The 56,628-nt window shown below is 55.5% G+C and carries 54 protein-coding genes and 1 pseudogene (2 of these 55 cut by a window edge); 16 read left to right on the forward strand and 39 right to left on the reverse strand.

Annotated elements, in window-relative coordinates:
• Both M2418_RS17385 and M2418_RS17390 read left to right on the forward strand, forming a co-directional pair.
• A protein-coding gene (locus tag M2418_RS17385) for an acetamidase/formamidase family protein (RefSeq protein WP_259148108.1) crosses the window boundary here: on the forward strand, window positions 1-218 show its 3' portion. Its footprint begins 733 nt before the window's first position; 218 of the gene's 951 nt are visible here — the last part of the coding sequence; its start codon lies off the left edge, out of view; it ends in the stop codon at window positions 216-218.
• A 281-nt stretch (window positions 219-499) separates the two neighbouring features.
• Window positions 500-756: pseudogene (locus M2418_RS17390) on the forward strand (LOG family protein).
• 93 nt (window positions 757-849) lie between these two features.
• Here the strand turns inward: M2418_RS17390 and M2418_RS17395 are convergent.
• From M2418_RS17395 to M2418_RS17415, 5 genes are read right to left on the reverse strand one after another with little or no spacing between them, the layout of a single operon-like run.
• Window positions 850-1,560, reverse strand: coding sequence for a fumarylacetoacetate hydrolase family protein (locus M2418_RS17395; protein WP_259148110.1), 711 nt, complete (start codon window positions 1,558-1,560; stop codon window positions 850-852).
• Window positions 1,560-2,312: an ABC transporter permease gene (locus tag M2418_RS17400; RefSeq protein WP_250983762.1), complete on the reverse strand. Its 753-nt coding sequence runs from the start codon at window positions 2,310-2,312 to the stop codon at window positions 1,560-1,562. The genes M2418_RS17395 and M2418_RS17400 overlap by 1 nt, the downstream gene beginning before the upstream one ends.
• Window positions 2,313-2,318: 6 nt before the next feature.
• Window positions 2,319-3,125 (reverse strand): ABC transporter ATP-binding protein, encoded by an 807-nt coding sequence (locus tag M2418_RS17405; RefSeq protein ID WP_246788056.1) that lies wholly within the window; start codon window positions 3,123-3,125, stop codon window positions 2,319-2,321.
• Between the two features lies 1 nt (window position 3,126).
• Entirely contained in the window at window positions 3,127-3,969 is an 843-nt protein-coding gene (locus tag M2418_RS17410) for an ABC transporter permease (RefSeq protein ID WP_250983763.1), read from the reverse strand.
• A complete protein-coding gene (locus M2418_RS17415; protein ID WP_250983764.1) occupies window positions 3,969-4,958 on the reverse strand; it encodes an ABC transporter substrate-binding protein in 990 nt (329 codons plus the stop codon). The genes M2418_RS17410 and M2418_RS17415 overlap by 1 nt, the downstream gene beginning before the upstream one ends.
• A 250-nt stretch (window positions 4,959-5,208) precedes the next feature.
• Between M2418_RS17415 and M2418_RS17420 the strand changes: the two genes are divergently transcribed.
• The 4 genes from M2418_RS17420 to M2418_RS17435 all read left to right on the forward strand — a co-directional run bounded on the left by M2418_RS17420 (window position 5,209) and on the right by M2418_RS17435 (window position 10,346).
• Complete coding sequence (locus tag M2418_RS17420; RefSeq protein ID WP_192489995.1) at window positions 5,209-5,883, forward strand: FadR/GntR family transcriptional regulator; 675 nt, start codon at window positions 5,209-5,211, stop codon at window positions 5,881-5,883.
• A gap of 52 nt (window positions 5,884-5,935) precedes the next feature.
• Entirely contained in the window at window positions 5,936-7,150 is a 1,215-nt protein-coding gene (locus M2418_RS17425; protein ID WP_259148112.1) for an NADP-dependent isocitrate dehydrogenase, read from the forward strand.
• Between the two features lie 583 nt (window positions 7,151-7,733).
• Window positions 7,734-8,021: a DUF2218 domain-containing protein gene (locus M2418_RS17430; protein WP_250983766.1), complete on the forward strand. Its 288-nt coding sequence runs from the start codon at window positions 7,734-7,736 to the stop codon at window positions 8,019-8,021.
• Window positions 8,022-8,081: 60 nt separating this feature from the next.
• Window positions 8,082-10,346: a TonB-dependent siderophore receptor gene (locus M2418_RS17435; protein WP_259148114.1), complete on the forward strand. Its 2,265-nt coding sequence runs from the start codon at window positions 8,082-8,084 to the stop codon at window positions 10,344-10,346.
• A 221-nt stretch (window positions 10,347-10,567) separates the two neighbouring features.
• Here M2418_RS17435 and M2418_RS17440 read toward each other — a convergent pair whose 3' ends face one another.
• The 6 genes from M2418_RS17440 to M2418_RS17465 form a co-directional block, all read right to left on the reverse strand.
• On the reverse strand, window positions 10,568-11,593 hold the full coding sequence (locus tag M2418_RS17440) for an ABC transporter ATP-binding protein (protein ID WP_259148116.1): 1,026 nt from the start codon (window positions 11,591-11,593) through the stop codon (window positions 10,568-10,570).
• A gap of 3 nt (window positions 11,594-11,596) precedes the next feature.
• Window positions 11,597-12,439: a carbohydrate ABC transporter permease gene (locus M2418_RS17445; RefSeq protein WP_259148118.1), complete on the reverse strand. Its 843-nt coding sequence runs from the start codon at window positions 12,437-12,439 to the stop codon at window positions 11,597-11,599.
• Window positions 12,436-13,290 carry a carbohydrate ABC transporter permease gene (locus M2418_RS17450; protein WP_259148120.1) on the reverse strand — a complete coding sequence of 285 codons (855 nt, stop codon included), beginning with the start codon at window positions 13,288-13,290 and terminating at the stop codon, window positions 12,436-12,438. Before M2418_RS17450 ends, M2418_RS17445 begins: the two co-directional genes overlap by 4 nt.
• 139 nt (window positions 13,291-13,429) lie before the next feature.
• Window positions 13,430-14,677 (reverse strand): sugar ABC transporter substrate-binding protein, encoded by a 1,248-nt coding sequence (locus tag M2418_RS17455; RefSeq protein ID WP_250983771.1) that lies wholly within the window; start codon window positions 14,675-14,677, stop codon window positions 13,430-13,432.
• An 84-nt stretch (window positions 14,678-14,761) separates the two neighbouring features.
• Window positions 14,762-15,553, reverse strand: a complete 792-nt coding sequence (locus M2418_RS17460; protein ID WP_259148121.1) for an SDR family NAD(P)-dependent oxidoreductase — start codon at window positions 15,551-15,553, stop codon at window positions 14,762-14,764.
• A complete protein-coding gene (locus tag M2418_RS17465; protein ID WP_246788051.1) occupies window positions 15,550-16,302 on the reverse strand; it encodes a FadR/GntR family transcriptional regulator in 753 nt (250 codons plus the stop codon). The genes M2418_RS17460 and M2418_RS17465 overlap by 4 nt, the downstream gene beginning before the upstream one ends.
• A 134-nt stretch (window positions 16,303-16,436) precedes the next feature.
• On the opposite strand from M2418_RS17465, the gene M2418_RS17470 reads away from it, so the two are divergent.
• Both M2418_RS17470 and M2418_RS17475 read left to right on the forward strand, forming a co-directional pair.
• Complete coding sequence (locus M2418_RS17470) at window positions 16,437-17,348, forward strand: DUF6772 family protein (RefSeq protein ID WP_259148127.1); 912 nt, start codon at window positions 16,437-16,439, stop codon at window positions 17,346-17,348.
• A complete protein-coding gene (locus tag M2418_RS17475; protein ID WP_259148129.1) occupies window positions 17,348-17,683 on the forward strand; it encodes a hypothetical protein in 336 nt (111 codons plus the stop codon). The genes M2418_RS17470 and M2418_RS17475 overlap by 1 nt, the downstream gene beginning before the upstream one ends.
• Window positions 17,684-17,719: 36 nt before the next feature.
• Here M2418_RS17475 and M2418_RS17480 read toward each other — a convergent pair whose 3' ends face one another.
• The 12 genes from M2418_RS17480 to M2418_RS17535 form a co-directional block, all read right to left on the reverse strand.
• A complete protein-coding gene (locus M2418_RS17480) occupies window positions 17,720-19,114 on the reverse strand; it encodes an FAD-dependent oxidoreductase (protein ID WP_250983776.1) in 1,395 nt (464 codons plus the stop codon).
• Between the two features lie 19 nt (window positions 19,115-19,133).
• On the reverse strand, window positions 19,134-19,919 hold the full coding sequence (locus M2418_RS17485; RefSeq protein ID WP_259148130.1) for an SDR family NAD(P)-dependent oxidoreductase: 786 nt from the start codon (window positions 19,917-19,919) through the stop codon (window positions 19,134-19,136).
• A 569-nt stretch (window positions 19,920-20,488) separates the two neighbouring features.
• The gene (locus tag M2418_RS17490; protein ID WP_259148132.1) at window positions 20,489-21,751 is read right to left on the reverse strand and encodes a D-tagatose-bisphosphate aldolase, class II, non-catalytic subunit; all 1,263 of its coding nucleotides are present in this window, start codon (window positions 21,749-21,751) and stop codon (window positions 20,489-20,491) included.
• A 64-nt stretch (window positions 21,752-21,815) separates the two neighbouring features.
• A complete protein-coding gene (locus M2418_RS17495) occupies window positions 21,816-22,628 on the reverse strand; it encodes an NUDIX hydrolase (protein ID WP_250983778.1) in 813 nt (270 codons plus the stop codon).
• Between the two features lie 86 nt (window positions 22,629-22,714).
• The gene (locus M2418_RS17500) at window positions 22,715-23,479 is read right to left on the reverse strand and encodes a glucosamine-6-phosphate deaminase (RefSeq protein ID WP_259148134.1); all 765 of its coding nucleotides are present in this window, start codon (window positions 23,477-23,479) and stop codon (window positions 22,715-22,717) included.
• Window positions 23,480-23,533: 54 nt separating this feature from the next.
• On the reverse strand, window positions 23,534-24,631 hold the full coding sequence (locus M2418_RS17505; protein WP_259148136.1) for an N-acetylglucosamine-6-phosphate deacetylase: 1,098 nt from the start codon (window positions 24,629-24,631) through the stop codon (window positions 23,534-23,536).
• On the reverse strand, window positions 24,628-25,569 hold the full coding sequence (locus M2418_RS17510; RefSeq protein WP_259148137.1) for an ROK family protein: 942 nt from the start codon (window positions 25,567-25,569) through the stop codon (window positions 24,628-24,630). Before M2418_RS17510 ends, M2418_RS17505 begins: the two co-directional genes overlap by 4 nt.
• Window positions 25,566-26,645 carry an SIS domain-containing protein gene (locus tag M2418_RS17515; RefSeq protein ID WP_259148138.1) on the reverse strand — a complete coding sequence of 360 codons (1,080 nt, stop codon included), beginning with the start codon at window positions 26,643-26,645 and terminating at the stop codon, window positions 25,566-25,568. The genes M2418_RS17510 and M2418_RS17515 overlap by 4 nt, the downstream gene beginning before the upstream one ends.
• Window positions 26,646-26,711: 66 nt before the next feature.
• Window positions 26,712-27,677, reverse strand: a complete 966-nt coding sequence (locus tag M2418_RS17520) for a protein phosphatase 2C domain-containing protein (RefSeq protein ID WP_259148139.1) — start codon at window positions 27,675-27,677, stop codon at window positions 26,712-26,714.
• 82 nt (window positions 27,678-27,759) lie between these two features.
• Complete coding sequence (locus M2418_RS17525) at window positions 27,760-29,442, reverse strand: iron ABC transporter permease (protein WP_259148140.1); 1,683 nt, start codon at window positions 29,440-29,442, stop codon at window positions 27,760-27,762.
• Window positions 29,442-30,521, reverse strand: a complete 1,080-nt coding sequence (locus M2418_RS17530; protein WP_259148141.1) for an ABC transporter ATP-binding protein — start codon at window positions 30,519-30,521, stop codon at window positions 29,442-29,444. Before M2418_RS17530 ends, M2418_RS17525 begins: the two co-directional genes overlap by 1 nt.
• A gap of 113 nt (window positions 30,522-30,634) precedes the next feature.
• Entirely contained in the window at window positions 30,635-31,579 is a 945-nt protein-coding gene (locus M2418_RS17535; RefSeq protein WP_259148142.1) for an ABC transporter substrate-binding protein, read from the reverse strand.
• Window positions 31,580-31,920: 341 nt separating this feature from the next.
• Between M2418_RS17535 and M2418_RS17540 the strand changes: the two genes are divergently transcribed.
• A complete protein-coding gene (locus tag M2418_RS17540) occupies window positions 31,921-33,054 on the forward strand; it encodes an ROK family transcriptional regulator (protein WP_259148143.1) in 1,134 nt (377 codons plus the stop codon).
• A 134-nt stretch (window positions 33,055-33,188) separates the two neighbouring features.
• Here the strand turns inward: M2418_RS17540 and M2418_RS17545 are convergent, their stop codons facing one another.
• The 8 genes from M2418_RS17545 to M2418_RS17580 are packed head-to-tail and all read right to left on the reverse strand — an operon-like array spanning window position 33,189 to window position 40,011.
• The gene (locus tag M2418_RS17545; protein ID WP_259148144.1) at window positions 33,189-33,947 is read right to left on the reverse strand and encodes an SDR family oxidoreductase; all 759 of its coding nucleotides are present in this window, start codon (window positions 33,945-33,947) and stop codon (window positions 33,189-33,191) included.
• 12 nt (window positions 33,948-33,959) lie between these two features.
• Window positions 33,960-34,886: a dihydrodipicolinate synthase family protein gene (locus tag M2418_RS17550; RefSeq protein ID WP_259148145.1), complete on the reverse strand. Its 927-nt coding sequence runs from the start codon at window positions 34,884-34,886 to the stop codon at window positions 33,960-33,962.
• Window positions 34,887-34,904: 18 nt separating this feature from the next.
• Window positions 34,905-36,266, reverse strand: a complete 1,362-nt coding sequence (locus M2418_RS17555; RefSeq protein WP_259148147.1) for a dihydroorotase family protein — start codon at window positions 36,264-36,266, stop codon at window positions 34,905-34,907.
• 46 nt (window positions 36,267-36,312) lie between these two features.
• Complete coding sequence (locus tag M2418_RS17560) at window positions 36,313-37,128, reverse strand: amino acid ABC transporter ATP-binding protein (protein WP_259148148.1); 816 nt, start codon at window positions 37,126-37,128, stop codon at window positions 36,313-36,315.
• On the reverse strand, window positions 37,125-37,778 hold the full coding sequence (locus M2418_RS17565) for an ABC transporter permease subunit (protein ID WP_259148150.1): 654 nt from the start codon (window positions 37,776-37,778) through the stop codon (window positions 37,125-37,127). Before M2418_RS17565 ends, M2418_RS17560 begins: the two co-directional genes overlap by 4 nt.
• Window positions 37,775-38,554, reverse strand: coding sequence for an AroM family protein (locus M2418_RS17570; RefSeq protein ID WP_259148152.1), 780 nt, complete (start codon window positions 38,552-38,554; stop codon window positions 37,775-37,777). The genes M2418_RS17565 and M2418_RS17570 overlap by 4 nt, the downstream gene beginning before the upstream one ends.
• Complete coding sequence (locus M2418_RS17575; protein WP_259148154.1) at window positions 38,551-39,198, reverse strand: amino acid ABC transporter permease; 648 nt, start codon at window positions 39,196-39,198, stop codon at window positions 38,551-38,553. Before M2418_RS17575 ends, M2418_RS17570 begins: the two co-directional genes overlap by 4 nt.
• Before the next feature lie 15 nt (window positions 39,199-39,213).
• Window positions 39,214-40,011, reverse strand: a complete 798-nt coding sequence (locus M2418_RS17580) for an ABC transporter substrate-binding protein (protein WP_259148156.1) — start codon at window positions 40,009-40,011, stop codon at window positions 39,214-39,216.
• 198 nt (window positions 40,012-40,209) lie between these two features.
• Between M2418_RS17580 and M2418_RS17585 the strand changes: the two genes are divergently transcribed.
• Both M2418_RS17585 and M2418_RS17590 read left to right on the forward strand, forming a co-directional pair.
• Window positions 40,210-41,139, forward strand: a complete 930-nt coding sequence (locus tag M2418_RS17585) for a LysR family transcriptional regulator (protein WP_192489965.1) — start codon at window positions 40,210-40,212, stop codon at window positions 41,137-41,139.
• Window positions 41,140-41,248: 109 nt separating this feature from the next.
• Window positions 41,249-42,619, forward strand: coding sequence for an amidase (locus M2418_RS17590; RefSeq protein ID WP_259148158.1), 1,371 nt, complete (start codon window positions 41,249-41,251; stop codon window positions 42,617-42,619).
• A gap of 31 nt (window positions 42,620-42,650) precedes the next feature.
• Here the strand turns inward: M2418_RS17590 and M2418_RS17595 are convergent, their stop codons facing one another.
• From M2418_RS17595 to M2418_RS17625, 7 genes are all read right to left on the reverse strand, one after another.
• Entirely contained in the window at window positions 42,651-43,706 is a 1,056-nt protein-coding gene (locus M2418_RS17595) for an AbrB family transcriptional regulator (protein ID WP_259148159.1), read from the reverse strand.
• Window positions 43,706-45,118, reverse strand: a complete 1,413-nt coding sequence (locus tag M2418_RS17600; RefSeq protein WP_259148160.1) for an amidase — start codon at window positions 45,116-45,118, stop codon at window positions 43,706-43,708. Before M2418_RS17600 ends, M2418_RS17595 begins: the two co-directional genes overlap by 1 nt.
• Before the next feature lie 22 nt (window positions 45,119-45,140).
• Window positions 45,141-46,028, reverse strand: coding sequence for an ABC transporter permease (locus tag M2418_RS17605; protein WP_259148162.1), 888 nt, complete (start codon window positions 46,026-46,028; stop codon window positions 45,141-45,143).
• A gap of 2 nt (window positions 46,029-46,030) precedes the next feature.
• Window positions 46,031-46,948, reverse strand: a complete 918-nt coding sequence (locus M2418_RS17610; RefSeq protein WP_259148163.1) for an ABC transporter permease — start codon at window positions 46,946-46,948, stop codon at window positions 46,031-46,033.
• Between the two features lie 61 nt (window positions 46,949-47,009).
• Window positions 47,010-48,530, reverse strand: coding sequence for an ABC transporter substrate-binding protein (locus M2418_RS17615; RefSeq protein ID WP_259148164.1), 1,521 nt, complete (start codon window positions 48,528-48,530; stop codon window positions 47,010-47,012).
• A 14-nt stretch (window positions 48,531-48,544) separates the two neighbouring features.
• The gene (locus M2418_RS17620; RefSeq protein ID WP_259148166.1) at window positions 48,545-49,384 is read right to left on the reverse strand and encodes an ABC transporter ATP-binding protein; all 840 of its coding nucleotides are present in this window, start codon (window positions 49,382-49,384) and stop codon (window positions 48,545-48,547) included.
• A complete protein-coding gene (locus tag M2418_RS17625) occupies window positions 49,377-50,216 on the reverse strand; it encodes an ABC transporter ATP-binding protein (RefSeq protein ID WP_259148167.1) in 840 nt (279 codons plus the stop codon). The genes M2418_RS17620 and M2418_RS17625 overlap by 8 nt, the downstream gene beginning before the upstream one ends.
• A gap of 106 nt (window positions 50,217-50,322) precedes the next feature.
• Between M2418_RS17625 and M2418_RS17630 the strand changes: the two genes are divergently transcribed.
• The 5 genes from M2418_RS17630 to M2418_RS17650 all read left to right on the forward strand — a co-directional run bounded on the left by M2418_RS17630 (window position 50,323) and on the right by M2418_RS17650 (window position 56,103).
• On the forward strand, window positions 50,323-51,255 hold the full coding sequence (locus M2418_RS17630; RefSeq protein ID WP_259148169.1) for a LysR family transcriptional regulator: 933 nt from the start codon (window positions 50,323-50,325) through the stop codon (window positions 51,253-51,255).
• 715 nt (window positions 51,256-51,970) lie between these two features.
• The gene (locus M2418_RS17635) at window positions 51,971-52,852 is read left to right on the forward strand and encodes a lipid kinase (RefSeq protein WP_259148171.1); all 882 of its coding nucleotides are present in this window, start codon (window positions 51,971-51,973) and stop codon (window positions 52,850-52,852) included.
• A 57-nt stretch (window positions 52,853-52,909) separates the two neighbouring features.
• Entirely contained in the window at window positions 52,910-53,875 is a 966-nt protein-coding gene (locus M2418_RS17640) for a magnesium and cobalt transport protein CorA (protein ID WP_250983804.1), read from the forward strand.
• A gap of 386 nt (window positions 53,876-54,261) precedes the next feature.
• The gene (locus tag M2418_RS17645) at window positions 54,262-55,047 is read left to right on the forward strand and encodes a ThuA domain-containing protein (protein ID WP_250983805.1); all 786 of its coding nucleotides are present in this window, start codon (window positions 54,262-54,264) and stop codon (window positions 55,045-55,047) included.
• Between the two features lie 6 nt (window positions 55,048-55,053).
• Window positions 55,054-56,103 (forward strand): Gfo/Idh/MocA family protein, encoded by a 1,050-nt coding sequence (locus M2418_RS17650; protein WP_259148173.1) that lies wholly within the window; start codon window positions 55,054-55,056, stop codon window positions 56,101-56,103.
• Window positions 56,104-56,205: 102 nt separating this feature from the next.
• Here the strand turns inward: M2418_RS17650 and M2418_RS17655 are convergent, their stop codons facing one another.
• Window positions 56,206-56,628, reverse strand: the 3' portion of a protein-coding gene (locus M2418_RS17655; protein WP_259148175.1) for an OsmC family protein. It continues 9 nt past the right edge of the window; the window shows 423 of its 432 coding nt (coding positions 10-432); the start codon falls outside the window, past its right edge; the stop codon is at window positions 56,206-56,208.

The raw sequence follows: 56,628 nt of genomic DNA on the forward strand, positions 1-56,628 counted from the left end.
TTGCTATGGGCTTTGGCGAGAACCTCGACCTCGCCGTTCGTGAAGCCTTGCGCAGCGCCATTTCTCTCATCTGCAATCAAACGGGCATGACTGCGGCAAATGCCTACACGCTCTGCAGCGTCGCCGCCGACGTGCGGATCACCCAACTCGTCAACGTTACAACGGGGGCTCATGTGATGATCCCCAAATCCGTCTTCCCACCTGCCAGGCCTGAATAAAGAATGCCATGACCCACCGTGAGATAAAAATCGATCACCGTTTTCTGCTGTTCCAATTTAGCGGTTCGGAAGACGTCGCCAATGGCGCTGGGTAAGGCCGGTATCCAAGCTGATCTAAGGTGGCACGACGAAAGTGCTAATGGGCATTGTCGCGGACGCTGCGTTAGGTGTCGACGGTGAGGTGCCGGTGTCATCGCAGCGTGCCTACATGAGGAAGGACAGTCTCATGAGGGCCTGACTTTTATGAGGTCGCCCAGACCCGACTGTAGCGCAAGCAGCGCATGGCAGACTTGGCAGATGCGTTCATCGCACTCCCGAATGCTATCGGCACGCTTGAAGAATCATGAAGGTCTGGACGATGAATCGGCTCTCCGAAATCGACAAGCCTGTCTGCCTACTCAACACGCGCGGCTTCTTCCATGCTTTTCTCGGCCTCATCGATCATATGGTCGCTGAGAAATTTCTGCCACCTGCGCACCAGCATACGGCTTTTGTCGATGCGTATGCGGAGGTATTGATCGGCAAATTACACGCATAACAACGCGTCGACGTCCCTAAGTGGACGTGATGCCGACCACGACGTCGAAAGGCAGAAAAATGAGCGGCACGGGTGACGCGCCGCTCATAGCGATTAGCCAACCTTAAAGGTCAGTTCATCGACGCCGTCCACATGGGCAACCATGACATCGCCCTTGACGATCGCGCCGACGCCGGCAGGAGTGCCCGCGAAGATCAGATCGCCTGGTTGCAGCGTGAATAGGCCTGAGAGATAGGAAATCATTTCCGGAACCTTCCAGATCATCTGGTTGAGGTCGCCCGTCTGGCGCACTTCGCCATTGACCTTGATCCAGATCGCGCCGGCGGAGGGATGTCCCACCTTGGACACGGGATGCAGCGGGCCGCAGGGAGCGGAAGCCTCGAAGGCTTTGCCGGTTTCCCAGGGGCGACCGAGCTTCTTTGCTTCGTTCTGCAGATCACGGCGGGTCATGTCGAGGCCGACGGCATAGCCGTAGACGCAGTCCAGTGCCTTATCAAGCGGGATATCTTTGCCGCCACTCTTCAGCGCCACGACAAGCTCTACTTCGTGATGCACGTCCTTGCTCTGCGCCGGGTAAGGGAAATCCGTACCCGACAGAACCAAGGTGTCCGGGTTCTTCTGGAAGAAAAACGGCGGCTCCTTGTTTGGATCGTGGCCCATCTCGATCGCGTGGTCGGCGAAGTTGCGGCCGACGCAGTAGATGCGGTGCACCGGGAAGAGTGCCTGGCTGCCGGAGACCGGAAGGGTCGGAATAGCGGCCGGATTGATGACGTAGGCGGGGTTGGTTGAGGTCATGTCGTTCATTATCGTGCTCCTGCGTAATATTCGATGCGTTTTTCGAAGAGTTCCACGGCCGCGGACAGCAGCATTGCCACCGCGAAGAGGATGATAGTCAGAGCCCAGAAGCGCTCCATGTCGAAGCTGCGGGAGTAGAGCTCGAAGAGTTCGCCGTATCCGATGATGGATACCAGGATCTGGCCAATGACCACGCCCTTCACGCCACGGATGAGACCGATGCGGATGCCTGCCAGGATTTCCGGAAGGGCTGAGAAGAGGATGATCTTGGTGAAGATGGTGAGCCGGGATGCGCCGTAGCAACGCCCCATCTCGATGAGCGACGGCGGAACCTGCATCACGCCGGCCCGTGCATCAAGCACGATGATCCAGACTGCGAAGAGGAACACCGTGACGAACACCGTGGTTTCGCCAAGCCCGAACAGGATCATGAGAACCGGAACCAGAGCCGAAAGAGGCGCGCTGACAAACATGTTGACCCAAAGGCCGAAAATGTTGTCAACGACCTTGAAACGGCCCATGGCAATGCCGAGCGGCACGCCGATGCCGGTGGCCAGGGCCATACCCAACACGAAGGACCGGATCGTCACCAGTGATGCGTTCTGCCACGAGTTCGTCGCGACCAGCTCAAAGCCGGCCGAGATGATCGAGCTCATCGGCGGGATCAGGAAGATCACATCCATCCGACCGACGATTTCCCAAATCAGCGCCCAGAAGATAAGCGATATCATCATGGGGATTTTGATGCCGAAAAGTTTCATGGCCGGTTACTCCGCATACTGCCTGAGGCCCTGCCAGATCTCTTCGACCACATCGAGATAGCCCTTGTCGCGGCGGATGACATCGGGTGCAGCGGAGCGATCGATGTTGGGTTCGATGATCTGGGAGACGCGACCAGGGCGCGGCGAAAGCAGAACGATGCGATCGGAGACGTAGACGGCCTCTTCGATCGAGTGCGTGACAAAGAGAAAAGTCTTGCGCTCCTTCTCGACCAGTTGCAGCAGGTCTTCCTGGAACTTTCGACGGTTCTGTTCGTCGACGGCTGAGAAGGGTTCGTCAAGCAACAGGACATCCGCATTGACGGAGAAGGCGCGGGCGATGCCGACGCGTTGGCGCATGCCGCCCGAGAGTTCGTGCGGATACTTTTCCTCGAAGCCTGTCAGGCCCACCTCGCTGATATAGTGCTTGGCAACGCGGTTGCGTTCAGCCTGTGGAACGCCTTTGAGCTCAAGGCCAAACGCAACGTTTCGCAACACGGTGGCCCAAGGCATGAGGGCAAAGTCCTGGAACACGAAGGCACGTTCCGGGCCGGGGCCTGTGACGACCTTACCGTTGACCCGTATCTCCCCTGAGGTTGAAGGCACAAGGCCCGCGATGATTTTCAGGAGCGTGGTCTTGCCGCAACCAGAGGGACCGAGCAGTGTGGTGAGCTTGCCGCGCTCGAACTGAAGGTTGATGTTTCTGAGTGCCTCGATGTCACCATAGCGTTTGCAGATGTCGCGGACCTCGACAATGGCGTCGGACATGGTCGAGCGCGACGGATCGATGGTGCGGGCCGTCATGGAAAGAGCCATCTTATTTTCTCCTCTTTTCGGGACGCAGGAAATTGACCTCGACATATTGCAAGGCAGCGAGTGTCAGCGTCGAAACGGCAATGATGGATGCGACGGCCGCGTACATGTGGGCGTAGTTGGCGATCGAGCGATGATAGGTGATGAGGTCGCCGATACCGGTCGGGGTGATCAGCAGTTCGGCGAGCATGACACCGATGAAGCCCGCGGCTATGCCAAGGCGTAAGCCCGCGAACAGGACCGGCGTAGCGTCGGGTATGATGATCTTGAAGATCTGCTGGAGGCGATTGCCCTGAAACGATCGACACATGTCGACCAGCGACGGATTGACGTGACGAACGGCCTTGTAGGAATTGAGCACGATGACCGGCAGGGCCAGCATAATGACGGCGAGCGTCTTGGCGAGCAGACCAATGCCGTAGATAAAGGTGACCAACGGAACCAATGCAGCCATTGGTGCGGCCTGGAGCACAATGAAGACAGGGGCCAGAAGCCATTCCGCCTTGTCCGATAGGCCCATGATGATGCCAAGCCCTATGCCAAGCACGGCTGAGACGGCAACGCCGATCAACAGCGGCTGGAACGTGATGAGATAGGCTCGCAACAAGGTACCGTCGTAGGCCATCTCGAACAGCGCAAAAAGCGTGTCGAAGAAGGTGGGGAAGGCGAAGCTGATCGGGACGCCTCCCGCGATTTCCCAGATCGTGAAAAGAGTTGCAAGAGAAGCCACCACCCAGAAGGATTTACGGCGTCTGGCGAATTCGGCGATCGTTTCGGCGAACCGGGGGGAGCCGGTGGCGGCTCCCCCCGTCGCACTCGCCCTATGGGGTGAAGTGGTCATGTGCATCACTTCGTTCCGACTTTGGCAAGTGCTGCATTGAGCGCGGTGAGGTCCCAGAAGTCTTCGACCTTGAGGTCGGCCGACTTGCCTTCGAGCGCGCCGGAGACCGTGTAAAAGTCGAAGTCGTCGCGGGCTGCGTCCTCGCCGCCACCATTGAGCGGAAGGGTAGATGCCGCCTCGCTAAAGTAAGGCTCAATGTCGGCTAACATGTCTGGCGTCGCATCGGGAAGAAGCTTGTATTTTTCACGTAGCGCAACGGCCGCCTTAGGATCCGCAGCGACCTCCCGCCAAGTGGTCAGAATGCTCTCAACGAGGATTGCGACATCCTTCTGGTTTTTCGAGAGATAGTCAGTGTTGGCAAACAGCGCCTCGTCGGTCGCGCTGACTTCGCCAAGCGGCAGGAAGCCGAATTTCCCTGGCGCTTCCTTCTCCAGCACGCGCTTGCCGGAGGAATCGACGATCGTCGCCTTTACATTGCCCTGAAGCAGGGCGCCGGTGCGCACTTCCGCGCCCGGAACGTAGGAAATGTTGGAATACTTGATGCCGTTCTTGTCGGCCATAAGGCGCATGATCGCCTCGGTACCTGAACCGCGGGAGTGAACCGCGATTTCCTGGCCATCAAGATCCTTCCATTCCTTGTAGAACTCGGTGTTAACCACCGGATAGAACTGGAGCTTGGAAAGCTGCATAAAAATGCGGATCGGCGCCTTCACCTTCTGGAGAAGGGAGTAAGGGCCGCCGATGCCAATGTCGGCCTGACCGCTCACCACCGCCTGTGCCGCAATATCCTCGCTCTTCAGGAAGGTGACCTGCACATCGACGCCCTGCTCCTTGGCGCGTTCGAGTGCCGCGAGTAGATGGACGGATTCTACGGTTGCGATATCGCCGAACGCGATGCGCATTGGCTCGGCAAGCGCCAAGCCCGGTATTGCTGCTGAAAGGCAGAAGGCTGCGGCCACGGCCGATGCCCTCAATCGTCTGAGATAAGTGTTCATGCTCATTCCTCCCAAATTGTGTTTTTCTCAACCCAATCTGAAACCAATTCTTCATTAATTATAAATTGTGTCAACCATTGAAACATGTTGCGGCGCGATAGGAAGGGTCGGAAAACAAGCCTTTACTGCGGTAAATATCTGTTATTTATGGCTTTAAATTTATCGTATTTTGTTAACATGCATGCGCGTTGACATGCACCAATATGCCGGATATAAGCAAACCAATCGAAAATTGGTTCGGAAATTGAGCATGACAGACTTTTCGGATGGGGCAGTTCTCACGCGCCTCAGGGACTTCCTTACAACCGCGGAATTGCAGGATGGCGGACGCCTTCCGCCAGAGCGGGAGCTGGCAGAAGCGCTGGAAATCGGGCGCGGTGCGCTGCGCAAAGCGCTGGCAACCCTGCAGGCGGAAGGGGTGGTCTGGCGACATGTCGGCAAGGGCACTTTTACAGGCGAACGGCCGATCGATACGGTGGCCGATATCAACGCCATGGTGCATCGGACCAATCCGCTCGAAGTCATGGGAGCCCGCATCGCATTCGAGCCCGAGGTCGCCCGTTGTGCCGCGCTCAATGCCACACCGAGCCAGATTGCAGAGCTGCGCAACTGCATGATCAAGGCGCAGCAGGCGCCGACCTGGCGGCTCTATGAGCAGTGGGACAACCGACTCCATCGTCTGATTGGCGAGTCTTCGCAGAACTCACTCCTTCTTGGGCTGCTCGACACGCTGAATGCGGTACGCCGCGCCGTCACCTGGGGACGGTTGCGTGACACGCCGGTGCGCCCTCCGGTCAATCACCATTCATTCGAGGAACATGAACGCATCGTGGAGGCCATTGCCAATCGCGACGGCGCCGGGGCTGCGGATGCGATGCGCAAGCACTTGCGCAGCGTGGAAAGCCATATGCGCGACATGCGCTGACACGAAAATCTTTGAGGAGGGGCGGCGCAACGTCGTCTCATGGGAGAACAGAATGGCAAAGATCAAGGTTGCAAACCCCGTCGTCGAACTCGACGGCGATGAGATGACACGCATCATCTGGCAGTTCATCAAGGACAAGCTCATCCACCCCTATCTCGACGTGGATCTCGAATATTACGACCTGAGCATCGAGAACCGTGATGCGACCAATGACCAGGTGACGATCGATGCGGCACATGCGATCCGCAAGCACGGCGTCGGCGTCAAATGCGCGACCATCACCGCTGACGAGGGGCGTGTCGCTGAGTTCGGCCTGAAGCAGATGTGGAAGAGCCCGAACGGCACAATCCGCAACATCCTGGGCGGTGTGATCTTCCGCGAACCGATCATCTGCAAAAACGTGCCACGCCTTGTGCCCGGCTGGACCCAGCCGATCATCGTTGGCCGCCACGCCTTCGGAGATCAGTATCGTGCAACCGATTTCAAATTTCCCGGCAAGGGAAAGCTGACGATGAAGTTCGTCGGCGACGACGGCACTGTGATTGAGCGTGACGTGTTCGATGCTCCCTCCGCCGGGGTGGCACTTGGCATGTACAATCTCGACGAGTCCATCACCGAATTCGCCCGCGCTTCGTTGAATTACGGCCTGCAGCGCAAGGTGCCTGTCTACCTTTCAACGAAAAATACCATTCTCAAAATCTATGACGGTCGCTTCAAGGATATCTTCCAGACCGTGTTCGACGAGGAGTTTGCCGCCAGCTTCAAGGAAGCGGGCATTTGGTACGAACATCGCCTGATCGACGATATGGTCGCTTCGGCGCTCAAGTGGTCCGGCGGCTACGTCTGGGCCTGCAAGAATTATGATGGCGACGTGCAGTCGGACATCGTTGCACAGGGCTTCGGCTCGCTCGGCCTCATGACCTCCGTTCTATTGACGCCAGATGGCAAGACTGTCGAGGCGGAAGCTGCCCATGGCACTGTGACCCGCCATTATCGGCAGCATCAGAAGGGTGAGGAAACCTCTACCAATTCGATCGCTTCGGTCTTCGCGTGGACGCGAGGACTCGCCCATCGCGCCAAGCTGGACAACAATACGGAACTGGCAAAGTTCGCCCACACGCTTGAGCAAGTGTGTGTGGAAACTGTCGAAGCCGGCTTCATGACCAAGGATCTTGCGCTGCTGATAGGCCCGGACCAGCCATGGCTCTCCACCACGGCCTTCCTCGACAAGATCGACGAACACCTGCAGGAGGCCATGCGGGCTTAACTGAGCCGAGGGCGACGCGGCGGTGTCGCCCTGCCCGCTCCGCGGCAACATCTGGCTTGTCAATCTGGGGCTGGTCTTGACTCAAGGCTGCAGGAAACAATCAGGGATGGTACTAGCGACAATCTGCTGATTGGAAATGGATACGAGAAACGCATCCTGATGTTTGTCCAAATGGCAGCGCAGCAACCCGTTTCCTCACCGTTCGGCGATTGCAGAACATGCTTGGCAAGCAATGAAAGAACATGCGCCATAGCCATAGCTTGGATCGCAGCATACACAGAAATGGCAACCGCGCATTACGGTTCACAACAAGGCATTGAAAACAATGGCGAACATTCTCTATCGCTCATTCCACGTATCCTAAGAGAACTCAAGATTCGCAATCGTGAATTCTAAAAAGCTATTAAATGCAACTAACACTCGAAATCGACTAATTCACTTCGATATTTCCAAGGATATTCTACTTTAAATCGTTATCAAGACTTGACTCAAATTATCATCTTTGAGATTGCGTCTTTACGTTCCAAGTTTTTTCTAGAAGACGCGGACAAAACGCACTCAAGTGATACGATCCGAGGTATTCATGTCCAGCAGGCAGGCGATCATTTCGACGGAGTATGGAAGTCGCTATCTACAGCAACTTTCCAAGCACTGGGCACATAAATTTGAAACGGAGTTCACGCCCGTTTCGGCAAAGATTGCTTTGCCGCTAGGAGATGCCCGGCTGAGGGCGGACGATAGAAGCCTTCACATCGAAATCACTGCACATAAGAGCGAAGACCTTCCAGTTTTACAGGATGTCGTTCAAACGCATATCGAGCGCTTTGCCTTCCGGGAGACGCTTGAGTTCGATTGGCAGCCGCAAACCTGACGCTGCCTGCAACACGTTCTAATCATCAAACAGAATTCTATTGAAATGGGGATGGGGTACATGTCGAAGGGAACACACCAGTTCTGCCTGCGGAGTTACGGCTGCGCGATACTTGCCAGCGTTTCGCTGCTCGCGCTGACGCCAGTTTTAGCGCAAGGCCAAGAAGCAAATCGCGCTGAACGCGGTCCAGGCACCTCCGCAACAGTACTTGCCCCCATCTTGATCCAATCTCAAAACGAAAACAAACCGAAGACAAGCACCATCGGACTGCCTCCTGCATCGTTCAGTGGTGGACAGCTTTCGACAGGAGCACGACTTGGCTCCCTCGGAGACCGTCCTGTTAAAGACACGCCCTTCAGTATCACGGCCTACACAGCTAAGCTCATCCGTGATCAGCAGGCGCGAACTGTGGCTGATATTACACTCAACGACCCGTCCGTGCGCGCGGATGCGCCTGCAAACAGCGAGCGCGATTCGTTCTTCATCCGCGGCTTTTCGGTGGTTAACCTCGATATTCTTTACGATGGACTTCCGTATATAGCCAACCCGCGTCGTCATTTCCTTGAAGGCATTGAGCAGGTTCAAGTTTTGAAAGGACCGAGCAATTTCGCGAACGGCGGGCTGGGTCGCGTCGGCGGAACGATCAATCTCATCCCAAAGCGTGCAGCAGATGAACCATTAACCCGTCTGACGACTGGTTATCGCAGCGATTCACAATTCTGGACGCACGCCGACGTTAGCCGTCGGTTTGGCCCAGCAAATGAATGGGGCGTTCGCGCCAATGGCTCAATCAAGGGCGGTGAAACCGCTCTTGATCACAATGATACCAAAGTTGGCGTGGCAACGCTCGGCATCGACTATCGTGGTGATGATTTTTGTGCTTCGTTAGATTTGAGCCACTCGACACAAAAGCTAGATTCGCCAACATCACTGTTTAACACGGTAGATACACGACCTGTATCTTTGGTGACGCAGATACCGCGAGCTCCAAATGGCCAGGTGAATACGGGCAATCCGTTTGAATATCTTGATAGCTCATACAATATGGCTACGGGCCGCATTGAGTACGATATCCTGGACAGCACGACGATCTATGCCGCAGCAGGCGCGTATCGTTACCGTGAGGACTTTTTGACATCGTCCTATACAATTCTAAACAACAGCGGTGATGCCCGGATCGATTTCGGATACAATCCGCAAGAAATTATCAGCTATTCCGGCGAAACAGGGATTCGTTCAGAATTCGAAACGGGTGAGATAAACCACCAACTGAACATATCCGCCCAACTAGCCTATACGGAAAATAATCGCGGTTACCTCAACCCATCTGCTTTGGGCTTCCCAAGCTACGTATCCAATATTTACGATCCCGTTTATATCTCAGGTAGCTTGGTGAATACGTCGGGCTTGCCCCGTTCTGGTAACTTGAACCCGTTTTCAGAACTGTTGTCTACCAGCTTTGCATTCTCTGATACGCTTTCCGTCCTAGACGACAGACTTGAACTGACTTTGGGAGGGCGCTTTCAAAGTGTCCGCCAAAAAAGCTTCAATGTGCGCCCAGATCGTGGACCTCTCGGAGTACAGAATTACTTTTATGATGAGTCACGGTTTAGTCCAGCGGTTGCAGCCAGCTTTAAGTTGACCGAAGACCTATCCATCTACGCAAATTACGTGGAGGCGTTGACGGAAGGCGCAATCGCTCCTTTGACGCCAACATTAAGTAACCCAGGCGAAGTACTTCCTCCTACGGTCAATCGACAAAAAGAAGTTGGGGTGAAATATGACACCGGTTCGCTCATGCTTACGGCAGCGCTTTTCGAGATAAAGCAGCCTAGCGCTTATGTGGTCGGGAACACCTATGGTCTCAATGGTCTCCAGACCAATAGTGGCGTAGAACTTACGGCTTACGGAGAGCCAATCGACGGCCTGCGACTGCTTGGCGGGATCACATTTCTTGATGCAGAGCTAAGCCGCACCAATGGCGGAGGAAATGATGGCAACGTGGCTCCCGGCATCCCCAAGACTTCGATCAGCCTCTATGGCGAATATGATTTGCCATGGATTGAAAGCCTAACAGCCACCGGTCGTGTCGTTCACAGCGGCAGCACTTACTTCAACGCGGCGAATACCCTGAAGGTCGACGACTGGACACGCGTCGACCTTGGTGCACGGTACAAATTCGAGCGCGAAAACGGAAAGCCTATCGAAATCCGCGCCAATGTCGAAAACGTTTTTGATGAGAACTATTGGGCGTCGTCGGCTCGCAGCTTCCTCGCAGCTGGCGCATCTCGTACCTTTACACTTTCGGCATCGTTCGATTTCTAAAAAGGAACATTCACAGCGAGCCAGAAGCGATCCACCACATTCTCAAATCACGCGCGATTATGACCCGCGGCTCTCTATCGCACAGAAAGACTATTGCGAACGTGGCAGACTGTGACGGCGCGGTAGTCGTGCGATTTTGAGACATGCTTTCTGCAAACTCGCTTATCGATATTCCGAACAGCTCATGATCTGGAGCGGGTGATAAGCGGGTTTTTACGACACTAGAGTAATAAAACTCCGTGACTGTCGAAATAATGGAGTTTTGACGGATCGGCGGTTAATCCGACCTCGCTTCCCACAGAGGGCATTTCCGGCCTGTCGTGGGTGACAAGGCAAATCTGTCCGCTGGGCAACGCGATGTGCAGCAGAGATATTGCGCCCGTATACTCACAGAGATTGACAATCCCACGCATAACGCCCTCTCCTGGGGCGGAAATGATGAAATGTTCGGGTCGTACGCCTAGAGATTTGGTGGAGGCAGGATGCTGTCCGCTCAGCAATGCACTTGCCTCACCTGCCGGTATCACGTTCATTTTCGGGCTTCCTATAAATTGGGCCACGAAAATATTGGCCGGCCGTTCATAGAGTTCCCTTGGTGAACCCACTTGCTCTATCCGCCCGTCGCGCAGAACGACGATCTTATCGGCCAACGTCATGGCCTCGATCTGATCGTGGGTCACGTAGATCATCGTGGTGGCCAGACGCTTATGTAGCGCGGCGATCTCCGATCGCATGTGCACTCGCAGTTCTGCATCAAGGTTGGACAGGGGTTCGTCAAACAGGAATACGTCGGGATTGCCGACGATGGCCCTACCAATGGCTACGCGCTGACGTTGGCCACCGGAAAGTTCGCGCGGGTAGCGATCCAGCAAAGCCTCCAGCTTAAGCGTTGCCGCCGCTTCGCCAACGCGCCGGTCGCGCTCCGCAGTCGGTACCTTCCGCACCTTCAGCCCGAAAGCCATATTGTCGCGAACCGTCAGATGCGGATAGAGTGCATAGGACTGGAACACCATCGCCACGCCACGTTGCGATGCCTGCACCTCGTTCACCACGCGCCCGCCGATCGATAACTCGCCGCCAGTGATATACTCCAGCCCTGAGATGAGCCGGAGCAGTGTGGATTTTCCGCATCCGGAGGGGCCTACGAAAACGACGAACTCGCCGTTCTCAATCTCCAGATCGACACCGCGGATGACGTCCACCGCCCCGAAGCTTTTTTTAATGTCCGTTAGCGTAACACTGGTCATATCTTACCCTTTGACGCCGGAAAGCGCGAAACTTTCAATGATCTGCCGCTGGGCGATCAGATAGACGATCAGGATCGGCACCACGGCAAGGCTGGTTGCGGCAAGCTGCAGGTTCCATAATGGAAGTCCGTAGCTGTCGTTGAAGTTGGAAAGTGCGAGCGGAAGCGTGAACATTTCGAGCGAACTGACAAAGATCAGCGGTTCGAGGAACAGGTTCCACGAATGAAGAAAAGTGATTATCGCAACCGCTGCCAGTGCCGGGCGTGACATCGGTATCGCGATCTTCCACCAGACCCCAAGGCGTGAAAGCCCATCCATCTTGCCCGCATCTTCCAGCTCCTTTGGCAGCGCCAGAAAATATTGGCGCATCAGGAACGTCGCCATCACGCCTTGCGGACCAAAGGTCGGCAAAAGGATGAGAGGCCAGTGGCTATCCACCATGCCCATCCCGCGCATGAGAAAGAAGTTGGGAATGATCGTGACTTCCTCCGGCACCATCAGCGCCGAAATCAGGAAGACCATCAGCAGCCCCGCTCCTGCAAATCGCATCCGCGCCAGCGCATATCCGGCCAGCGAAGCGATTATCAGCGTCAGCACGGTCACAACGACCGCGATGTATATCGAATTGAAATACTGTCGGGCAAATGGCTGGTAGGTGAAGACCTCGACAAAGTTCTGCCAACGCCAGACACGCGGAATGAGCGTCGGCGTGCCGAAGATTTCGGTCACGCTTTTAAAGCCCGCAGATACCATCCAGATAAACGGAAAGACGAAGGGTATGGCGACGATCAAAAGCGCAATCGTCCAGCAGGTGCGATAAAGAATCTGGATCTGACGCTGCGTCATTGCATGCCCTTCCGTCTCAGCATGACCTGGACCAGTGTCAGGGCCATTACGATGACGAACATGATCATCGCCAGTGCAGATGCGTACCCGATATTGAAGAACTTGAAGCCCTGCTGGTAAATGTAGAAGGCCAACACCAGCGTGCCGTTTTCAGGCCCGCCTCCAGTCATCTGGTATATGTGATCGAATACCTTGAACGAACCGATCGTGGTGATGACCATGATGACGAGCGTCGTCGGCGCAAGCAGCGGCCAAGTAATCATTTTGAAAATCTGCCGACGCGAGGCCCCTTCAAGGCGAGCCGCCTCCTCGTAATCCCGCGGGATGGACTGCAGGGCGGCGATGTAGAGGATCATGTTCAGTCCCACCATCTTGATGACCCGCGTCACGATGACAGCGGCCATCGCCCAGTTCGGCTCACGCAACCAGTTCGGTCCACTGATGCCGACAATCGCCAGCACCTGATTGATAAAGCCGCCCTCTCCCTGCAACAGGAACTTCCAGACTATCGCCCAGGCGATCGCCGAGGTGATAACCGGAGCGAAGAACACCGTGCGGAAGAACACAACGCCGAAGAAAGGCCGTGAAAGGGCGAGCGCCAGCATGAGAGCCAGCGCCATATTGAGCGGCACGAGCCCGATTGCAAAAATAACCGAGTTGCGCACCACGAGCCAGAAATCCGGATTTTCGAGCAGCGCATTCTCGAAGTTGGCCAGGCCGATAAAGGTTGCCTCCTGCGTCAGCAGGTTCCATTCCGTTGTCGAATAATACAGGATGGCGCAGAGCGGCCCGAGAAAAAAGATGAGGAAGCCGATGAAGGTGGGGCTGACGAACAGCCACGCCTCCATCATTTCTCTCGCCTTCAAACTCAGCCAGGGCTTTTGGTTGTTTACTCTCACGGATCCAAGCACTCCATCGTCATCCTCCGCCTTGCGCCGAGAATTTGACTGCGTTCATGTTGGCACAAGGTCGGGTGACGAAGAGGCGTCATCAGAGTTGTGGTGTAATTGCCGCGCAGATGTCCTTGATGGCGGCATCGACATTCGCATCGGTCTTCCAGAGAGCGTCGACACGAGGCATCATTGCGGCAAGGATTTGTGGCGCCTTCTCATGCCCGGGAACGACACGGCCCTTTTCAATCGCCGCCGCGACATTCTTCATCATCTCCGGCGAAATCAGCTTGTTGCCGTTGATGAAAGCTGGTGCTTGCAGAACGCTCTTACGGGCAGGCGGGAAGAATTGCGCCATGGTGGCGACATTTTCCTTACTGGTCATGTGCGCCACAAACTCCGCAGCAACCTTGGTGTTCTTGCCCTTGGCAAAAACGACGAGCGCAGCTTGGCCGATGACCGGAGATTCCCCTCCCGGACCCGTCGGCAAGGGTGCGATACCCCACTTGAAACCCGCCTCCGGCATTTTCGATGCGCGCGAAATCTGGTTCACGGTCATCGCTGAATTTCCCGAGAAATAGTCGCCCTGAGTGCCAGGCGGCACGATCGACTTGTCCTTGAACACCATGTCATGCAGTTGCTTGATCGCCTTCACGGCTTCAGGCTTGTCAAAACCGCATTGCTTGTTCGACCAGATATCACCGCCATAGGCGCGGATGGGAGGCAGGAAAGCATGCGTCATGCGCGAGGCATAACCTTCACCGTCCTTGAACTCGAAACCCCATTTGCCGGGGTTGGCTTCTACCAGCTTCTTGGAGACCTCTTGGAACTTGTCCATGTTCCACTCGCCCTTGGCCGCTAGCTGTTGCGGATCCTCAAGGCCTGCTTTGTCGAACATGTCCTTGTTGTAGTAAATCAGGAATGGCGAGGTGGAAAATGGTATCCCGTAAACCGTTTCACCCTGCTGCCACAGGCCCATGGCCGGCTGAGAAAAGTCCGCGAAATCATAGCCCTCCGTAGCCTTCAGTGTTGGCCCGAGATCCATGAGAAGCTTGGCATTCTCAAAAGCGGGAGCCGCATCTTCCATCATCCAGGCGACATCGGGCGGATTTCCGCCGGCCACTTGGAAGGTCAGTTTTTGGGTATAATCGTTGACCGGAACTGTCTCGAATTTGACGTTTACGTCCGGATTCTTGGCTTTGAAACTCTCTGCGATGGCATTCAGCATCTTCAGATGGGCTTCGCTACCGGTCCACACCGTCATGCGGAGATCCACAGCGAGCGCGGCAGATGTCGACATCAATAGTGCTAAAGCGGATGCTGCTATACCTGCTAGTGCGGTCCTCATGGCTTCCTCCCGTTTGGTCGCTTCGTAAACAGTACTCCTCCAGCGATGCCTATGGCATTCGCTGTAACTCCTTGACGCGGGCGACTAATCAGCAACCTGCGGAAGGACACCAGGGGCATCACCGATCGACCATCCTCCGTCGACCGGTATATTTGCTCCGGTAATGTAGCTTGCAGCGTCGCTGCACAGAAAAACGAACGCACCTGCCAGATCCTGGGGCTGACCCTGTCTTCCTGCTGGGATTTTAGCCGTCACGGCCCTGCGAAAAGCAGGGTCGCTGTACTGGGCCGCGTTGGCCTCGATCTCAATGGCGCCGGGCGAGACGACATTGACTGTAACGCCACGCGGCGCGACGTCGCGGGCAATGGCCCGCACCGCCGTCAGTTGCGCGGCCTTCAAGGATGCATAGACGATCGTTTCAGTCCGCGGTCGGGTCGCCATGATACTGCCGGTAGCAACCACTCTGCCCCAACCACGCTCGACCATGGGCGGAATCAGCCTCCCCGTCAGGGCCAGAAGTGCCGCGAAATTCGATGCCACATGCGCGGCTATATGCGCCTCATCAATATCATTCCAAGGCATGCGTCGTTCGATAGCAGCATTGGCGATCAGGATATCGATCGGCCCAAATTGATCGAGTATATCGTTGGCGAATGCTTCAGTCGCACCCTGCCTGGTAAAATCCGCCTCGATGACGGGCGCTTTGCCGCCCGTCAGTTCAGCCACCTCCCTGGCGCCCGCCTCGTTGCCGAAATGGTGGAGGACAAGTTCCGCGCCATGTTCTGCCAGCCCCAGTGCCACAGCGCGACCGATGCCAGAACTGGCACCGGTCACCAGCGCACGCCGACCATTGAGCGAGAAGCGCGAGCTCGTCATCCCTCTGCGCCTTCCAGCTTGTCAGCGACTTCAAGCGAAGCGATATCTGCCGCATCGAAATGCGCGCGTATCCTTTGCTCGGCCCGGTCGGCATCACCCAAACGGATGGCTTCGCAAATTGCAGCGTGCCGTGCGATCGTCTCATGCCAATCGGCCTCGCTACGGTTCGCGCGCCGTGAGAAAAGCTCGGACACTTCCCGCTGTACTGTGCGCATGCCTTCCATCTGAACGCGGATCATCGCATTGCCCGTCGCGGTCGCCAGACCAAGATGGAACAAAATGTCCGCAGCCGTGAAACTGGCGGGATCATGGACGCCGGCATTCATGTCTTTCAACGCCTGCTCCATCATCTCCAGGCCTTCGGGGTCTCGACGCTCGGCGGCAAGTCTCGCAATGCCGGTCTCGATGACCCGGCGCATCTCATTGGCTTCCTGAAGGCGCTTGAGGCTCGAGCGCACCGCATAGCCATAGATCTTGTCCATCGTCTCGCCACTCATGGCCTTGGCGCGGGCCACTTTTCCCTGCTGGGTGAAGATCAGTCCAGCAGCTGTCAACTGACGCAGAGCCTCACGCGCAATCGGCTTCGACACACCAAATTCCCTGGCGATTTCTCCCTCGGGTGGCAACGGCTCGCCCGGCGGAATACGGCCGTCGAACAAAGCGGCAGCAATAGCATCCGACACACCGTCGGCGAGCCTGACGGGGCTAACCAGCTTGGCATCGAATACGGATTTGCGGGAGATAACCATTGTTTGCGTCCTCATGATCAAAAGCTAGCATACAGTTTATAACATAGCAACTAGGTTTATCAGTTGCCAAGATGATACGATGTGGTTAGAACTAGCATACAAGCAGGCCGCTGAACACAGTGAGACAAAACCCGATGGCATCATCCACACCCATCCAAATGGCCGAAATAACGGAAAGCTTACGCATCGCTCTGTTGCGGGCCGATCCCGCACTCAGTCGTTTTGACCCATTGCCCCGCATTTTCTCGTTCGACGACTTTTCGCGCGGCCATTGCGGCTGGTCGCAACTGGTCGGCAATTACGAAGACACGTTGGATGCCATGCTGCCCGGTTACGCCCAGCATTCCAGTGCGATGATTTCCACTCTCGGGCATTGGGATGCCGGCTCGCATGGCGGCATGGATTCGTCCTATGCGCTTAAGATCGCCACCAGGCCCAAGCCGGGCGCACAGAATGTCGCGATCAAACGTCACACGTTCCGCAAAAGAGGGCCGATCCGCTTCGAGATTTACTTCACCTTCAAACCGGAAGCCTCCGAGCTGAAGCTGTCGGAAACCGACGTGCGTTCCATCGGGTTTCTGTTCGATCTGCAGGGCGGCGACCGTGACAGCGATAGCGAGCGGGTAATGCCGCATCTAAGATTTTTGAATGCCGAAAACGGCAAATTCTTGCAGAAATGGCAATACAAGCGTGAGACCACCGAGATCACACCTCTTGGAACGGAGGACAAGACGGTCAGTCACTACCACCTTGCACCGGAAGGCTGGCTGGATCTGCCGGATGGCGAGCAAAAGCTTTGCTACAACGAAATCCCGACCAAGGTGAACTGGAGCTATCTGCGGTTCGATTTCGACCTTGAAAAAATGCAGGCCACCGGCATGCAATGCAACGATCGCACCTTCGATGTATCGGGCTTCGAGCCTATCCGTATTCCGGCAATGAAAAACCTCTGGTGCATGCTGAACTTCTGCTTGTTCGCGGAAACGGACGTCGCCAAGCGCGCCTTTCTCTATGTCGATTCGATCTGCATTTCAGGAGATTTCTGATGCTGCCTGAAAACATCACAGCGATCATTGCCCGCAACGAGCGCTGGAGTGGTGATGCCGCCAGTGAACCCTATGAGGCAGGCTGGGCGCGCGAAGCAGTCTTCTTCATCCGCGCGCTGAAACAGCCGATTGGCGCATCACCTCGCGGATGGGTGGAAATTTCGCCCGATGGCATGCATTGGATGCGAGAAGGGACGGAGTTCGATATGCCGGCCGAGGTCGATGGACTGACATCTGCACGGGTACAACATTTCGGTAACTGGCTACGCGTCGTAACTCAGTTTGCCCAAGGCGCGGAATGCACCGTGCTGATCACATTGCATTTGAAGGCGTGAACGTGAAACGGGCGAATGATACATCCGCCCCTCACATCACCCCAGATAAGCGCCCTGTGCCAGCAATTCACGGCGCAGGTCCTCATATTCGATATGGCGAGGGCTGGCGCGATTGCCCACGGAAAGCGCAGCCGCGATGCCGGCAGCCTGGCCAAGCGCAAAGCAGGGCGGCATGACGCGGATGGCACTCAACGCCTCATGCGTTGCTGACACGGCACGACCGGAAACCAAAAGACCATCGTGGATGCGCGGTACCATCACCCTATACGGGATCTGATAGATATTGGCAGCGTCGGGCCCTTCTCCACCTGTGCCGCCACCCGATCCCGTCGGATCGTGGATATCCAGCGGATAGCCACAGAGTGCGACCACGTCCTCAAAGGCGCGACCGGAATGCAGATCCTCAAGCGTCAACTCGTAGTCGCCTTCGATGCGGCGGGTTTCCCGCACACCGATCTGCGTTGCGGTATCGCGCAACGTCGCCTCTTTGAAACCTGGCAACTCCTTGCGGAAGAAATCGAGAAGAGCCACGGTTTGCTCACGCCCCTCCACCTCGGCCAGTGACAGTTCGAGCGCATCGGCGCCGTTCCGTTTAAGCACCCGCCCGGTATTGATACGCCAGACCCCCGGCTCCATGGTCTTATAGAGGCCTATGCCGCGACGAGGCGCAGGGAAACGCCCCTCTTCCGTCGCCTTGGCGACAATCGAGGAGAACGGGCGATAGTCGTCCGGGTGCGATCGAACATACTCCTCGACAACCTGATCATCGACATTTTGAACGCGAAAGAACAGGGTCTGGGGCTGGGAAAGCCCGTCGCTGTCACGCCCCTGCCGGGTGTGGACGCCAGCATAGTGAGCGACGTCACCATCGGCAGAGCAATCGACCACCACTTTGGCGCGCGCGGCTCTCAAGCCACCTTTGCCAGCGCAAACAACACCGAGCACCCTGGGATTGTCGGCATCGCGGTCGTCAACGATGGCGTCGACCACCATTGTGTGGAGCAGAAGTTCGACGCCCGCCTCAAGACACATGCGCTGGGCGACAACCTTTGCTGCCTCGGGCTCGAAAGGGGTGACCTTGTCATGTCCATAAACGATGAAGCCGCAATAGGCCGAACCAGCAGGAATGGCACTGGGATGCAATGCGCCTCCCAACGCCATCATTCCCTGCACGAATTCCTCGTAGATGCCACGGATCAGCTGTGTTTTGCCATCAAGCGAATAGGATGTCATGCAGGGACCGACCAGACCTGCGGTCAGGTTGCCGCCCAAAAACCCGTAGCGCTCGACGAGACGGACCCTCACCCCGAGACGGGCCGCCGCTACCGCTGCTGAAATTCCCGATGGTCCGCCACCGATGACGAGTACGTCGACATCATCGAGTTCGGGAACGTCGACCGAATAGGCATAATGCCGCTCTGTCTGATGCATCTTGTCCTCCCAGACTGATTTAGCGGAACATCGATCCGCCATCGACATCGAGCGCTGATCCATAGGTGAAACTGGCGGCATTGGAGCAAAGGAACATGATGGCAGCGGCCATGTCGTCCGGTCGACCCATGCGGCGCATCGGCAAATTAGCAGCAATGCGCTCCTTCAGCGCAGGATCGATATGGGAATGCATTGGCGAGTCTGTTGGCCCAGGGTTGAGCGCGTTGATGCGGATTTTCTTGCCTGCCAGTTCTCGCGCTACAGATTTGACCATCGACAGGGTGGCCGCCTTCGATGCAGCATAGGGCGTATCGGCAATGAGCCCGCCACCGCCATGGACCCCAGCATCGGAAGCGGTGCATACGATATTGCCACCCTCAGGATTGTCGAGCATGCGTTTGACTGCCGCCTGAACCGTGAAGAAGGTGCCAAGCAGGTTGACGTCCAGCACGCGGCGCCAGTGCGCCCAATCCTGTTCAAAGATACGCTTGGCGGTAATGATTGCCGCGCAGGTGACCACGTTGTCGAGCCGCTGTAGATTGGTGTCACAATATTCGAATGCGGCCGCAATGCTCGCCTGATCGCTGACATCCACCCTTACTGTGTGGATCTTGGCTCCCGACTGCCGCAAATCGGCGCTGTAACGCTCAAGCCCGGCCTCGTCTCGGTCTGCCATGACCACTTCCGCCCCTTTGGACGCAAAAGCACGGGCGGTCTCAAGCCCCATTCCGCTGGCGGCACCCGTTATCAACACCGATCTACCGGCAAAACAGTTATCCGCAAAAGTCGCATATGTGTCTGGCATACTGGGTTTCCTCTTCCTGGCCTCATAACATATCACCCACGCGGGTTTAAAAGACCGGCACTGAGAAACCTAGCAACTATGTTAGTTAGATGTAAAGATTATTTTTACGTCGGCTGAATCAACGCCAACAAGATCGCCGTCGCGGAGTGAAGTTGACCCATGTACCGCATTCAGCGGGTCCGCCCGGAGCGATATTTTGCCGGTTAAAGGGGAGTTCAGCCGTCTTAAAGAGATCTGAACCAACGGTCCCAAAGCCGAGTGATTTGCAATCGGCAATTGCAGGCTGCTTAAATAGAGGGCCGTGCGCTCCCCTGGCCACGCGACGTCAGAATGTCACCTTTGCCTCTCAACCCTCATCGATCATTGGAGGGCGGGGAACGTCTCATTTTAGCTGAAGTCTTAATTCGGTGTTCCGCTTGGTTTCGTCGGCTAGGATTTCGCATGCGATTTTGAGCACACGTTCCGTATAATTCTTCTGTACACACGCCAGACCGCGATGTGCGGGCGCTGGTGGACAGAATAGACCACCGCACGTCAGGTTCTTCTCAAACTTTCGAGTGACAGCCCCGTCAGTGGCCGCACGCTTTAGCATAATCACGCAACGTCGCCTGGACATAGGCAAGCTTTATTCCATCGAAATTAGCCACGACGTCGCCTGATCGCACTTTCGCAGTCAAAGGAGTGAGGTACTGGCTGATCAGTGTTTCAGGTATGGACCTATTCCCGAGACGGGTTCTCACAACGTCTACTGCCTGTCGCGCAGCGGGCTGGGACCAATAATAGCGAATGCGGTCCGAATAACTGAAATGCCGTTGGAGGCGCTGTTGCGAAGAAGTACCTGAATAATATTTAGCCCAGTGGTTGTGATCTCCCATCATGATGTTTTCCATTGTTTGCTTGAGCATCGGGGCTTCACCATCAAGTTCCGACGCAATCAAATCCAACCCATAGAGCGCTTCCCGCAACGCAAACGTCAGGCCGGGACCAACCTTTAGAATGGCAAACCCGCCACCCACGAGCGACGAAAGCGCCTCAGCAGTTTGGTAATCGGTCGAATGTGCTTCGAAGACCACATTGGGCATGTCGGTAAGCGATTGAGAGAGGTTCCTTGCTTGGTCCGGCCGGTAAGCCACAACATTTGCGTTGCCGAATTCGACACCGGGCTGCACAACCAAACCGATCACCCGTTGAAACGCCGCCTCCAGCCCGTGTTCCGCGAACGACCTGGAGTGCACATCATACGTCCTGCGCGCCGCGGCCGGATCTGTCACGTCAAGATCATCAACGGCATGAGAAGCACCACCTGGAACAGGCACTTCCGTTCCGACAATGTAGACGGGTGAAAAAGAGCTGTTGTCTTCGGCAACTGCTGCCAGCTGGGCTGCGCGCCGGGCCACAAGCTCATCGTCCAACGCTTCAGGCTCGCCAACGCATCCCATCGAGCAGTCGAGATGCAGCTTGGAAAATCCCGCACTGGCATATGCTGCAACCATCTCCTTGGCCTTGGCCATTGCATCAGCGGCAGACAGATGTTTCCAGGGATTGGGACCTAGATGATCTCCGCCAAGGATGAGGCCTTCGGTATTGAAGCCCACACTGCCCGCGATCTCCTCAACAAACGTCCGGAATTTCGCAGGTGTCATAGACGTATATCCGCCGTCTTGATTCACCTGATTACAAGTGGCTTCGATCAAGACCGGCTGATCAATGTCGCGACCCAGTATCAAAGCCGCGCGAATGACATCGGGATGCGCCGAACAAACGGAGGTTATGCCATATGTTTCACCACGATCACGGCGCGATCGTAAAGACGTGAGTGTAGACGTATTCATGTAAATCTCTCAAATTGAGGGAAAAATTTCGCTGGCGGATGACCTGCATATCGTTGCGCGGTCATCAGCGGGATTTAAGGGCATACGGTTCAGGCGTGTGCCGCGACAGCGTTTCTGTTGCGCAGAAACGCACAGCCTTAGAAGCTTCCTCCCAACCGTCTTCCAGAAGCGGTGCGAGATAATCAACAATGCAGCCTTTGTTCACGCGGAAGAATTGGCTGAGTGTTTTAAGGTCGAACGTCACGGCATGGAGACGATCAAACTCGGGGAGTTCTCCGTCTGCCAGTTGTTTCGATCGATAACTAGCGAAAGAATTTTGCGCCTGCCCGGCGGTCATATCGAGAGACAGGGCGTAGAATATCCCGACGGTGGAATCTTTACCGCCACATTTTAAACCAAAGGGCCGAAACCATGCGATGTCTCTGACAAAATCCGGTCCAAGTTCCTCCATTACCTCGCGCTGGCAGCACATTCGTGCATTGAGTTCTCCATCGGCCCCAATTTCGACACCGCCTCCAGGAAACTGAATCCGGCCGGGGGATGACGTATGCTGCGCCATCTCGCCAAACAGCAGGTGGTTGTCAGAGGTCAAAATGGCGGCCGCACAAAAGAAAGCCTGGCAATCAAACTCATGGTTCAGGTCTTGGGCAGCGTAAAGATAATGCGCGTAGTCGGTCGTCGAAAGTTCGACAACCATGCCGGAACTTTCCGGAGTGACTGATGATGCGGCGAGCACCGGGCCGTTAAAGAACTGGCCGTTGTTGCTGATGCGAGCCCAGTATGTTTCGACTTTGGAACGATAACCATCGGGAAACGTCATTGCCGATTTGCTGAGGGCGGGCCGAACGTCCTGATTGATAAAGGTGATCTTCAGCATGGCGTTGTCCTCGTTCGGCATTGCGTTTGGAGGGTTTCGGACCGCAGCATCCGTTCTCAGCGATGTCAAAAACTGTCTTGGTTTTATCAAAGTGCGCTGGCAGCAGCGCTGTCGAGATACCAGTGGATGTTTCCATGAGACCTGAGCAATGAGGCCGGGCAATCGGTTGACGGCTGTTCCCGCAGACTGCGTCGAACGGCAGTCGCCTTCGCCGGTCCCGTCGCCAGCATGATGATTTCACGCGCATTCAGTATATCGGCGATCCCCAGGGTGATGGCCTGCGAGGGTACGGAGCGCAGCTCCACAAGACCAGGCTGGTTGGCTGACAGGGTTTCTTCAGAAAGATCGACGATCCGTACATGACTGTCGGGTGCCGAGCCGGGCTCATTGAAACCGATATGGCCGTTCGTACCCAACCCGAGAAGCTGTACGTCGACGCCACCGCTTTCGCGCAACAGGGCCGCATATCGTGCAGCCTCGGCTGCCAGATCCGCTGCGGCACCGTCGATGAGGTTGAGCTTGCCAGGATCGAAATCGGCAAGACCAAAGAGTTCGCGCTTCATGAACGCGGCAAAGGAATCCGGATGGGATGCCGCCAGACCACAATATTCGTCCAGATTGAAAGTCTCGACATCACGAAACGACACCTCGCCCTCAACAAACGCATCGATGAGACTTTTATAGACCCGGCGGGGCGTCTGGCCAGTTGCAAGACCCAGAACACTTTTGGGGTTTCGCTTAACGGTTGCGAGGAGGTGATCTGCGACCGCATCGGCAGCATCATTGGCCGTCGGAAATACCGTTATCAGGCAACCATCGCTGATAGCCGTCTTTTGCAATGAAATGTTCATTATTTCAATCCTCTAATGGGCTCGATCCTGCTACCCAATGGCCGCATTACCGTGTCAGATCGCAACGCGCCGCAGGGCGTCATCGAGCGCTATGATTTCGCTGGTGGGGGTTCCTTGGCGAAGTGCCGGTCGCTTGAGACCCATCACGTCCAGTGGGATCATGGCTGCCATCTGGTAAGCGTCTTCCAGTGACAGCCCGACATGCTGGACGGCGTTCGCTAGGCATGTGGCAAGATCGACATGCGCTCCGGCAAGAGAACCCGCCTGATTGATAAGTGCCCCATCCCGAACCCTTATGGTCTCGCCATAAAGTTCGAATTGATCGGGTCCGCCAATCGTCGCCATCGCATCGGAGACCATGAACATACGCCCTGGCGACGGACGCGCACGGCAGGCCAGAGCCACCATCGACCAATCGACATGATGGCCATCGACAATAATCCCGGCATAGGCATCCGAATTAATCGCCGCACCAAGGATACCGGGCTCGCGCGAGCCCATGGGTGGCATTGCGTTATAGATATGGGTGAAGCAGCTTACACCCGCTTCCAGTCCGGCTCTGGTTTCCTCCGCTGTTGCCGCAGAATGGCCTGCGGAGATGATCACGCCCATATCTGCAATGCGGCGGATCGTGTCCAAATCGACGGTCTCTGGCGCAAGCGTCAGCATCACTGGAATGCCAGCTGAACGCAGTTCTTCAAGGATCGCCAGTGTTGTTTCATCCATCGGTCGGATAAACGCAGGATTGTGCGTGCCTTTGCGCAACACGTTAAGATGCGGACCCTCTATATGAAGACCGAGGAAGCCAGCCGTTCCCCAAGCGTCCCGTGCCGCTGTCGCGACCGCGCGCATACGTTCAGCTTCACAGGTGATGAGGGTTGGCATTACCCACCCGGTGCCAAGAGAGCGTTGCGTCGTGACAATATGTGAGATTGACTGTGCCGAAGGATCGGAATTCAACATCACTCCGCCGCTGCCGTTTACCTGCAGATCGGTCAATGCCGGGCCAAGGAAATGGACCCGCATGTCCGGGTTTTCGTCGCTTTCAAGCGGCCGGATTTCTCTCAGCTCACCGCTGGCGAATTCAGCCGCAAGCCCGGTTTGCATGGCACCATCCATCCAGATGAATTCGGCGGCGATGAGTTGGATCATGAAAATGGGGCTCCAGACGGGTTAGATTGGTTTCGGCTTGCCATGATGGCGGCACCACGTGCTCCGGAGCTGTCACCATGGATGGCGGAGCGGATGGCCGGCATGCGCATTTCGCCAAGCTTTATGGACTGAAACGGTTTTTCCAGTCGCGACACGACATCCGGAATGCTGGACAATCCGCCGCCCAGCACAATACAGTCGGGGTCGTGTGTAAGCTGAATGATCAGCAACAGTTCCGAGGCGATCTCTGCCCATAGAGACATTACCTCTTGCTCTTGCGTATCCCCGGCTTGGGCCGAAGCAACGATCTCTTCGGCCGTCACCGGTCGTCCCAACCTATGCCCGCCAAGTGCCGCCAGACCCGTGCCGGAGACATAGCGTTCGAAACATCCACGCTTCCCGCAGCCGCAGTCCCATAACGGCAAACCGTGAGCCACAGAGATATGGGCCGGAATGCCGATGTGGCCAATTTCCAGTGCCGAACCGTTCAGACGTGGCGTCAACCGACCGTCACACGTCAGACCCGCCCCGACGCCGGTACCCATGATCAGGCCAACAACGGTCTTGAACCCTTCACCGGCTCCGCCATTTGCCTCCGACAGGGCAAACGCCTGGCAGTCGTTCATCAATGGCAGCCTGCGACCAATTCGTTCCTCCAGTATGGCGGCGATGTCGTAACCACTGGCTGGCAGATTGGAGGTGAAAGCACGGCCCGTATGTACATCGACAAGACCAGGTATGGCCATTCCCACAGGTAACGCCTGGCCCTGATCCGAAAGCTGCTCGAGCCATCGGACCTGCTCGGCGAGGGCATCGATGAAATCGGCAAGCCGTTCCTTCGGCGTTGGGATGCGTCGCATTTCGACAGTCGCCAGATCGTTGGAAAACAACCGTGCTTCGATCTTGGTGCCGCCGATATCGATGCCGCCGCAGATCATGCCCGCACCGGATAAAGCGTTACGCCGGAGACCACTCGAGAGAGATTTCCCTGTCCCGCAAACGGATTGTCGATGTTAAGCGCAAGTTCGCCAGACCATGCAACGGCCCACAACTGCGCCGCCAGCACATAAAGCGGTGCCTCCCAACGGGCGTCACCCAAGGTCCGAAGATTCACATCGCAACCCGCTCCACCCAGTGTCAGCACCGTGGCCTCTGGGTACTGCGCCACGATCTCGCGCGCCACATCGTGATCATAAAGCGCAGTATGCGCATCGGGATGGACCATGACGACGATAAGATCACGGCCGGTGATGACCGCCTTTGGACCATGGCGAAAACCGAGCGTGCTGTCCCACGAGGTCATGGTCTGGCCGGCCGTCAGTTCCAGAACTTTGAGCGCAGATTCACGGGCCACACCCTTCAGTGAGCCTGAGCCGAGAAAAACCACGCGGTCGGGCCTCGGCGGTGTCATAGCCTGCAGCGCTGGCAGTAGCGAGGATGCCTTGTCTGCGATCCTGTTGAGATTATCAGCAACATCCGCCCCGGTATCGAGGCAGGCCAGTGCAGATAACAGCATGGTCGTGAAACTGGACGTCATTGCAAAACCGCTGTCATGCGTCGCTTCGGGCAGCGCAATCACCTTTTGCTCTCCACTTCCCACAGGCGCACGCGTGGCAAGAGCACCCTTCGGGTTGCAAGTGATGTTCAGCCGCTGCACCTTGGGAAACTGCATATCGAGCAGATCAAGCGTGCCAATGCTCTCGGAGCTGTCACCCGAGCGGCCGAACTGCACGACGAGAAGATGCGGATCGTTGCGAAGGCATTCGAACGGGCATGCCACGATATCGGTGGTCGGGATTGCCTTTATGATAAGTCCGTCAGATTGCGCAAAGCTCAATGCGTCACCGATAAAGGCCGAGGTTCCGGCACCGGCAAAGACAATCTCGGTAATCTGTTTTTCCTTAATCCAGGCACTGATTTCCTGTGCCTTGCCAGCAAGGATCGGACCCCATTCGGCCCAGATGCGCGGCTGTGCGAAAATTTCTTTCCATGTCTGGCTGTCCTGGGCCTGCATAATCAAATCCTGTTCTTCTTGGTTTCAAAGCCGGCCTGGTTGCCCGGCGGCAGCGGTGTTGTGGGTTCAGATCGCGACTGATCGTGGAAGCGTGGCAGAAAGGATCGTCCTGTCATCGCAGCTTTCGACAGAGGTCGAGCCTTTCACGGCAGGAAAGGCACCAGTCTTGTGAAAATCGACGGCTTCAACCCGCTCGAATTCCCTCTCCCAGTCGCCGACGTGAATTCCACCAGTCGGGATCGAGACGTAACCATCCGAGAAAATTTCGATGCTCGTCACGTCGTTTTTTGATAGAAGGACATCGGTCAAACCATCGATGGTGATGTCCTTGCCATTGATCGAGGCGTAGCCCAGCGGTTGCGTGCTATTGGCGTAATGGAATTGCGTGCGGATGCCGCCCTTTAGAAACTTTTCGGCGATTTCCAGAGCAGTCTTCGCGGTAGCAACGGCGGTGGCAATCGCTGTTGATGCCTCTTGTGCAGTCAAACGGCCCGTCGCCACGGCTGCATCAAGACCATCAAAAATGACCTTGCGCGTCGCCATTTCGGCTTCGTCGCTGTCGTCCATCCGATCAGACAAAATCCCATGCACGGCAATACGTGCCGCTGTACTGACGGTATCGATCAGCTTGTGATGCTGATAGATGGTCTCGCCATTGATGCGAATGCCCGTGTCACCGAGTGCCAAGAGACGAAAATGATCGCCCGCGCTGACGACGATTGCCGCCGTCGTTGATGGTGGATGGGCAATGTTGCGCTCGATTGCCGCATCGCGAACGCTGTCACTCAACGCCTGAAAGATCTCACGGCCCGACGCCGAAACAAGCGTGCCCGCAGCGGCGAGGCGCGCCGTGCATTGTGCGGCGCTTCGGGCCGCAATGCGACCGGAACTTTCGCCGTTGTAAAAGGCGCCAGTCGGATCGGTTGCGCCGTCGAAAACCGCCAGAAGTGTGTCCGGTTCGATGAGAATGATGTCATCACCCGGCTTGGCGCCGTTCTTATATTTGGATCGTGAAAATGCTTCGATATTCATAAATGCAGGTCCTGTTGGCGACAGGGGGCCGTCCGGCGCCCTGAAGCGCCGGTCACACCTGTCGATTGGCCGAGGCCGGGGATCAGACGAACGCGGATTCCTTACGATCCGAGAAACGGAAAACGATGAAGACACACAGTCCGGTCGAGGCCAGCAGCAGGGTTGACAGGGCGGCTGCCGTGCCAAACTCGCCGTCGATCACCTGCACGTAGATCAGCACCGGCATGGTCACTGTCCGCGACGTATAAAGGATAAGCGTCGACGACAGTTCGTTGATGGCAGTGATGAAGCTCATCAGCGAACCGATGATCAGGCCTGGCATCATCAGTGGCACGGTCACCGAGGCAAAGGTTTTTGCCGGTGATGCGCCGAGGTTAACTGCCGCCTCCTCGATCGATGGTTTGATCTGCCGCAGGATCGATGTGGTCGAACGCACGCCGTAAGGCAGGCGCCGGATGAAAACCAGAAGGATGATGATCAAGGCAGTGCCGGTGATATCGAATGGTGGATGACGGAAGGTTGCGACATAACCGATTGCCATGACCACACCCGGGATCAGGTAAGGCACCATCAGAACGAGATCGAGCGAACCGGAAACAACATTGTCCTTTCTGACGACGATGAAGGACAAGAGGCCGGAGACGACGGCAATCATGGCGACGGCTGCCAGTGAGAACAGGAAGCTGTTGTAAATTGCCTGCGGAGAATCCCGAAGAATACGCTCATAACTGCCAAGCCCAAAATTGCCGGTAAAGACGGGTCCGCTTGTCTCGAGAAACGATGTGTACACGACGGTAAATGCCGGCAGCATCGCAATGAAGACAACCAGATAGCAGAAGCCGTGCACGAGTAACGATTTCAGCGGTGACATTGACTTCTTGACGGGTCGGTTGGTCAGCGCGCTGGCATAACGACGCTTGGAGAGAATACGGCGTTGCAGCAGAAGCGCGATCATCGAAATTGCAATCATCAACATCGAAACCGTGACCGCCATCGTTGGCGTGCCGCCCATTTCGGATGTGTATTGCGAATAGGCGATGGTTGCCAGTGTGCGGACGCCGCGACCGAGAATGGCAGGCGTTCCAAAATCGGCGATCGACAGCACGAAACATATGATGGCACCGGTGCTGACAGCCGGGAATATCAGCGGCAAAGTCACCTTGTAAAAGCGCTGGAAAGCGGTACAGCCAAGATTTTCGGCAGCGTCCTCGTAGGACTTGTTGATCGTGTTCAGCGCGTTTTCCGTCATCAGATAGATGTATGGAAAGAATTTCAGGCTGAAGACCATAACGATGCCAGGAATTCCATAGATCGTCGGTGCCGGTATCCCAATAGCCTGTAGAGCGTTTGTAACTGCACCGTTTGAGCCGAACAGCATGATCCACGCATAGGCGCCGATGAACGGAGGTGCACAGAGTACCAGAACCGCGAAAGTGGCGATCACGGCGCGGCCGCGAATGCGGTAGCGGGACGTGCAAAACGCGAGCGGTATGCCGATCAGGCAGGCACCGAGCATCCCCATGAGACCGATCACGATCGTGTTCCACAAAGCCAGCGTGTAGAAACGCCGGGTCAGAACCTGCACATAGTTGGAAATGCCGAAATCGCCGGTTGACGCATCGAAGAAGCTGATCGCCAGCACATTGGCAATCGGCAGAAGCAGAAAGACCGCGAGGAGGATAACGGCCAGAGCGGTGATCACCGTCCAGAAACCGGGCATTCTCAAGCGGCTCGAGGGAGCGGATGTGGCAGTTGTCGTAGCCATCAAAGCACCCTCGCCCCGGTCACGCCGTCCTCAAAAAGCTGCACGCTGCTGGCGGCAAATGCAAAAGTGGCATCGTCGTTGGGATGAAGCGCGATGATATCAGGCGTTGGCTTGGTGATGGCCTCGATCTCCTCTCCGGAGGCAAGCACGGCGGCGACGGCCATTTCGCGGCCAGTAAAGCTAACCTGACGGATTTTTACAGGCAGACGAATGAGATCATCGCCAGCTGCGGCATTGACCGAGATGAATTCCGGACGCACTGCGGCGACAAGCGGCTTACCGGTTGTAGCCCCTGTCAGTTGCGGCAGCACGACGGCGCTCCCTGCGATGGCAGCCTGTGCACCCTCTACCGAAAGTGCCATAAAATTGTTGGCACCGACGAAAGACGCAACGAAGCGGTTGGCTGGGCTGTTGTAGACTTCCCAGGGTGCTGCCGCCTGCTGGATCACGCCGCCATACATGACGCAAACGAAGTCTGACATCGCCAGCGCTTCTTCCTGATCGTGCGTGACGTAGATAGTGGTGATGTTCATTGACTGCTGAATAGCGCGCAGTTCGCGGCGCAGATCGACACGCAGCTTGGCATCAAGGTTGGAGAGTGGCTCGTCCATCAGCAGAACCTGAGGATTTATGACGAGAGCACGGGCAAGACCGACACGCTGTTGCTGGCCACCGGACAATTCGTGCGGCATACGCTGGGCGTAGGCTTTCAGTTGCACGACATCGAGAATATCTGCAACGCGACGCTCGATCTCACTGCGTGAAACCTTACGTTGCTTCAAACCGAAGGCGATGTTGTCTGCAACGCTGATATGCGGGAAAACTGCATAATCCTGGAAAACCATGCCCACATTGCGCTTGTGCGCGGGCACGTTCTCAATCCTCTGGTCGGCAATCGCAATGCTACCGCTATCCTGCTGGTGAAAACCGGCGATCGTGCGCAGAAGGGTGGTTTTGCCACAGCCGCTTGGACCAAGCAGCGTAAAAAACGAGCCGGACGGAATGGAGATATTGATGTCCGAAAGAGCGACGGTCGCCCCGTAACTTTTTCGGATGTTTGAGATTTCGACAGCGGACATAAAGCGTCTCCGTAGACCGTCAGGAGTTTTGATGCCTGCGGACGAACGAATGGGAATGGCGGATCAAATGGGAGAAACGGACACGGCAAACATGCCATGTCCGTCCGTTCATGTTACTGGATATCCAGCATGACATCGTTCCAGGTCTTCATGACCTGTTCGCGGTTCTCAGCGGCCCATGCAAAGTCGTATTTTGCATCCGGAACTTCAGACAGCGGCACGAGGGCAGCATTGGCTGCAACGTCACCACGGATCGGCCGACGACCATGCTTGGCGACAACCTCCTGGCCTTCCTTCGAGATGATAAAGTCGATGAAGGCCTCGCCGTTTGCTGCGTTCGGCGCCCCTTTGACAATGGCCATACCGTCCGGAGCAATTGCGGTGCCTTCCTTCGGATAGACGATATCGACCGGTGCGTTGCCAAGCTTGTAACGAAGCGCGGCGTCTTCGAGGGTAATGCCGATCGCCTGCTCACCATCATTGACGAAACGCGGCACGGCACCGGAGGATGTTGAGAAGACGGTGTTTGCAAGAATGCCCTTGTAAATTTCCCAGCCTTTTTCTTCAGGCTTAAAAAGCTGAAGCACGGTCGATAGCTGAATATATGCCGAACCGGACTGGTCGGCGCGAGCCGATGAGATCAGTCCCTTATATTCCGGCTTGGCAAGATCTTCCCATGACGTGGGCGCCGGGGCACCCTTTAGCGCATCACGATTGACGATGAATGCTGTGACAACAGCTGTAAAAGGGATCCAGTTCTTGCTCGGCGCTAGCGAGGGAGTGATTGCCGAAGCTTCCTTCGCCTCATAGGGCTGGAAGAGATCGGCAGAAAAATCGATGACGGTGCCATCAACACTCCACAGAACATCGGCTGCAGGTTTGCCGCTCTCCGCCTTGATGCGGTTCATCAACTCACCGGAACCGGCTTTGACGAGTTCGACCTTGGTGCCGGTCTTTTTCTCGAATGCTGGCAGCAAATCGTCCATCAGCTGCTGGGGAGCTGCAGAGTAGACCACAACGGTCCCGTCAGCATGAGCAGCCGACAGCGAAGCGAACATAGCCGCACTCGTGGCGAGAGCGGTCACAAAATTACGAACATAGCCCAATATGGCCTCCAGATTGTTTTGGTTCCCGAAAGCGCATGTCGATTTGCCGCGTCCAGTTTGCCTGGATCTATCAATCGTATTCAGCGCTACGATTAATTTTCATTACGTAATTAAATATGTCAAGACTGATTTCGCAAAACTGTCACAATTTGAATAACTAGCTGTTATTGCTAATTTAAAGCCCGCCCACCTCACCGAATTCATGGGGCTCCACGTAAGGGCAAAAAGAAATCAGATGCTACGTCTAGTGAACTGAGCTATGCAAATTGAGAGATGTGAGACAGGGGACAGATTTGATTAACCTCGGCTATAACGAACGTCGATTGATCGAAATGTTGCGCGGCCGCGGCGGCATGTCACGGACCGAGCTCGCGCGGGACATGGACGTCTCCGCTCCAACCCTCACACGACTTACGTCGAGTCTGCTCGAAGAAGGTCTTATTCGTGAGGCAGAGACCCACCGGCCTGGCTCCGGCAGAGGTAAACCGGCTACCGTCCTAACGCTTGATCCCGACGGACTGTTTACAATTGGCGTATACTTCAATCCGGACGACTTGAGGATCTGCGTGGCGGATCTCAATGGCAAGATCAGAGCCGAGATTCGCGAAGATTTGAGCGATCATAGCTTCCGTCACATTATGAACATCGCAGCCCCGGCAGCGCGAGAGGTTGTTGCGACATCAAAGGTCGACAAGCGGAGAATTCTTGGTTGCGGCCTGTCATTTCCTGGACATTTCTCTCGCAACCCGGGCCACGTTTTTCAGATCCCACAGTTTGCTGCCTGGCATGACGTTGACGTAGATAGAGATTTCCAACCGTTTTTCGATCACCCGGTACATCACGAGAATGATGGTAAAGCGGTGATACTGTCTGAACTCTATTACGGCGTTGGCCGTAACCTCGCAAACTTCGCAATGATCTGGCTGACATATGGCATCGGAGGCGGTGTTGTCGTGCAGCGGCATCTCTACCGAGGTAGCAACCGTAATGCAGGGGAATTTGGTGGCCTTTTTCCCAAATCACATCACCGTCCCTCAGGGCAGGACCTCTGCAACCTTCTGGATAGCAATGGCATCACCATTAAGCGGCTGTGTGAAATTGACGAAAGTTACGCTGATCACCCTGTCGTAATGCACTGGTTGGAGCGCGCGACGGATCAGCTTAGAAGCTTGGCGCTTACTGTTGCTAGAACACTCGATCCCTCCACGATTGTTTTTGGCGGGTCGTTGCCGGCCTGGCTCATAGCGGAAATTGTCGAAAGGCTTGGATCGCTGGAAACTCTCGGCGAGGACTTTTTCGTTGAGCCACCGGAAATCCGCAAATCGGAGCTAAGCGAAGTACCGCATTTAGGAGCCGCGACCATTCCACTCTACCGCGCGACGACGCCAAGCTACTACTCAGGTAGAGCCTTGAAAGGTTGGGCGTGATGATATGCGCGGGAGGCGCACACATCCAGCTCTGAACGGAATGGCGACCAGCTTCAATCCCCCGCGAACCATGCAATGCCCGAAATTTCGCTCGATCAGCACCATTGAGTATGAAGGCGCTCAGCCAGCAGTCTTCATGCACCCCTAATCATTCCACCATCAACGCGGATGGCAGAGCCGGTGACATAACTTGCATGTTCGCTGGCGAGGAAGACCGCGACGGCCGCGAATTCTTCCGGCTTTCCGTAACGACCGGCCGGGATTTCGGCGCGCGATGCTTCCTGCACGGCTTCGACCGTGTTGGCGGTCTTCTCGGCCCTGCCGGCATCCAGTTCGCGCACGCGGTCGGTGTCGATCCGGCCAGGCAGGATCATGTTGACTGTGATGCCGTGACGGGCAACTTCACCGGCCAGCGTCTTCGACCAGCCTGACACGGCGGCGCGCACACCATTGGAAAGCGCCAAGTTGGGTATGGGCTGTACAACGCCGGAAGACCCAATGGTAATGATGCGGCCCCACTTGCGGTCGATCATGCCTTCAAGCATCGCATCGGTGACCGCGAAGATCGAAGTCGCCATGCTTTCGAATGCGCTTGTCCAGCTATCTTTCGACTGGCCGACCGCAGGACCAGCCTTCGGCCCACCGGAGTTGTTGACGAGTATATCGACGCCGCCGGCAGCCTTGAACGTTGCGATCAGCGCTGCCACTGATGCGGCGTCGGAAAGATCTACGCTGACCGGAATGAAGCTCTCGGTCTCCTCCATCGCCGAGACATTACGGGCAGCGGCAAAAACCTTGACGCCCTCTGCGGTCAGTCCCTTGGCGATGGCGGCCCCCAGGCCGCGGCTGGCACCGAGAACGAGTGCGGTCTTGCCGGAAATCATAAAGTCCATGGTATTGATGCCTTACTTCAGTTCATCTAGTTTGCGTGTCTGACGCTCGATCAGTCGTTCGACTTCAGCGATGGCCTTGGCATTGAGAGAAGCGCCGGGACGGCGCTGTGCAGCGCTGGTGATGGCACCGCGTCTGGCCAGCACATATTTGCGTATAGCAAGGCCAAGGCCCGGCTGCTGTTCGTAGCGCATCAACGGAAGATAAGCGTCGAACAGGTCCTGAGCTTTGTCATGCTTGCCTTCAACGCAAAGGCGGCAGACCTCGACCATCATCTCCGGATAGGCAAACCCGGTCATCGCCCCATCGGCTCCGCGCTGCATTTCTTCCGGCAGGAACACACCCGCATTGCCGCACAGGATGGACGTGCGACGACGGCCCTTTGCTTCTGCCTCGCGCAGATCGGTGATCTTCTGCAGGCCCGGCCAGTCTTCATGCTTGAGCATGACGATGCTCGGATGCGCCTCAAGGATCACGCCAAGCGTCCGCGACGAGATTTGCACCCCAGTAGACAACGGGAAGTCCTGCAGCACGACGGGCACATCGGCGCCGATGGTCTCGATGACGTTGCGGTAGTAACCGATGATCTGCTCGTCGGTGCGCAGGCTGGATGGCGGTGCGACCATGACACCGGCGGCGCCCATATCCATCACCGCCTTGGTCAGTTCACCAATCGCGGCCAGACCCGGTGCGGAAACGCCAACCACCACCTGTTTGTCGGCCGACCGGGCAATCGTCTGGCGGGTGATGTCGATGGATTCTGCCTGCGTCAGCTTCGGCGCTTCCCCCATCATGCCGAGGATCGTCAGACCATCAGCGCCCTTGTCGTAATAGAAGTCCACCATTCTGTCGACGCTCGCCACATCGATGGCGCCGTTGTCAGTGAACGGTGTGCAGGCAATCACGAAGACGCCCGATGTCTCGTTATTGATCAGTGTCATATCTTGTCTCTCCGAAGCTCAGAACCAGCTGGACGTGCCGCGGGCGACATACTGCCCGTCACCGGCCGCGTTGACGACGTTTGTCCCGTCAAAGGCCAGCTTTCCGCCGACATATGTTCGCGAAACCTTGACGGAGAATTCACGGCCGTCGAAGGGGCTCCAGTTCAACTCGTCATGCGCCTTGGCGGCGTCCCATACTTGCGCTTCAGCCTTCAGGATGGCGATGTCGGCATCAGCGCCAATGCTCAAGGTGCCTTTCTGGGGCCACAGGCCAAAGAATTTGGCAGGGCGTTCGCACAGTTGCTCGACGGTCAACATGACGGCATCATAGCCACGCAGTTCTGCCCCGGTGAAGAAAGCCGGGAGCAGGGTTTCAAGACCGGGAACGCCCGCGCCCGCCTCGAAGATCGATGGTGTGAACTTGTTGTCGATCGGCCAGGAGGAATGATCCGAACTGACGAAAGCCACCCGGCCGGAGATGACGTCGCCCCACAGGGCGTCGATCTGACCGGGGCGGATCGGCGGGTTGACCTTCATCTTAGCGCCCAGTGCCGCGCCGTCGGCGTCAGGGTCGAACCAGAGATAATGCACGCACAGTTCGCCGGTTGAACGGTAACCATCAGAGAGGTAGTTCTCGACGATGTCGAACCCGCGTGTCGTTGTCAAATGCACGATATGCGCATGGGCAGCAGCGGCGGCACCGAGCTCAAGGAACTGCGCTGTGGCCGCCATCTCGGCTGCCACGGGTCGGCTTTCCGAGTGAGCCTCGATGCCATCACGGCCTGCAGCCTTGGCTGCGGCGATGTGCGCACGCACGATTTCCTGGTCTTCATTGTGGACGCCAAGCGGAATGTCAGTATCCGCCAGCGCGTTGAAAATTTCCAACGTCTGGTTGGAAGATATACGCGGAAAGCGCGTCGGGCTGCTTTCAAAGGTCGAAATCTTGAAGGCCACAACGCCACCCGCAATCAGACCGGCGATCTCATCTGTCGACTGGCCCGGCATGACGGTGCCATACAGCGCAACGTTGGAGTGGGCATGTTTGCCAATGGCGGCAATCTTGGCGTTGAGCGTTGCCAGCGAGTTGAGCGGATCGGGATTGTCATAGGGCATGTCGACTATCGTGGTGATGCCACCGGCGACAGCAGACCGCGTCGTAGAGGCAATGCCCGGCAGGCCGCCATAACTGCAGGCATGGGTCTGACCGTCGATGACGCCCGGGATGATCAGATCGTCACCAGCGTCGAAAACCTCGTCGCTCGCGGGCACCTCACCCGTTCCAAGTGCAGCGATCTTCCCATCGCGTATACCGACCCATCCATGCTCAAGCAGACCATCGGGTAAAACTGCAGTGCCACGGATAACGAGAGAAAATGTCATATTTCCATTCTTTCATTGGGTGGAGATTGATCTTTAAAAGGCACAATCATGCGGCAAGGAACGTTTGCACCCTTTCCGGCGCAAGCTCGGAAAACAATTCAGCCGGGGGTGCCTTGGCGTAAATCGACCCGTTTTCCATGAAGACCACCTCGTGGGCAACGTTGCGGGCAAAACTCATTTCGTGGGTGACAACAATCATCGTCATCCCCTCTTCTGCAAGCTCCTGCATAAGATGAAGAACCTCTCGCGATAATTCTGGATCGAGCGCCGATGTTGCCTCGTCGAAGAGCATGACCTTCGGCTCCATCGCAAGAGCACGTGCAATGGCTATGCGTTGTTGCTGGCCACCGGATAACTGTTCAGGCAAGCTGTCCAGCTTGTGCGCCAATCCAACGCGGGCAACTAGACGCCGCGCTCGATCGTTGGCTTCCGCACGGGTGCAAATACCCGAAGATACAGGAGCAAAAGCGACATTCTCAAGAATGCTCATGTTACGGAACAGGTTGAATTTCTGAAAAACCATTCCTGTCTGTCGCCGGTGGTGGCGCAATAATCTCTCACCAGCAGTAACAAGCCTGTTATTGCGCTCACGATGTCCCACAAGCTGTCCACCAACCCAGACCTCACCTGTCGTTGGCCGTGCAAGATAATTGATGCAACGCAGGAGAGTGGTCTTGCCTGATCCGCTGGGACCAATGATCGCCGTGGTCGTCGCCTCGCGAATGGCAAGATCGATATTGTTCAAAATGCCCTGCTCGCCAATTGAAAGCCCGACACCGCGCAACTCGACAGCATGAACAGGGTCCGGTTTTTCTGGCCAGCGTGGTGTGTAAGAATGCGCGATTGCGTGAAGAGAACTCATGCGATTGCCATCCTTCGAGTACAGCGTTTTTCAATTGTGATCAGGAATGTATTGATAATCGCGTAGATTGCACCGGCGACAGCGACCATTAGCAAAGGGTTCTCTCCCGAGTAGATGAAGGCACTGGTAGTGCTCATGATTTCGCTTACCGATATCGCCGACGCCAGTGAGGTCTCCTTGAACAGAACGGTCGTCCGCCCCATAAACGGCGCGGCGGCAATCCTGACGACCTGGGGAATTATTACCTTTATGGCAAAGCTTAGCGGAGGAATGCCAAGCGCATATGCAGCTTCGAACTGGTCCTGCGGAACGCCGTTATAGCTCGCTCGAAATATCTCGAAATAATAGGCTGTCGCAAAAAGCACGAAGGCAATGACAGCAGCCGTCATTGGCGAGATAAACCATCCAAATGCGGTCGATCCATAAAACGCCAAAAACAGCAGGATGAGGGGTGGCGTAGTTTGTGCAAGCCAGCTGTAAAGCCTAATAAAAAGGCGCAGGGCTTTCGGCGCAGCAATATCCGCAACCGTCAACCAGACAGCCAAAAAGCTTGATAGAAATACGGTTGTCACCAAGAGAAACAAGGCATTGAGTGTTGCACTCGCCACTGATGGTGCAAGATTGAGAACTGTTGACCATATAGCGATCATGAGCTGACCTTCTCGCTCGCCCTCGGAAGCAATTTTGCGGCCATTGAAATCGACGCAACGGCTGCCGAAATAACGGGAACGCCGAGTTTCCGCGAGAGACTTTCAGCACCATCTTTTCCTTGCCCGACACCGGCGCCATAAGCCCAGACCAGGATCAGGTCAGGTATGGTTGACCGGAACTCTTCGGCAGCAGCGTCGAGGTTGTTGCCATGACCGCAAAAGACGAGACTAAGGTCACCTGCCCAGGTCTTGGCTGCCCATCCATCCTGTTGTTGCTGGCGTTGGCGGTCTCCGTAAACAAGAAGTCCTAAAGTTGCAGTTGGTTTGGTGGTTGCCAGTAATTGCCCATAGGCAACCATCGCAATGCTTGGCAAGACAACCGGACGGTTTGATCGGAAGCTTGCAGCAGGAAACTCCTCGGCAGCACAAATGATGGTCAGATCAACGCCGTCTTTTACTTCCAGATCATCGATGGCGTCCTGAACCAGCGGTATGAAACTGTCACGGTCAAACCAACGTGCAGTCCAACCCGGACCCAGAGCGCCATGCTCACCCGACTGACGCAGATTGGAGCGAATAGCAGGCATGCCATCTTTCGCAGCCATAGACCCCAGCGCCTCGTGAGAAAGCCCATCAAGGACATGTCTCCAAATAACGCATGCCTTGATACCCGTCTGCTCCAGCAGGCGTTGATGATAGCTGTCCAGATCAAGACGCGGCCCCTGCCCGAGACTAACAAAACCTATTTTCGGTTGATTCAGTTGGCTGGCGCTCATTTTGGGCTCCATCGGCGCACGGAGGCCCGTGCAATTAGGGAAAGAAGACCACCAAGCAGGATATAGATTGCGGCAGTCGATAGCAGGATTTCAAATGGCCGGTAGCTCTCGGCAACGAGTTCGTTGGCCTTGGCTGTGAGTTCGGGGATTGTGATGATCGAGGCGACCGATGTACCCTTCAGGATTAGCGTTGCGTTCGAAAGCCATGTGGGAACGACAACAGGCAATGCCTGAGGATAGATGATCCAAATCCATACCCTCCATGCAGGAATACCAAGCGCACTTGCTGCCTCGTATTGCCCGGGATCAACCGATTTTAATCCTGACCGAAATATTTCCATCGTATAGGCAACCGCCGAAAGCATAAGTCCTGCCAGTGCTGTGACCAGCGCTGGTAGAACAATTCCAATCTCCGGCAGGCCGTAATAGACCAGAAACAGGATCACGAGTGTCGGCACAGAACGCATCAGTGTGCTGCAGGCCTGAATGACGCACGAAAACCGTCCGGGTCTGCGAAGACCGCATACGGCAAGAGGCAGAGCGACGATCGTGGACAAGACGAGCGTAGCTGCTGTCAGCCACGCAGTTGTCCAGGCTGCCCGCAAAAGTATGGGCAGGCTCTCAACGAGAAAACCGAAATCCATGATCGTTGCCCGCTATCAGTTACGACCAATCCAGGTCTCTTCGAGCTTGGCGAGTTCACCACTCTGTTTCAGTCGCGCCAGTTCACCATTCACCGCTTTCAGCAGTTCTGGCTGACTACGGCTAACGATCAACGCATGGGTGTAAGGAGAAACGCCATCACGTTCGAAACCGGGTACAAAAATCTTCAGCGCCGGATCACCGTGAACATGATGGCTGGCGGTGATGTAGTTGATCGCAACGGCATCGATACGACCATTCTTGAGATCGAGTATTTCCTCGGCAATCCCGGGATACGTCGTGACCGTGACGTCTTCACCGAATAAATCGGACAGCAGCTTGCCTTCCTGACCGCCACGCACGACCCCGATGGTCTTGCCCTTGGCGTCACCGACCGCAGCAATCGTTGCACCCTCAGCTTTGACCAACAGGGTTGAAAAATTCTCGACCGTCGGCTCGGTCATGAACAGATCGGGCGATGCGAGCCTCTGTGGGGTACGGGCAGTCGCAGAGCAGATCATGTCGAACCGCCCGCTTTTCAGGCCGGGGATTGTCGCGGCAAAATCGACACGCACGAACTCAGTTTTCAGCTTCAGGCCGATGGCCACTGTGCGGCAAAGCTCCACGTCAAAACCGGTAAGCATACCATCGCCACCCATCGTGGTCATGGGAGGAGCATTTCCGGTCGTGGCAATGGTAATCGTTCCCGGCGAAACAAGTTTGGAAGCATAGGCAAGTTCCTGCGCGCAAGCGGTCGACGCGAGCGCCAGGGACGTAGAAAGAGGAATAGCAAGAGCGAATAGTCGTGAAAGCATGAATGGAGTTCCCTTGTTTTGTTATTGGGGAAAAGCCAGAGCCAAGACCTTTAACGGTGTGCATCTCTTGCTGCATGGCGCCTTCCCGTGACCGGATTGGAGACCATGATCTACTGTGCGTCCAATATTTTCCTTCTATATTTTCATAGGAAAATGCCTATGGTCTGAGCGGGAGGCAACGATTGCTCTGGAGTGCACATGAACCCGAATCTTCGGCATCTGGAAGTTTTCCGGCTTTTCTCCCGCGTCATGAGCGTCACCGAGACGGCGAGGCTCTTACGCATAACCCAACCCTCGGTCAGTCAGGCGCTAAGGGATCTGGAAAACCAGCTCGGGGTTGAACTAATCATTCGTGGGAACGGTCCGCTCAAGCTGACCGCGAATGCAGAGTTGCTACTGAAAAACATGGAAGACGTTCTCGATAATATGCAGGCCCTGCGAGAGCGTGCCGCAAGACTGCGCGGAGAACAGGATAACAGTCTTTCGATTGCAACGGTCCACCCCCTCACTGGATGGATTCTGCCACAGTCTCTGAGCCGGCTGAAGGACGCCCATCCGCAGACGCGCATCAGCATCGAGGCCTATTCCAGCCGTGAAGTTACAAGACGGGTTCAGGATCGTTCTGCCGATATCGGCTTTACCTTTCTGCCTGTCGAACATCTTGACATGGTTGTGAGACCGTTGATGGCAACGGAAATGATATGCCTGATGCCAGCGCATCACCCATTGGCAGGCACTCCAGTGTTGACACCGGAAGCGCTGAAAGACGAAGTTGTGATAACTTTCGGTCAGCAGGTACGTCAGGAATTCGATGTACGCATGTCTTTCGACCGTAACACCAATGAAAGCAGCTTTCTGACCACTAACCTCTCCGTGGTGTCAGCGGACCTTGTAAGGCAGGGTCTGGGCATAGCCATCACCCTACCTTTCGTACTGTCTCCACGCGGAAACGATGATCTTGCCGTCGCCGCCTTCAAGCCGGAGATCCGCAGATCACTGGTTGCTGTGTATTTGAAAAAACCAGGACTTTCGCCTCTGGCCAAATCTTTTCTTACCCAGGTTCGCGAAGAGATGCGTGGTTTCGCGAAACACCTGAACGAACTTGGCATATCCGCAAAACCGAACTAATCCGACATTAGTAATAGCCTATGCCTTTATCCGCGTTTCTTATTGGACATCCCCCCCGCTCCCCTTCAGCTTTGCCACATCAAAAACCGGCATTTCTGAGGAAGAAAAAATGAGTAAACCGCTATGGTCCTATTCCGCATCCGAGCTGCACTCGGCATACAGAAAAGGCGAGCTGCAACCGACCGCCGTTCTTGAAGAGGTTCTCAAGCGCAACGAAACCGTCAATCCCAACCTTAATTTGTTCGCAACGATGGACGTCGATGGCGCAAGAAAGGCTGCGGCTGAAAGCGACAAGCGCTTTGCGCATGGGCAACCACTCGGCGACTTCGACGGTATTCCGGTCACTATCAAGGACAATATCCATGTGAAGGACCTGCGTTGTGCCTGGGGCAGCAATTTATTCCTCGATCAGATTTCGCCTGAAGATGAATTGCCCGTCGCACGGATCAGGGCACAGGGCGCTGTCATTCTTGGCAAGACCAATGTTTCGGAATTCACACTCGGCCGCGGCAATGTCAGCACGTTGGCTTTTGGCACGACGCGCAACCCATGGAACCCGGAACTAACCAGCGGTGCCTCCACAGGCGGCGGCGCTGCTGCAACGGCTTCCGGTGTCGCACCAATTGCTTTCGGAACCGATGGCGGTGGCTCCATTCGCCGTCCGGCAGCCCATAACGGACTTGTTGGCCTCAAACCTTCGACCGGTCGCGTCGCGCGCATCAACGGACTGCCACAAATCCTGCATGACTTCGAGATCATCGGGCCCATAGCGCGCACGGTCGCTGATGTCGCCCTGGCATTATCGGCTGTCGAAGGACCGCACCCGCACGACCGGTCATCCTACGGCTTCACAAAGGGTAAACTCACACCTGCGCGCAAGGGCTTGAAAGTCCTCTATGTCCCACAGCTTGCCGACATGCCTGTTGAAGAACCAATCCGTATTTCCTGCGCCAAGGCCGCCGAAAATCTGGCGTCGATTGGCTTTAAAGTCGAAACCGGCGCGGCTCCCTTCGATGTTGCGCTCTTCGAGAAACATTGGCCGGCAATCGGCGGTTCCGGACTTGCATGGCTGCTGAAAGATACGGATTGGGAAGGTAAAATTGGGACCGCCTATCCGCCGATGATCGAAAAGGGCAAGTCGCTCTCTGCGATCGACTATGTCGATGCACTGATGGCATTCAGGGAGATCTACGCGCAGCTCGCCATCGCATTCGAAACCTATGACTTCATCATGACCCCGTCTGCAGGCGCAATGCCCTGGAAAGCAGAGGAATTCGGACCACCTTATCACCGGGCCTTCACAGGATTCGTGAATTCCGCCGGTCTTCCAGGCATTAGTATTCCGTGCGATCCTGCATCGGATGGCATGCCAATCGGTTTTCAGGTCATCGCACCCTTCGGCGGTGACTGGGACCTGCTCTCGGTGGCCGCAGCTTATGAAGAAGAATTCCCCTGGGCGGCTCGCTGGCCGAATATCTAATCACGAATAAATAGAAGCGGGCGTGGCGGTTTCAGGATTGACCGCCGCGCCCTAGTCCAATTGTCCAGACTGGGCTCAACACCATCAGACCGACAAGCCGGATGAGATGATGCGAACTGACAAAGCTCGGATCGAGGTTGAGGGCAAAGGCAAGCACGGTCATGGCCTCAACGCCACCCGGTGCAAAAGCCAGCCAGATCTCGTTGAATGGCAATCCTGTCAAAAAAGCCGCCATCGCTGCGAAAAAGCCAGCAATAACAATCGCAAAAGCAATGCTTCCAAGTGCCGGCCCGCAAAGTGCTATGATAGCTGGCAGGCTTGTACCACGAAGTCTTGCACCGATGGCAGAGCCAACGACAATATAGGCCACGATCAATATTGGAGCAGGAAGTACGCCTTCGACGATCCCGGTTGCATGCAATGAACCGCTGGCCAGAAGAGCGCCAAGCAAGAGGCCACCGGGAATGCGTAATCTGGCGCAGATGAGACCACCAATGCCGCCCGCCACAAGCATCACTCCGATATCAAATACCGAGGCCAGCCGGATGTCGATTTGCGTAGGCCCTGCCGGACTGACATAGATCAGCAACGGCACAAGTGAAACCAGAACGATTTGCCGCAATGTCTGGCTGATGGTGATCTTGACAAGATCCCCCTTGCTGTCACCTGCAATTGCCAAAACGGCCGAAAGCGCCCCCGGGACAGAACTCAATCGCGCCGATGCCAGATCCCAGCCATGCCGGCGGATGAGATACTGTGTCCCGACAACCATGGTTGCCCCCACCGAAATAGCCAAGAGGGCTATGCTGGCAGGCCACTTTTCGAGTTTGACCAGCATTTCCGGTGTTATGCCGGCCCCCATGGAGGAGCCTAGCAAGATGAACGCTACACCCCGAAATCCATCTGGAATTCGTAAAGGTCTCCCTGCGAACACGGCGATGATGACTGCAAGCATAGAGCCGCACAGCCATCCGGCAGGGAAGCCGGAAAGCTCGAGAAGCCCCCCGCCTAATGCACCTACAGCCAATGTCTCCAACACCCGGACAATCAATTTCCGGTCGAACAAACTCGTACGGATGGATGACATCAGACTGTTGCCAATGCTGGCCAGCGATCAGCCCAGGGCTGAGCCTTCTCGAATTGTGTTGCAAAATCCAGAAGCAGATCATCCGCGCCATAGGCTCCAACAGCCTGCAAGCCCGCGGGCATATTGTTGCTGTTCCAGCCTGCGGGTAGCGAAATGCCCGGATGCCCGCATGCATTCACCCAGTTAGTGAAGATTGCGTGACCACGGGGACCCGCATCCTTGCCGTCGATAACGGGGGGAAACTGCGTGTCTCGCGGCCATGGATGAGCAGCAGAGGACGGCGTTATGACGACATCGAAATCTTCGAACAATTTGCCCGCCGCAAAGCGGAAAGCATTGATCGTTTCAATAAAACCGACATAGTCGCTGGCAGAGAGTTTGCCACCTGCTCTTGCCTGATCTGCAAATGCCGGTGAGACCAGATCGAAGAAGCATGGCATGTCCTGCGCGAGCTTGGCCAATCCTGCATTTGCCAGTATTTGCCAGCCATTTGAGATCGGCCCAAGGTCCAGTGGCAATGATCCACGTGTTATCTGATGGCCAAGGCGTTGCATGACATCAACAGATGCTGAGCATAGAGCAACGATCTCGGGATCGACAGGTGCTTCTCCGAAACGTTCTACAAACAGAATACGCAATGCTTTTGGTTCTTCTGCCTCCAGAGATATTGGCCGGAAACCATATGACCGCTGATCCTCACTGGTTGCATGACCGATCACACTCATGATTACGCGAATATCATCGCTTGTCCGAGCAATTGGCCCAACAACCTCGCAGTCGGAAAGCAGCGGCAACAAGCCATTGTTACGTGGTATACGGGCGATGGACGGCTTCAAGCCAACGATCCCTGTATAACCGGCAGGACGTCGAATCGAGCCGCCGCCATCGGTGCCGATGGAATAGGGCGCTAGTCCGCCAGCAACCGCTGCCACCGATCCACCACTGGATCCACCTGGGGTCAGCGCCGGGTTCCACGGGTTGCCTGTCGAGCCGAAGACCGGATTTCCCGTAAAGCCGCGCAACGTAAATTCCGGGACATTCGTCTTGCCGAGAATAACCGCGCCCGCCTCACGCAAAAGCTGAACGGGCAGTTCGTCGGTCTCTGCGCTAAAGTTTTCAAAAAGCCGCGTACCCCATACGCATGGCATGCCAGCGACCAGGAGGTTATCCTTGACTGCAACAGGAATGCCGTCAAGCGGACCAAGCGGCTCACCGGCGCTCAACCGTATATCGGCTTGCGCGGCTGCACCGCGTGCACCGTCTTTATCCAGATAAACGAAAGCATTTAGTGCAGGATCGATCCTCTCGATCCGCTCAAGATAATGATCCAAGACTGCAATCGCGGTCAGGCTTCCATCCCGCAGGCTTTCACCCATTTCGCGAAGGGTCATGCGATAGATATCTTTGGTCATACTGTTCACTCTGATCTGACGGTTATTGCGAGGCATCGGGTGCAAGAAGACTGCGCAATCCCTCGCCTAGAAAGGTTATTCCAACGACCAGCACGAAAATTGCCAGACCGGGAATGTTGACGAGCCAGGATTCGAAGAACACGAAGTCTTTGGCTTCCGCGATCATCAGGCCCCAAGAACTGTCGGGTGGTCGAATGCCGAGACCGAGGAACGAAAGAGCCGCCTCGAGAAGAATGGCATGGGCCATCTCAAGCGTGCCGACAACAATCAGCGGGCTCACAAGGTTTGGGAGGATTTCACCAGTCATGATGCGGAAATTGGATAGTCCAGCAGCGCGTGCCGCTAGAACAAACTCAGCATTGCGATAACGCATGGTCAGGGACCGTGTCACCACAAGAAACTGATCCCACAGAAAACAGGCGAGAATGAGCATCATCAGAGGCAACGAATTGCCAAGCAGGCCGACCAGCGAAATCGCGGCAAGCATGATGGGAAGGCTGAGGCGGACCGTCAGCAAAAACATGACGGCCATATCGATACGGCCACCAAAGAAGCCACCCAAAAGCCCAAGACCGATGCCCATGACCGCCGAAAGCAGGATGGTACCAAAGCCGATGATAATCGACAGCCTTGCTCCATAGATCAGACGGCTGAGATAATCCCGGCCGAGGTGATCAGTTCCCAAAATATGGTTCCAGTTGCCACCTTCCATGAAGACAGGACGGATAAGGCGGTCGGTCAACGACTGCTCATATGGTGAGTGAGGCGCGATCCATGGTGCTAGGATTGCGACGATGGCAATCAGCCCGATAATGACCGCCCCCGTTGTCAGACCCCATCGACCGACAGGAATACGGGGACCTTTCCAGAGGCGCGCTGTTGGTGTGTTTTCATTCATATGCAGGCGCATGTTTAGTCCAATCTGATACGGGGATCGATCATCACGTTGATGAGGTCGGCCAGAAGCGTCAGGACGACGTAAGCGGAGGACACTGCCAGAAGCGCTGCCTGAACGACGGGGTAGTCATTCTGGTTGATGGCCTCCCAGGTCAGGTACCCGATCCCGTGAATTGCAAAAATATTCTCTACGACAACAGAACCACCCAGCAGGAAGCCGAATTGGACGGAGGCTACAGCGACAACCGGAACCAGCGTGTTGCGAAGAGCATGGTGCAGATAAATCTGCCACGGGCGCAGGCCCTTGGCGCGCGCGGTGCGGATATAGTCGGAGCGCATCACTTCGATCATGCCTGCGCGTGAAATACGGATGATGGCAGGCATCGAGTAGAACGCAAGCGCCATTGCCGGCATTAGCAGGTGCTTGAACGAACCGCCGCCTGAGATCGGCAGCACAGCAAATTGTAACCCGAGCACCAGAATAAGGATGAAGCTGAGCCAGAAAATCGGTGTCGAAACGCCGAGAAGCGCGATGAACAAGGCTATGCGATCCACCATCCCGCCAGGCGCACGACCGGCGGCCATACCAAGAGGAATAGCCATGGCCAGTGCCATGACGATCGCAATGGCTCCCAGTGCCAAAGTTGCTGGCATTCTATCGAGGACCAGTGTGACGACAGGACTGCCGTAATAGAACGAAGTACCGATATCACCCTGCAGTGCCCGAAGAAGCCAATCCCAGTATTGCGCGATCAGCGGCTTGTCCCAGCCATATGTCTTGCGAAGAAAGTCGACATAGTCGGCACCACTTCCCTCGCCTGCAAGTGAAATCGCCAGATCACCAGACATCTTGAGCATCACAAAACTCAGGAAGGAAATGGTCAGCATCACCAGTATGGCAAGGCCTAATCTTCGGGCGACGTAATAAGCCATCTCAGTTCGTCCTTATGCGAAACTCCGCTCCGGCAGTGGTGGCGCCGGAGCGGAAAGATAATCATTTCCAAGTGGCGCGCCAGAATTCGACGTTCTCGTCTCCCGGAACAGGAACCGTCACATCTTTTGCCGTCACATAGTTGACCGGCATGCTGAACATCGGCACCCAATAGGCCTGATCTGCAATCTGCTTCAGAGCGGTTGCATAAAGCTCCTTGCGCTTTTCAGGATCGGCAATCGCACCGGCATCCTTCACCGCTTGCGTCACGACTGGATCACGCGACTGATCATCCGGGGATTCAGCGAAGAAGAACGGCAGGATGGCGCCTACGTCATTCACACCCGCCGAACCGAAGTCATCGATGACGATTGGAGTCTTGTGATCACGACGCTGCTGGATGACGGCCGAATACTGCAGCCAATGAAGGTTCGCACGGATGCCAATGGCACCGAGATAACCGATGATGGCCTCCGCGACAGGGCGGCTGCGATAACCGTAGATATCGATATCGAAGCCATCCGCATAACCGGCTTCAGCCATCAGAGCTTTAGCCTTTTCGACGTCATATCCATATTGCGCGACATCGGCAAAGCAACCAAACTGCGATGGAGTGCACGCCGAAGGGACTGTCTTGGAGGCCCCGCCAACCAGCGACTTTGCCATAGCGTCGCGGTTAACCGCATGAGCGATAGCCTGGCGAACACGAACATCCTTGAGAGGGCTTTTCGCGTCGGAAAGGCCAGCAGCGTCCAGAGTAAGAAAGCCGATACGGAAAGTGTCTGCATTCACCACATCCACCATCGGCATCATCTTCAGGCGATCGGCCTGATCGGCCGGAATGTAATAAGCCCAGTCAACGCCGCCACTGATGAGCTCAGCAACCTGTGTGTTCACGTCCGGAACTGCCCGGTATACCAAGGTCTTGATGTGCGGTTTGTTCTTGCCACCGCCTTCGAAGTAGTCGTCATTACGTGTGAAGATCACATCGTTGCCGCTACCGCCGCTGATCTTGTAAGGACCCGTACCCACAGGCTTTTCGGCAAATCCCTGCAAGCCAACGCTTTCCCGGTATTTTTTGGGTACAATCGGGAGCTGAATAATGTATTCCAGAGCCAGTGGTGTTACCTGCTTGCCAACCACCCGAACCTTGAAAGGATCGACGATTTCGATCTTTTCAATCCAGCCACCGGTCATACGGTTGAAGACCTTGTTTGCAGGCTCGGCGGCATACATGAAGCTGTAGGCAACATCTTCGGCGGTCATCGGATCACCATTGTGAAATTTCACGCCCTGACGCAGGTCGAATTCCCAGGTTTTGTCATCCACCTGCTTCCACGCAGTTGCCAGCAAGGGCTTCAGCTCGAAGGTATTCGGATCGCGATAAACAAGCGCATCATAGGCAAGCAAACCAAGGAGAAATCCCTCGCGGCCAGGCGAATGATAGCGGTCCAGACTTGGGAGCTTGGCCTGGAACGCGGCAACTAGGGTATCGTCATCTTTGCCAGCGAAAGCAGCTACAGGCGTGAAGGCTATGCTTGCGGCAAAAAGAGCAAGGGTACTCTTTCGAGCTAAATTCAACATGGAGTATCTCCGATTCAAGATATGCTGGTTTGGGGAGGAATAAAATCTGGCGACACAAGCGGTCGAGCAAGATCCGGGTCCACCGGCAGAACAGCCGAGAGAAGCCGTCTGGTGTAGTCGTGAGTGGGTGACGACAGAACATCGTCAACAGGACCATCCTCCACGATACGCCCGTTGTACATGACGGCCACACGGTCGGACAATTCGGCCACGACACCGATATTGTGGGTCACGATTAAGTAGGAGAGGTTCATTGCTACCCGAAGTGTTTTTAGAAGCTCGAGTATCTGGGCCTGTACTGAGACGTCGAGTGCCGATGTCGGCTCATCACAGACAAGGATTCGTGGCTGATTGATGAGCGCACGCGCAATCGCAACACGCTGGCGCTGACCTCCGGAAAGTTCGTGTGGAAACCGCTCGGCAAAGGAAACAGGAAGATCAACCTTGCGTAACAGGTCTTCAACACGATGCCGCGTTTCATCGTGACCAACTTTGCGTGCCGCCCGAAGCGGCATCGATATGATATCCAAGAGACGCTTGCGCGGATTCAGGGAGGCATAGGGATCCTGGAAAACCGGCTGCACCAGCGCTGCAAGCTGCAAACGGGAATAAGTCGAAATATCACGCCCGAATACCTGAACGTCACCGCGTGTGGGTTCCAGAAGTCCTAGCATCATGCGTGAAAGTGTTGTTTTGCCGGAACCGGACTCTCCGACAAGTGCAAGCGATTCTCCTTCGTACAACCTGAGACTGACTTCATTTACTGCAACAAACGGCTGCTTCTTGCCTTTGATCGCGAATTCGCGGGTAGCCATCGCTGTTTCCATGGAAATGTTGCGGGCTTTGTCAAACATGACCAACACTCCCAATGACTCTGCGTGCTTGTGACGCAATAAGCGGCTTGGCTTTCGGAACTGCGGCAATCAACGCCCGGGTGTAATCGTCGCGTGGGCTTTTCAGAACCTGGTAGACGTCACCAATTTCCACGACCTGCCCGGCCTTCATGACGGCAACCCTGTCGGCAATCGCCGCCACCACCCCAAGATCGTGGGTGATGAACAGAATGGAGACGCCAAAACTAGCCTGAACGGACTTCAGCAAAGACAGCACCTGAGCCTGCATCGTCACGTCGAGCGCGGTGGTCGGCTCATCGGCAATCAAGAGTTTCGGTTCGCACATCAACGCCATGGCAATCATCGCACGCTGGCGAAGTCCACCGGATAACTGATGGGGAAACTGCGTCATCCGGCCTTCAGGCTCTGTCATTCCAACGCGCGACAGCAGTTCGACAGCTTTCGCACGGGCGGCTTTCTTGTCCCGTTTGATATGGCGCAGATACACTTCCTCCAACTGCCGTCCCACCGTCATCGTCGGATTGAAGGCCATCATCGGATCCTGGAAAATCATTCCAATGGATCGTCCGCGAAGATCCTGCATCTGCCGTTCCGACAAATGCGCGATATCCTGCCCGACAAAAGTCGCAACGTTCGTACGGCGGGATGCGTTTGGCGGTAACAGACCAAGGATTGAAAGTGCCGTGAGTGACTTTCCGGAACCCGATTCGCCAACGAGGCAGAGGGTTTCTCCGCTGGCGATACAAAATGACACGCCCCGGACGGCATGAAGAATGCCCGCCTTCATGGCGATGTCGACCTCAAGGCCTTTTATTTCAAGGATATTATCCAACGTGTTCCGGTCCTGCTTTATGCTCTTATGTTCCCGAGATTGAGAATTGCAGAGTTTTAACATTAGAACTAATACAAAAGCTCTATAGTGACATAAGGAAAAGATTATGAACCTCGGGATACGTCAGCTGGAGACGTTTCGACTCTTCGCCCGGACCCAGAGCGTAACGGAAACAGCGCGGTTGATGCGTGTTTCACAACCGGCAGTGAGCCAGACGCTAAAGGAACTCGAGGCGCAGCTGGGATTTGCGTTATTCGTCCGTTCGAATGGCAGAACGCGTCTGACAATCGAAGCAAATAACGTTTTGCCGGATGTGGAGCGGCTTTTTGCGCAGATGGCGACGTTGAGGGGAAAAGCCGAAGAACTTAAGGATATGCGGGCGGGCGCACTGTCGATTGCTTCAGTGCCGTCCTTTACGGCCAGAATCCTGCCAACCGCACTTGGAGCTTTTCGGGCAGAACGCAGTCAGGTCAGATTGCGGCTTGAGGTCTATACCGCAAGTGATGTCGTCAGGCAGATCCGTCAGGAATATTGCGATATCGGCTTTGCGTTCATGCCACTGGACGAGGCGGGTGTAGCCGTCCAGCCTTTGCTCCGAATGTCTATGGTGTGCCTTGTACCGGTCGGACATCCCCTCGCCTCAAAATCCATTATCACTGCAGGTGATCTGGAAAATGAAACCATCATTGTTCACGGCGCGCAGACGACCCCCGGTTTTGTGCTGCGGGAAAGCTTGAGAACTGAAGTCGAGAGTTTCCAGATACTGACGACAAACCAGTCGGTCGCTTCCCTGCATATGGTTCAATGCGGCATGGGTATAGCTTTTGCGCATCCGCTGGTTCTGCCTTTCGATCCGCTTGGGCAGGTCGTGGCAGTCCCTTACGAACGAGACGTGCCTTTGACATTTGCCATGCTTTACTCCCGCAATCGTCCTGTCTCGCGTTTGGTTCTGCAGTTCGAGGCAATCTTGCGCAAATCGATCACAGCCTTCTGCCATGAACTGAAAGGAAAAGGACTGACTTGCGAGGTTCTCGTCTGATCGCCCTTGCGGGACGTGGAACGTAGCAGCTTTCCATCGCTGATCCGAATGAGCCAATCATGCCAGCGATCATAGCACCACGTGTTGGTTGCCGGATCAGTGATATCCTGTTTTCCAGTGTCAGTAATCCGTCAAAACCGAAACAGTTGTTTTCTGACGATTGGTTACGTTCGATTTCGTGAACCAACCTAGAATGGAAACTTGGCTCATCCTGCTAAAGTTCAATAGCGCAACCCGGCCGATGCTAGCCGCCGACCGCGAATAACTGGCTAAGTTGAGCAAAGTATCTACGCATGAGCTCGACCCCAGCGTTAGAGGAGAACTCGCAAGACGGCATGCGAGTTCTTCGCCTTGAAAGGATTCGTCCTGCAGTCGCAAAGTCGATTGATGAGTCGTCAAAAATGGCGAAATTCTCTCACTGCCGTAATCAACACGCAAACGGTTGATGGCATGCAGACTAGACATGCACGGAGGACGATGTGTGATCAGGACCGCTCTCACACAAAGGGGCTAAGTTGCACTATCTCGGAATAGTAAGGATCGCGCCCTAACGCGAAAGCCACGGTATAAGTCCGCCGTGATCTTCCTTACTCTTTTCATTGAGTTGGGAAAGCAGGTCGGCATCTAGTTTATCGCATAGTTGGTTTCAACGACGTCGGTGCTCATTGCGGTTTTGTGGTGCACCACACATATGAAACGCATGAGCATAGAGACCATGATAGATAAAACACGCTTAAAAAGAGCACTACTCCTGATTAATCCCCACGCCAGACGTGGGCGTGATAGCCTTGTTCAGGCACGCCAACTGCTCCTTCAGACTGGCTTTGATGTGGTTGAACCATCACAGGATTTCACAAACACATCGGAGGCTATCGCGTCTCATCGGGACAGCGTCGATCTTGTTGTTGTTGGCGGTGGTGACGGAAGTCTCAACAACGCAGCACCGGGTTTGCTGGAAGCCGGATTGCCTTTGGGCGTTCTACCTCTTGGGACAGCAAACGACTTTGCCCGGACGATGGGCATTCCGCAGGATCTTCGTGCAGCGATTGAGGTGATTTCTCGTGGCAGGAGCATCGATGTGGATGTCGGCACAGCCAATGGGCATGCGTTCTTCAACGTTGCCAGCATCGGTTTCAGTGCTGACCTCGCGGCATCGCTGACCCAGGATGCAAAGAAGCGGTGGGGTAAGTTGGGGTATGCAATCGTTGCCGCCCAATTGCTGGCGAAGTCACAGCTTTTTACCGCCGATCTCGACCACGACGGAAAGGTAGAAACTCTCAAGACCCTGCAGGTTTCTGTCGGAAACGGCCGGTTCTATGGCGGCGGCATGTCTGTGCATGCGGACGCCACCGCAACGGATGGAATGCTCGATTTTTATAGTCTGGAAGTGGACCATTGGTGGCGCCTGCTTGGCCTGCTGCCCGCGATCCGGCGTGGCACTCATGGAAACTGGCATGATGTCCGCGCCTTTTCCACCAAGGCACTGACGATCAGAACGAGCAGACCCCGCCCCGTAAACCTTGATGGCGAACTGAAGACACAAACACCTGTCGAATTTGCTATCTTCGAAAAGGCAATCAAGGTTTTTGTGCCATAAACACCAAAATGGCATGCCCGTCGCGATTCCAGCATGCCAGTTTAGATCGGACCATTCATGACAGTTGTTGGCTCTTACCTCTATCGAAACGGTGTGCGTGCCGAAGAAATCGCGCTGACTGATGAGGTTTTCGAAACAAGCGATGGCGACTTCGCATGGATTGGCCTGACAGATCCAAGCGTTGAGGAAATGGCAAGCCTTCAAAAGATGTTTGGTCTTCACTCGCTGGCGGTGGAGGACGCGATCAATGGCAAGCAGGTTCCAAAGGTCGATATTTATGGCGAGCAGTTGTTCGTTGTTGCCAAGACCGCTCATCTCGAAGGCGACAAGATTGCTTATGGAGAAACCTGCATCTTTGTGGGCAGGCACCACCTGATCTCGGTTCGGCATGGTTCGGCCAGATCCCACCAGAACCTGCGGCGTCAACTCGAGCAGTCACCGAAGCTGTTGAGCCACGGCCCCGATTACGTGTTGCACGGCATTCTGGATTTCATAGTCGACGGTTACCTCCCAATGGTCGAAACGTTGGAAGACAAGGTATTGGACATGGAAAAACATGTCCTTGTCTCCTTCCTTCAGCCCGAACAAATCAGGCGCATCTTCCGCATGCGTAGACAGGTCATCAAATTCCAGCGCATTCTTGGCCCGATGGCAGAAGTTGCAGGCAAACTTTCTCACCTCGATATGCCCTGCGTCGATGATGACGCACGGCCGTATTTCAAGGATGTCTATGATCACATGCGTCGTGTTGAAAACCTCGTTGGTGGTCTGCGCGAAATCATGACGTCGGTGTTCGAAGCGTCAAATTTGCTGGAACAACAACGCCAGGGTGCCATCACCAGGCAACTCGCCGCCTGGGCCGCGATACTGGCGGTTCCGACAGCCATTGCCGGCATATATGGCATGAACTTCGAATATATGCCGGAACTGAAATCGCAGTTCGGCTATCCAGCTGTCATCTGCGTCATTATCGTCTTGTGCAGCACCCTCTACTACCGTTTCCGTAAAAGCGGCTGGCTCTGAATCTTACAGATGCAGACTTTAGACCAATACTTTCAAATATTGACGATGCTGCCGTAAAGCACGCATTCCCTTCGTGAAGTTGAGTTTCAGGTGCGGCCATCTAGAATACGTCCTCGGCATCTTTCGCTTCTTAGATGACGGGTTTGGGTCAAAAGTGATTATGCACCGCATACCCTTCCACAGGTGTCTGCGGATCCTGTGTTTGCGGAACTTATCGTAAACTGCTGAGTTTGGATTTTGCATGCCGTTTAGGAAGACCAGAAGTCGGGACACCGACGTTTCACGGTCGATGACCAATTATCGTGATCTATCGACTAGTCGAAATGACTACCGAGCCTTCTTTTACCGGCGTCAAATTGCGAGCCAACTAATCAAGGAACGTTTAAATGCAAATAAATACAGTCGTCTGGGGCGAGAATATTCATGAGCATATCAATGAAACTGTTGGCTCGATCTATCCAAACGGCATGCACTCCGCCATAGCCGAAGCCTTGAACAAGCATTCAGATATCACTGCGACCACTGCCACCCTTCAGGAAAATGAACATGGCCTGCCGCAGGCAAGGCTTGATCAGACGGATGTCCTTATCTGGTGGGGACATAAGGATCACGGAGCGGTTGAGGACGAAATCGTCGAACGTGTGGTAAAACGCGTGTGGGAAGGCATGGGCTTAATCGTGCTTCACTCCGGTCATTTTTCAAAGCCGTTTAAGCGCCTGATGGGCACTCCTTGCGCGCTGAAATGGCGCGAGGCCGGCGAGCGCGAACGTGTCTGGACCATCAATCCCCGTCACCCCATTGCAAAAGGGCTGCCGGAACATTTCGAGCTTGAAAACGAAGAAATGTACGGTGAGCAATTCTCGGTGCCAGAACCGTTAGAAACGGTGTTTATCTCTTGGTTTCAGGGTGGTGAGGTGTTCCGCTCCGGCCTAACTTGGCGGCGGGGCGCGGGGAACATCTTCTATTTCCGACCGGGTCATGAAACCTACCCCACCTATCACGACGCCAATGTCCAGAAGGTCATCGGCAATGCGGTCAAGTGGGCATATAATCCGTCAGGCGCGTTAAAGACGATCCACGATGCGCCGAACGTCCCCGTCGATCAGGCACCCGAGCCAATCGAGGAACGTGGCCCCAAACTGCACAAGGCGGGTGAAGCAGGTTACAGGTAATCAATTATGAAGCTTCTTATTCTTGGAACCGGTGGAATGGCGAACAGCCATGTCATGCATTTCTCGCAGATCTCAGGAGTGGAGTTGATTGCGGCGGTCGATGTTGATGACGTCGTCGTTCGCGCCTTTGCCTTGCGCCATAATATTCCTCTCACCTTCACATCGCTCGACGACGCGTTGGCCTGGGGTGAATTTGACGCAGCGGCAAATGTCACACCGGATGCGATCCATCACCCCACGACGTTGAGGCTGCTCGCTGCTGGTAAACATGTGTTTTGCGAAAAGCCGCTGGCGGAAACTTACGCAAAGGCCGCGGAAATGGCGGAGGCCGCCGAAACAGCGGGGCTTATCGGAATGGTCAATTTGACCTACCGCGACGTCGCGCCGCTTCAGGCGGCACGGCAGATGGTGATGGAAGGCCGGATCGGTAAGCTAAGGCACCTCGAAGCATCCTATCTTCAGAGCTGGCTTGTATCCAAAGCCTGGGGTGATTGGATGACGGAGAGCAAATGGTTGTGGCGTCTTTCCACCAAACATGGCTCTAACGGTGTACTCGGTGATGTCGGCATCCACATTCTCGATTTCGCATCGTACGGCGCAGGCAGCGACGTGGAGCGAATTTTCACGCGCTTGAAGACCTTCGATAAATATGAAGGCAACAGAATAGACGCCTACGATCTGGATGCCAATGACAGCTTCACCATGACGGCTGAATTTGAAAATGGAGCCATGGGTGTAATCCACGCAACACGCTGGGCAACCGGTCACCTAAATGAACTGCGTCTTCGTCTTCACGGTGACCAGGGAGCCCTGGAAGTCATTCACACTCCCGATTACTCCACGCTCCGCGGTTGTCTGGGCGACGATGTGGACAAGGCCATCTGGAGAGACCTCCAAGTAGAGCCCGTACCCACCAACTATGAAAAGTTTGCGTCAATCGTCATGGACGGAGGGATGGCGGATCCTACGTTTCGACACGCCGCGAACCTCCAAAAAATACTTGATCTGTCAATCGTGACTGACCGGGAGCGACGTGAACTTAGCGTTATCCCGTAGCAACTGAAAGTTAACCCGTTCAATCGGGATTATCCAAAACCGCCAGTGAAGAGTGTGGAAGCTGGCTTCATACCCGCTTCCACTGTCAAAAAGGAATTTTGGTTATGACACAGACACTTCCAAAGTAATTGGCACTGCAGACAGAGCCTTTGAAACCGGGCAGCCCTCCTTGGCCTTATTCGCGATTTCGCTGAATACGGCGTAATCGGCGCCTGGAACAGAACCGCGGAGCGTCAAGGCGATTTCGGTGATCGCAAACCCGTCACCGACCTTATCAAGGGTGACCACGGCCGTCGTATCAAGATCGGTGGCAGTATATCCGGCTTCTCCAAGCATTTTGGAGAGGGCCATCGTGAAGCAGGCTGCGTGAGCTGCCCCGATCAACTCTTCTGGGTTCGTTCCCTTGACACCTTCAAAGCGAGTGTTGAACCCGTAAGGATGCGAACTAAGAACGCCGCTCTCTGTCGATATTTCGCCCTTTCCGTCCTTGATGCCGCCCTTCCAATGAGCCGAACCGTTCTTTTG

Origin of the sequence: Rhizobium sp. BIGb0125, assembly GCF_024810055.1 — a bacterium.
GTDB lineage: Bacteria > Pseudomonadota > Alphaproteobacteria > Rhizobiales > Rhizobiaceae > Agrobacterium.

Excerpts from the sequence above, each read along its gene's own strand:
- M2418_RS17580 (WP_259148156.1), bottom strand. The coding sequence starts at position 40,011 with ATGCTTTCACGACTATTCGCTCTTGCTATTCCTCTTTCTACGTCCCTG.
- M2418_RS17505 (WP_259148136.1), bottom strand. The coding sequence starts at position 24,631 with ATGATCCAACTCATCGCCGCCGAATTCATCTGGATGGATGGTGCCATG.
- M2418_RS17600 (WP_259148160.1), bottom strand. The coding sequence starts at position 45,118 with ATGACCAAAGATATCTATCGCATGACCCTTCGCGAAATGGGTGAAAGC.
- M2418_RS17545 (WP_259148144.1), bottom strand. The coding sequence starts at position 33,947 with ATGGACTTTATGATTTCCGGCAAGACCGCACTCGTTCTCGGTGCCAGC.
- M2418_RS17440 (WP_259148116.1), bottom strand. The coding sequence starts at position 11,593 with ATGACCAGTGTTACGCTAACGGACATTAAAAAAAGCTTCGGGGCGGTG.
- M2418_RS17430 (WP_250983766.1), top strand. The coding sequence starts at position 7,734 with ATGTCCAGCAGGCAGGCGATCATTTCGACGGAGTATGGAAGTCGCTAT.
- M2418_RS17425 (WP_259148112.1), top strand. The coding sequence starts at position 5,936 with ATGGCAAAGATCAAGGTTGCAAACCCCGTCGTCGAACTCGACGGCGAT.
- M2418_RS17510 (WP_259148137.1), bottom strand. The coding sequence starts at position 25,569 with ATGATCTGCGGCGGCATCGATATCGGCGGCACCAAGATCGAAGCACGG.
- M2418_RS17630 (WP_259148169.1), top strand. The coding sequence starts at position 50,323 with ATGAACCTCGGGATACGTCAGCTGGAGACGTTTCGACTCTTCGCCCGG.
- M2418_RS17575 (WP_259148154.1), bottom strand. The coding sequence starts at position 39,198 with ATGGATTTCGGTTTTCTCGTTGAGAGCCTGCCCATACTTTTGCGGGCA.
- M2418_RS17610 (WP_259148163.1), bottom strand. The coding sequence starts at position 46,948 with ATGGCTTATTACGTCGCCCGAAGATTAGGCCTTGCCATACTGGTGATG.
- M2418_RS17595 (WP_259148159.1), bottom strand. The coding sequence starts at position 43,706 with ATGTCATCCATCCGTACGAGTTTGTTCGACCGGAAATTGATTGTCCGG.
- M2418_RS17435 (WP_259148114.1), top strand. The coding sequence starts at position 8,082 with ATGTCGAAGGGAACACACCAGTTCTGCCTGCGGAGTTACGGCTGCGCG.
- M2418_RS17635 (WP_259148171.1), top strand. The coding sequence starts at position 51,971 with ATGATAGATAAAACACGCTTAAAAAGAGCACTACTCCTGATTAATCCC.
- M2418_RS17525 (WP_259148140.1), bottom strand. The coding sequence starts at position 29,442 with ATGGCTACGACAACTGCCACATCCGCTCCCTCGAGCCGCTTGAGAATG.
- M2418_RS17560 (WP_259148148.1), bottom strand. The coding sequence starts at position 37,128 with ATGAGTTCTCTTCACGCAATCGCGCATTCTTACACACCACGCTGGCCA.
- M2418_RS17530 (WP_259148141.1), bottom strand. The coding sequence starts at position 30,521 with ATGTCCGCTGTCGAAATCTCAAACATCCGAAAAAGTTACGGGGCGACC.
- M2418_RS17495 (WP_250983778.1), bottom strand. The coding sequence starts at position 22,628 with ATGCTGAAGATCACCTTTATCAATCAGGACGTTCGGCCCGCCCTCAGC.
- M2418_RS17405 (WP_246788056.1), bottom strand. The coding sequence starts at position 3,125 with ATGGCTCTTTCCATGACGGCCCGCACCATCGATCCGTCGCGCTCGACC.
- M2418_RS17520 (WP_259148139.1), bottom strand. The coding sequence starts at position 27,677 with ATGAATATCGAAGCATTTTCACGATCCAAATATAAGAACGGCGCCAAG.
- M2418_RS17570 (WP_259148152.1), bottom strand. The coding sequence starts at position 38,554 with ATGAGCGCCAGCCAACTGAATCAACCGAAAATAGGTTTTGTTAGTCTC.
- M2418_RS17645 (WP_250983805.1), top strand. The coding sequence starts at position 54,262 with ATGCAAATAAATACAGTCGTCTGGGGCGAGAATATTCATGAGCATATC.
- M2418_RS17650 (WP_259148173.1), top strand. The coding sequence starts at position 55,054 with ATGAAGCTTCTTATTCTTGGAACCGGTGGAATGGCGAACAGCCATGTC.
- M2418_RS17465 (WP_246788051.1), bottom strand. The coding sequence starts at position 16,302 with ATGGTTATCTCCCGCAAATCCGTATTCGATGCCAAGCTGGTTAGCCCC.
- M2418_RS17470 (WP_259148127.1), top strand. The coding sequence starts at position 16,437 with ATGGCATCATCCACACCCATCCAAATGGCCGAAATAACGGAAAGCTTA.
- M2418_RS17555 (WP_259148147.1), bottom strand. The coding sequence starts at position 36,266 with ATGACATTTTCTCTCGTTATCCGTGGCACTGCAGTTTTACCCGATGGT.
- M2418_RS17535 (WP_259148142.1), bottom strand. The coding sequence starts at position 31,579 with ATGTTCGCTTCGCTGTCGGCTGCTCATGCTGACGGGACCGTTGTGGTC.
- M2418_RS17445 (WP_259148118.1), bottom strand. The coding sequence starts at position 12,439 with ATGACGCAGCGTCAGATCCAGATTCTTTATCGCACCTGCTGGACGATT.
- M2418_RS17640 (WP_250983804.1), top strand. The coding sequence starts at position 52,910 with ATGACAGTTGTTGGCTCTTACCTCTATCGAAACGGTGTGCGTGCCGAA.
- M2418_RS17500 (WP_259148134.1), bottom strand. The coding sequence starts at position 23,479 with ATGAACATTTCATTGCAAAAGACGGCTATCAGCGATGGTTGCCTGATA.
- M2418_RS17395 (WP_259148110.1), bottom strand. The coding sequence starts at position 1,560 with ATGAACGACATGACCTCAACCAACCCCGCCTACGTCATCAATCCGGCC.
- M2418_RS17565 (WP_259148150.1), bottom strand. The coding sequence starts at position 37,778 with ATGATCGCTATATGGTCAACAGTTCTCAATCTTGCACCATCAGTGGCG.
- M2418_RS17415 (WP_250983764.1), bottom strand. The coding sequence starts at position 4,958 with ATGAACACTTATCTCAGACGATTGAGGGCATCGGCCGTGGCCGCAGCC.
- M2418_RS17605 (WP_259148162.1), bottom strand. The coding sequence starts at position 46,028 with ATGCGCCTGCATATGAATGAAAACACACCAACAGCGCGCCTCTGGAAA.
- M2418_RS17455 (WP_250983771.1), bottom strand. The coding sequence starts at position 14,677 with ATGAGGACCGCACTAGCAGGTATAGCAGCATCCGCTTTAGCACTATTG.
- M2418_RS17550 (WP_259148145.1), bottom strand. The coding sequence starts at position 34,886 with ATGACACTGATCAATAACGAGACATCGGGCGTCTTCGTGATTGCCTGC.
- M2418_RS17420 (WP_192489995.1), top strand. The coding sequence starts at position 5,209 with ATGACAGACTTTTCGGATGGGGCAGTTCTCACGCGCCTCAGGGACTTC.
- M2418_RS17485 (WP_259148130.1), bottom strand. The coding sequence starts at position 19,919 with ATGCCAGACACATATGCGACTTTTGCGGATAACTGTTTTGCCGGTAGA.
- M2418_RS17475 (WP_259148129.1), top strand. The coding sequence starts at position 17,348 with ATGCTGCCTGAAAACATCACAGCGATCATTGCCCGCAACGAGCGCTGG.
- M2418_RS17590 (WP_259148158.1), top strand. The coding sequence starts at position 41,249 with ATGAGTAAACCGCTATGGTCCTATTCCGCATCCGAGCTGCACTCGGCA.
- M2418_RS17585 (WP_192489965.1), top strand. The coding sequence starts at position 40,210 with ATGAACCCGAATCTTCGGCATCTGGAAGTTTTCCGGCTTTTCTCCCGC.
- M2418_RS17515 (WP_259148138.1), bottom strand. The coding sequence starts at position 26,645 with ATGCAGGCCCAGGACAGCCAGACATGGAAAGAAATTTTCGCACAGCCG.
- M2418_RS17620 (WP_259148166.1), bottom strand. The coding sequence starts at position 49,384 with ATGTTTGACAAAGCCCGCAACATTTCCATGGAAACAGCGATGGCTACC.
- M2418_RS17615 (WP_259148164.1), bottom strand. The coding sequence starts at position 48,530 with ATGTTGAATTTAGCTCGAAAGAGTACCCTTGCTCTTTTTGCCGCAAGC.
- M2418_RS17490 (WP_259148132.1), bottom strand. The coding sequence starts at position 21,751 with ATGAATACGTCTACACTCACGTCTTTACGATCGCGCCGTGATCGTGGT.
- M2418_RS17400 (WP_250983762.1), bottom strand. The coding sequence starts at position 2,312 with ATGAAACTTTTCGGCATCAAAATCCCCATGATGATATCGCTTATCTTC.
- M2418_RS17480 (WP_250983776.1), bottom strand. The coding sequence starts at position 19,114 with ATGCATCAGACAGAGCGGCATTATGCCTATTCGGTCGACGTTCCCGAA.
- M2418_RS17410 (WP_250983763.1), bottom strand. The coding sequence starts at position 3,969 with ATGCACATGACCACTTCACCCCATAGGGCGAGTGCGACGGGGGGAGCC.
- M2418_RS17450 (WP_259148120.1), bottom strand. The coding sequence starts at position 13,290 with ATGATGGAGGCGTGGCTGTTCGTCAGCCCCACCTTCATCGGCTTCCTC.
- M2418_RS17460 (WP_259148121.1), bottom strand. The coding sequence starts at position 15,553 with ATGACGAGCTCGCGCTTCTCGCTCAATGGTCGGCGTGCGCTGGTGACC.